Consider the following 57,671-nt stretch of genomic DNA (forward strand, 5'->3'; position numbering starts at 1 on the left):
TCTGAAGGTGATTTTAAAGCAGCGCAAAATTTAGTTGAAACCTACGGTGTAAAAGTCGATCAAGAAGTTCATGCAGAAGTTTTAGAAAGAAACAAGAAATTTAAATCGGCTCCGTATAGCGGATTTATAAATCCGGTACTTGTGACAGAAACAGATGAGAATGGCGAGATCAAAACCATTAAAGTAACTCAGCCTGAAAGTTTCGAAGAGCAAATGATGATGTATTCTAAAGAATACGGCTTCTTACCAGAAGTTAACTAAGACAAATAGTTAAGTGTAATAAAAAAATCCCTTTCTAATTAGAAAGGGATTCTTTTAAAAATCATATTTCTTTTCAAGAGCGTAGCGAAGTAGCTCACCTTTGCCGTGTAAGTCTAATTTACGCATCATGTTTTTTCGGTGAGTTTCTACGGTTGAAACAGAACAAAACCGAATTTCTGCAATCTCATTAGAAGTTTTTCCTTCGCCAATAAGTCGAAGAATTTCTCGTTCTGTTTTAGATAAAATAGATTTTTCTTTAGGAGTAGGTTCAGCATCTAAAAAAGAAATATCGAGGCCGGCGTCAAAATAAGAATCTCCATTAATAACAGTTTCAATTCCTTTTTTAACATCATTAAGACCAGAGTTCTTAAGAATGTAAGCATCTGCGCCTGCATCTAGCATTTGGCTTACTGCTTCTTGTTGATCGAACATCGTAAAGGCAATGACTTTAGTCTTTGGGAATTTCTTTTTGATGATCTTAGTTGCTGTAATGCCATCGATTTTAGGCATACGAATATCGGTAATTACTACGTTTGGTTGCTTTTGCTCTATAAGGTCGATTAGTTTTTCACCATCATTTGCCATTCCGATAATTTCGAAATTAGGATCATATTCAAATAATAGGTTAATACCGTCGATTAAAGATTGATGGTCTTCTGCAATTACAATGGTCGTCATATCGGTAAATTTATGATAATACTACTGCCTCGTTCAGGATGAGAGTCAATTTCTAAACTTCCACCTAAATTTTCAATTCTTTTTTCAATGGTGGTGATACCCACACCTTTTGATTTGGAGAAATTTTGCTTAAAACCTCTACCGTTATCTTCCACAATAATGTTTAAGATTGAATTGTGATTGGTAAGTGAAATGTTAGCTTCTGTAGCATTTGCGTGTTTGATAATATTTGTAATGAGTTCTTGTATGATTCTGAAAATTTTAATTTCTAATGAATTTTCAAGTCTATTTTTTAGACCAAAATGATCAATTTCAATCTTAATTTTTTCAGAAGAAATATTATTAGTGAAATTTTGTATCGCCGGCAATAAACCTTGACTGGCAACAACTCCACTACTTTTTTCGTGCGCCATTGTTCTCACGCTTTGATAAGCGTCATTAATTAGATTTAGACTGTTGTTGATCGATTTATTGACGATGTTGGGGTCAGATTGATGTTGCTCTAGATTTTGAAGGTTTAATTTTAAAGCAGCTAAAGTGCCACCTAAATTATCGTGTAAGTTTTCAGCAAGTCGCTGTCGCTCTTTTTCTTGTCCTTCAATAAGAACATCGATACTTCTTAGTTCTTGTTCTTTTAATTCTTTTTCAATCTTTTGGATTCTAATTTTTTCTTTTTGCTTGGCTAGTAATTGTTTTCTTTTAGCATTTTTAGCGATTAAAATACTAATGCCGGTTCCTAAAATTATAGAGGCAATTACGACGATAATAAGAATGTTTTGCGTTTGTTTTTTTTCTACAATATCATTTTTTAGCAGCGCGTTTTCTTTCTCTTTTTTCTCTGTTTCATATTTGGTTTGTAACTCATTAATAGCAATGCTTTGGTTAACTTGGTTAAGGCTATCTTGCATCGCTGTATATTTGTTTTTATAGGTTAAAGCTTTCTCGAAATTTTGCGTTGCTTTGTAGTAGTTAGATAATTTACCGTAAATTACTTTTTTATAAAATGCAACATTCTCAGTGATTTTAAGGCTGTCTGCTTTTCTTAAAAAAACTAAAGCTTGGCTTATATTACCTTCTTTTTCATAACTATTTCCTAAGTTTATATAAGAGGTAACTAAGCGCTCTTTAGCTGCATTAGAGTTTTGGTAAAAATTTAAAACTTTCTTATAATGGTATCTGGCAGAATCTTGTTTGTTTTCAAAACCAGATAATAATAGCGCTAGGTTATTGGTGGTTTTTGCCCATAATATGCTATCGTTACTTTTAGCAGCAAAATCTATCGCTTTTTGAAAGTGTTTCTTCGAAGTTTTGTAGGTTTTCGGGCTCCAGAAAACGACACCGTAAGCTTTGTGGGCGATGGCAAGTTTTTGGGTGTCTCTAACTTTTTTAGCATATTGAAAATAACGGTCTAAAAACTTTTTAGCAGTCTCATTATTTTTACCAGCTCCATTTTTATGATGTAATTGTAAATTACATTCTGCAACCATTTCTTCATTTCCGATAGTTTCGAAAATTTTAAGCGCCTTAAAAATTTCTTCAGAAGAAGCTTTTATTTTGTCTTGAGCATCTAAATAATTAGAATAGTTATAATAAAGATAGGCTTTTTTTAAAGCATCGGTTTCATTATTAATTCTTTGCTCATAGTAAGCAATAGAGTCATTGGTTTCAGTTTTTTGAGCAAAAAATGAAATTGAATAAAGTAGAAATATAAAAATTATTGCTTTACGATACTTCGAGTACGCCGCCACATCCTTCATCTGGTTGTATGTTGTTTAATATGCTAAAACTTCCGTCACATAGATCTTCCCAAGCTTTTAATCGTTTATCGTTAACTAATCTAATAAATTGTGATAAAACAGTGGAGGGAGAAAAATCTTGTGGTTTTTGGTTATAAATTAATACTTGTAACTTATTGTTAGGGAAATTGTTAATTCCGAAATTAGATAAGATTATATGCAAATTTATACTTGTGGCAGAAGGTTGGCCGCTGTAAGAATTAGAGGTGTTGTCTGAAATAGCAACTAATAAGCTGGTACAAGCTTGAGAATTTATAGCGTTGATAGAATAGCTGTAAAAGTTTGTGTTAGGTACCGGGATAGTTAAATTTAAAATACCATTTTGTACGCTACTCGTATTGCTGTTAATTCTAAAATTTACTACACTCATTTTTGGAAGATTTTGATTAGAAAGTAAAAATGAACATTTGCAAAGATTTAAAGCATACCCGATTGAGGGTATATTTGTTTCGAAAGTAAAAAGATCAGATTATAAAACCTAAAGTTTATTATTTATAACCAATTTTTTTGAATTCTTTTTAATCGCTCATTGCGTTTTAAGGGTAAAGTTGAATATGAGAAAAGCTTCGTTTAAAAAATCACATTCCTGTTCTAATCGCTTCTACAGGATCTAGTTTCGAAGCAGAGATAGCCGGAATAATGCCAGAAATGAGCCCTATTGCTCCCGATACAGAAATACCGATCATAATATTGGTGAAGGATAAGACGAATTGAAAATCACCGGTAAATTGAGAGAGAATAAGAGTGATGATCCAAACTAAAAAAATACCTATAAGCCCACCAAAAATGGAGAGAATTACCGCTTCAAATAAAAATTGAAGTAAAATAAATTTATTCTTCGCTCCCAACGATTTTTGTATCCCGATAAGGTTGGTTCGTTCTTTTACACTTACAAACATAATATTAGCAATTCCAAAACCACCAACAAGTAGGGAGAAACCACTAATTATAAGTCCGAACAAATTCATTTGTCCGGTAATGTTATCGATAAAATCGGTTAAACCTTTGAGCTGATTTACAAAAAAGTTGTTTACTTGATCGGGTTTTAAACCGCGATATAAACGTAAGCTTTGTTCAACTTGGGCGATGTAAGCTGCGTGATCTACATCGTCTTCCGGTTTGAGAATGATCTGCGGAAAAGTTTGCTTGTTATTATCGCCATAAATTCTTCGGGTAACATTCACCGGTAAAAATATAGCGCCGTCTTTCGATTGACTGAACATACTATTTCCTTCTTTTTCAAGAACGCCGATCACCGCAAATTTTCTTCCGTATAAACGAACTTTGTTACCCATCGCGGCTTCAGGATTTCCGAAAAGATTTTCAGCAACTTCATTTCCTAACACCACAACCGGAGCGCCACTATTCGATTCAGCTTCATTAAAAAATCGTCCTTCTTGTAACTGTAAAGCTTCAATAAAATAATATTCACTGGTTACTGCGCCAATCTCTACACCTTGTACTTGTTTGCCGCCATAGGTTACCGGTTCAGATTTTACATTTAGCGTGTAAGTGGCTGCGGCGGTTTGAGGTAAACTTCTTTTTAGATGTTGGTATTCATCATAACTTACATCGGGAAATTGCTCTCTTTTCCACTGCGGAATATCGGTTGGTGAAAACGAAAATCGCATAACGATCATCGTACTGGTATCTAACGAACTTAAACTGCCTTCGATTTCTTTTTTTAGAGAATCTACCGCCGCCAGAATAGCGATAATAGAAAATATACCAATGGTAACTCCTAAGAGCGATAAGAAAGTTCGCAACTTATTGTTCTTTAATGCGTTTATCGCAAAAAACAAACTTTCTTTAAGAATTCTCAAGTAAATTAGCATAGGTGTTTGCTCGTCAATTTATAATGCCGCTTAAAGATAGGACGTTTAGTTGTTTTTTTTGTTACAACTTTTGCTGAAAAATGAGGAATTAGGCTAGCTTTTTTTGGCATAAAAATATTACTTTCGCACTTTTAAACAACACAGCAACATGAGCGATATTAAAACTGCAAAATCAGCATTAATTTCTGTATTCCATAAAGATGGTTTAGAGCCAATTGTAAAGAAATTGGATGAACTTGGAGTAACTATTTATTCTACCGGTGGTACCGAAACTTTTATTAAAGATTTAGGAATAAATGTAGTTCCTGTAGAAGATGTAACTTATTATCCTTCAATTTTAGGCGGAAGAGTAAAAACCCTTCATCCAAAAGTTTTTGGAGGGATCTTAAATCGTCAAGATCACGAAGGTGATGTGGCAGAAATGGAGCAGTATGAAATTCCGCAGTTAGATATCGTGATTGTAGATTTATATCCGTTTGAAAAAACCGTAGCTTCTGGAGCTTCAGAACAAGATATTATCGAGAAAATAGATATTGGAGGTATTTCTTTAATTCGTGCAGCAGCAAAGAATTTTAAAGACGTACTTTGTGTTTCTTCGATGAATGATTATGATGAATTTTTACAAGTAATCACAGAAGGCGAAGGGAAAACCAGCTTAAAAGATAGAAAGCGTTTTGCTGCAAAATCTTTCAATATTTCTTCTCACTACGATACAGCGATCTTCAACTATTTTAATGCAGAAAATGAAGAAGTTGTTTACAAGGCAAGTATCACTGAAGGTAAAAAATTACGTTACGGAGAAAACCCTCACCAAGAAGGGTTTTTCTTTGGAGATTTTGATGCGATGTTCGATAAACTTCACGGTAAAGAGCTTTCGTATAACAACTTATTAGATGTAGATGCTGCTGTAAATTTAATGAATGAGTTTAAAGGTGAAGCACCGACATTTGCTATTTTAAAACATAACAATGCTTGTGGTTTAGCGCAACGTGAAACTTTACACCAAGCTTACGTAGATGCTCTAGCAGGAGATCCTGTTTCTGCTTTCGGCGGAATTTTAATTAGCAATACTACTATCGATGCTTCAACCGCAGAAGAAATTCATAAATTGTTTTGTGAAGTAGTGATCGCTCCGGCTTTCGATGCCGATGCGTTAGAAATCTTAAAAGGAAAGAAAAACAGAATTCTTCTTATTCAGAAAGAAACCGAGCAGCCAAACAAAACCGTAAGAACTTGTTTAAACGGAGTTTTAGTTCAAGATAAAGATGCTAAAACAGATGCTGCAGAAGATTTAAAAGAAGTAACTTCAGAAAAACCTTCAGCATCGCAAATTGAAGATCTATTATTTGCATCAAAAATCTGTAAGCATACCAAATCGAATACGATTGTTCTGGCTAAAGGAAAACAACTTTGCGCTAGCGGAACCGGGCAAACCTCTCGTGTAGATGCGTTGCGTCAAGCGATTGAAAAAGCAAAATCTTTCGATTTCGATCTAGAAGGAGCGGTTATGGCAAGTGATGCTTTTTTCCCTTTTCCAGACTGTGTAGAGATCGCAGACAATGCAGGTATTAAATCGGTGATTCAACCGGGAGGTTCTATAAAAGATGAATTAAGTATAGATTATTGCAATAAAAACAATATTTCTATGGTTATGACAGGAACGCGTCATTTTAAGCATTAATTTTTATACTTTTATATACGCTTATAAGCTTTAAAATATTATATGGGATTTTTTGATTTTTTAACGGAAGAGATTGCGATAGATTTAGGGACGGCCAATACGTTAGTGATTCATAATGATAAGGTGGTTGTCGATAGTCCGTCGATTGTAGCAAGAGACCGAGTATCTGGTAAAATTATTGCCGCTGGTAAAGAGGCTGCCATGATGCAAGGAAAAACCCATGAAAATATAAAAACCATACGCCCGCTTAAAGACGGAGTAATTGCAGATTTTGATGCCAGTGAGCAAATGCTTACACGTTTTATTAAAGACATACCGGCATTAAAAAAGAAAGTGTTTACTCCGGCTTTAAGAATGGTTATTTGTATTCCTTCAGGAATTACAGAAGTAGAAATGCGTGCGGTAAAAGAAAGTGCCGAGCGTGTGAATGGTAAAGAAGTTTATCTTATTCACGAACCGATGGCCGCAGCTATTGGTATTGGCGTAGATATTATGCAGCCAAAAGGGAACATGATCGTCGATATAGGTGGTGGTACGACCGAAATTGCTGTAATTGCTTTAGGCGGTATTGTTTGTGATAAATCAGTAAAGATCGCCGGTGATGTATTTACCAACGATATTGTTTATTACATGCGTACGCAACACAACCTTTATGTAGGTGAACGTACTGCAGAAAAAATTAAAATTCAGATAGGAGCCGCAACAGAAGATCTAGAAGTTCCGCCGGAAGATATGAGCGTTCAAGGGCGAGATTTGTTAACCGGAAAACCAAAACAAGTTGAAATTTCGTATCGAGAAATTGCCAAAGCTTTAGATAAATCGATCTTGCGTATTGAAGATGCGGTGATGGAAACTTTATCGCAGACTCCTCCAGAATTAGCAGCAGATATTTATAACACCGGAGTGTATTTAGCCGGTGGTGGTTCTATGCTTAGAGGTTTAGATAAGCGTTTATCTCAAAAAACAGAATTACCGGTTTATATTGCTGAAGACCCTTTGCGAGCGGTTGTAAGAGGTACAGGGATTACCTTAAAAAATATTGGTAAATTTAAAAGTGTACTTATCAAGTAGAAGAAGCTTAGTTTATGCAGCAAATCATCAATTTTCTTATAAAGTATAAGAATACCTTATTATTTCTGCTATTACTTTTTATCTCGCTTGTATTTACGGTTCAATCTCATTCTTATCACAAAAGCAAATTTATAAATTCTGCAAACTCTTTAACGGGCGGTGTTTATAATTGGGCAAATGATATAGATGAATATTTTAATCTTAAAGAATATAACGATCGTTTAGTTGAAGAAAATAAATACCTGCGTTCTCGGTTAGGAGAATTAAATGCGAAAAATTTAGATACCATTTATCAAGACACTTCAAGTTTCGATAACCCTTATCAATTTACTTCAGCAAAAGTTATTCGAAATCAATTTTCTAATATCGATAACTATATTTTAGTCGATAAAGGTGAAAAAGATAGCATTCATAGTGATTTAGGTGTAATTACCAGTAGAGGTATCGTTGGTATTGTTGAAGAAAGTAGCCGTAATTTTTCACGGGTGATTTCTATTTTAAATACCAATTCTTCTATTTCGGTTCAGCTTAAAAACACTAATCACTTCGGAAGTTTATTGTGGAATGGTAAAAACCCGAATATCGTTCAATTAGAAGAAGTACCACGTTTAGCTCCGGTAAAAAAAGGAGATACCATTACGACCGATGGCCGTTCCTATATTTTTCCAAAAGGTATTCCTGTTGGGGTCGTCGATAATTTTGAACTCGATGTAAATCAAAGTTATTACAAAATAAATGTGCGTTTGTTTAATGATATGACAAATGTGGGTTACGTTTATATTATCGACAATCAAAACTTAGAAGAATTACAATCGTTAGAAACAGAGAATAATGAATAAGCTGGTAACCACAAATATCACTCGGTTTATTCTTTTGGTATTGTTGCAGGTACTCATTTTGAGTAATATCAATTTTTTAGGATTTATCAATCCTTATTTATATGTGTTTTTTATTTTACTCTTACCTCTAAATTTAGACCATTGGAAGGTTTTAATTTATTCTTTTCTTATTGGTATTGTTATTGATGTTTTTCAGGACAGCGGCGGTATAAATGCTGCAGCAAGCTTAGTGGCGGCCTACTTTAGGCCCAATATATTAAAGTTTGCGTTCGGAGTAAGTTACGAGTTTCAGACCATTAAGTTTTACCAAACACCTTTTACACAGCGGTTAACTTATATTTTGTTGATAGTTTTTATTCATCATTTCGTGCTTTTTTCATTCGCATACTTTAACTTTACTTATAGCTTAGAAATTTTGAAGAACACCTTGTTCTCTGGCATTTTTACCGTACTGTTAATAGTAATTTCAATGATTTTATTTAGAAAGAGATATCGATGAGAAGATTACTTCCTTTTATTTTAATTGTACTTACGGGCTTTGTTTTTTTAGGCCGCTTATTCTATATGCAAATTGTAGATGAATCTTCCGCAATTTTATCACAGAACAATGCAATAAAAATTGAGTACGATTATCCGCAACGTGGGTATATTTTTGATAGAAATGGAGAACTTCTCGTTTCTAACCAACCTTCTTACGATGTGATGGCGATCCCGAGAGAAGTAGAACGTTTTGATACGTTAGAGCTTTCAACACTATTAAATATAACTCCCGAGCGATTAGGAAAACGTTTAGATAAAGCGAAAATTTATTCCCCACGATTACCCTCTGTAATTGTGCCGCAGCTTACCAAAGAAGAATACGCTTACTTTCAGGAAAAACTAAGAAAATATAAAGGTTTTTATATTCAAAAAAGATCTTCCAGAGACTATCAAATCGATTACGGCGCTAATTTTTTAGGCTATATTTCTGAAGCTAATACTGCAGAAATTAATAACAATTCTTATTATCAAGCCGGAGATTTAATCGGTCGTCAAGGTGTCGAAAAACAATATGAAGAAATTCTTCGCGGTACCAAAGGTGTAAAATACATTCAAAAAGACCGTTTCAACAGAGAAATTGGTTCTTATAAAGAAGGAGTTTACGATACTTTACCGGTAAAAGGAAAAGACATCACGCTCACTATCGATGCTGAATTACAAGCATACGGAGAAAAACTTATGAAGAATAAGCGTGGTGGTATTGTTGCTATCGAACCTCAAACCGGAGAAATTTTGAGTTTGGTAAGCGCGCCAAGCTACGATCCCGATCTTTTAGTAGGAAGAAAGCGGAGTAAAAACTTTAATAAACTTTGGTACGATACGATTGCTAAACCGCTTTACGACCGTAGTTTGCAAGCTATGTATCCGCCGGGATCACCATTTAAAACAATGACGGCTTTAATTGCATTACAAGAAAATGTAATTGGTACAAAAGAACGTATCGACTGTCATCACGGGTTCTCTTACGGGCGAGCTTCGAGAATGAAATGCCATAGTCATCCTTCACCTTTAAGTATGTCTCCGGCAATTGCGCATTCTTGTAATGCTTACTTCGGAAAAGTTTACCGCAGAATTATAGAAAAATTCGATTCGCCTCAAGCCGGGATGGACGCTTGGCACGATCATTTGGCAAGTTTTGGTTTAGGAGATTTTTTAGGAAACGATTTACCGGTAGGTCAACCCGGAAGAATCCCCGATGCAGAATATTATAATAAATGGTATCCAGATAATCGTTGGCAAGCCACCTATACTTTATCTAACGGAATTGGTCAAGGAGAAGTAGCGACCACGCCAATTCAATTAGCAAATATGACGGCGACGATTGCCAATAGAGGTTGGTATTATACGCCTCATATTTTAAAGAAGATTGATGAAGAGCCAATTCAGAATAAAAAATATACGACTAAAAATATCACCACCATCGATCCTGAAAATTTCGAACCCATAATTGAAGGAATGTTTGGTGTTTACGAATACGGTACGGCGCAATTCGCTCAAATTCCCGGAGTAGAAATCTGCGGAAAAACAGGAACTGCTGAAAATTACACGAAAATCAATGGGGAAAGAACACAACTCACCGATCACTCGATCTTTGTAGCTTTCGCTCCTAAAGATGACCCGAAGATTGCTCTAGCTGTTTTTGTTGAAAATGGTTATTGGGGCGCACGTTACGGCGGAAGAATTGCCAGTTTAATGATTGAAAAATATTTAAAAGATGAAATTACCCGAACAGATTTAGAAAGTTGGGTAATGTCTCATAGCCTAGAAGAAGAATATGAAAAACCCTACAGTGGCGAACCTTTTAAAATCAATCAGTAAATGAATAAAAGCACCGGCTTCGATTGGATTTCTATTATATTGTTTTTACTATTAGTCGCTTTTGGATGGGTAAATATTTATTCTGCATCTCTAAACGATAGTGCGCAAGGCTTTTTTGATTTAAGTCAGACTTATGGTCGTCAAGGCTTGTTTATTGGCTTAAGTATAGTGCTCATTATTTTTATTCTTTCGGTAGAAGCTAAGTTTTACGAACGTTTTTCTAGTGTGATTTATCTGGCTTCTTTGCTTTCCCTTTTAGGCTTATTTGTATTTGGCAAAACCATTTCCGGAGCCACTTCTTGGTATGCATTTGGAGGTTTTAGTATTCAGCCTTCAGAATTTGTAAAAGCTGCAACTGCATTGGCTTTGGCAAAATATTTAAGTGATATTCAAACCAATATCAATTCATTTAAGCATCAACTAGGAGCTTTTTTAATCATCGTTTTACCTGCAATACTTATTGTTTTACAACCTGATGCTGGTAGTGCTTTAGTGCATGCAGCTTTCTTTTTTCCACTATATCGTGAGGGTCTTTCAGGTGGTTATTTGTTGGTAGGGCTTTCAAGTATATCCTTATTTGTGTTTACCTTATTATTCGGGGCAATTTGGGTAAGTGTTGGTGTGGTGCTTTTAGCTTTGGCGATTTTATTTTTGAATAGAAAAAAGAAGAAGAAACACATCGGTCGGTATGTGGCGATCTCTGCTGTATCGATACTCTTTGCGTTTTCGGTTAATTATATTTTTTATAATTTATTTGAACAACATCAACGCGATCGTTTCAATATTGTTTTAGGTAAAGAAGTCGATAGTAAAGGGATTGGTTATAACACCAATCAAAGTGAAATTGCCATTGGTAGCGGTGGCTGGACTGGTAAAGGTTGGACGCAAGGAACACAAACTAAAGGTAATTTTGTGCCCGAGCAGCATACCGATTATATTTTTAGTACTGTTGGCGAAGAATGGGGTTTTGCAGGAACCGCAACGGTAGTTTTGTTATTTATCACCTTACTTATGCGTCTTATTTTCTTGGCAGAACGTCAAAAATCGAAATTTAGTCGGGTGTACGGTTATAGCGTCGTTGGTATTTTGTTTATTCACTTTTTTGTCAATATCGGGATGGTGATCGGTATTTTTCCGACGGTAGGGATTCCGCTTCCTTTCTTTAGTTATGGCGGTTCAGGGCTTTGGGGATTCACTATTTTGCTTTTTATTTTCATAAAATTAGACTCCAATAGAAAAGCGACTTACTATTAAGCGCTTTAACTTTTTTGTTGAATTTTTTCTACAAGAAGTTCTTACCTTTAAAACTTCAGAAAAACTACTATGAGTCACGTTGTCATTATCGGAAACGGAATTGCAGGGATTACTGCTGCACGACATATTCGAAAGTTTTCTGATAAGAAGATCACTGTTATTTCTGCTGAAACAGAATACTTTTTCTCGCGAACAGCCTTGATGTATGTTTTTATGGGACATATGAAGTTGGAACATACACAACCTTATGAAAACTGGTTTTGGGAAAAAAATAGAATTGAGTTAAAGCAAGCTTATATAGATGAGGTTGACTTTAAAAATAAAGCACTTTTTTCTGTGGAAGGAGAAGAAATCACTTACGATCAACTTATTCTAGCAACCGGTTCCGTAACTAATTTTCGTGGTTGGAAAGGGCAAGAGTTGAAAGGAGTTCAGGGATTGGTAAGCAAACAAGATTTAGAGTTGCTCGAAGAAAATTCTGCTAACTTAACACACGCTGTGATCGTTGGCGGAGGTTTAATTGGTGTTGAATTGGCAGAAATGCTTCATACCAGAAATATCGAAGTCACGATGTTGGTACGAGAAAATCATTTCTGGGGAAGTGTGTTGCCTGCGGAAGAAGGAAAACTGATTAGTGATCACATTCAGCAACACGGAATTAATTTGTTGTTTGAAACGGAATTAGATGAAATTATTCCTGATGAAAATAAGCACGTAAAAGCAATAACGACTAAAGATAGAAAGCAAATCGATTGTCAGTTGGTCGGGGTTGCCACCGGTGTAAAACCCAATATCTCTTTTCTGAAAAATACCGAATTAGAAACAGAAATAGGAATTTTAGTAAATCGAAATCTTGAAACCAATATTCCTGATGTTTATGCTATCGGTGATTGCGCGCAACAGCGAGAAGCGATCGGCAATCGAAAATCGGTGGAAGCCGTTTGGTATACCGGAAGAATGATGGGAGAAGCCGTAGCGCAAACGATCTGCGGGAATCCTGCCGCTTACAACCCGGGAAATTGGTTCAATTCGGCGAAATTTTTCGATATCGAATACCAAACTTATGGTTGGGTTTTTCCGAAGAAAAAAGAAGGAGTTACCGATTTTTACTGGGAAGATAAAAAAAATCAACGAGCGCTTCATTTTCAATATAAAACCAATTCAAAAGAATTTTTAGGGATCAACGCTTTTGGGATTCGCTTGCGACACGAAGTGGTTGATACTTGGTTAACAGAAAAGATCTCGATCGAAAATGTGATTCAGCAATTACCAAAAGCTAATTTTGATAAAGAATTTTCTAAGAAATTCTCCAAGCAAGTACAAAAATCTTTTCAGCAATCGCAATTACAAAAGGCTTAGTTTATGAGTAGAGTTCAATATAATATGGCTTTATCGGGGCAACCGCCTCAAGAATTAACTGTTGCGCAAAAAGTCTTCGTGTTTGTAGGAATGTTAGGTCTTTTGGTCTTTTTATTGGCAACCTTTAATTTTCAATTTCCGAATAAAACTTTATGGTTAAGCTTGTCGTTGGGCGCTATTTCTGTCGGGACGATCGGTTTTTCTTGGTCGTTATACGCCAACAAATCAAGCGGAATTAAAAATGATGGTGTCTGGTTTAAATCGTTAACCTCACGCGGACTTTGGGCTTGGGTATTCGGGATTTTAATTACGCTTTTTTACGTCGTTCTTTATTTCTTTCCGCAGTATTTAGGCTTAAATGCAGACGCAGAAAACACCGGTTTGATCGCTTTATTCGATCCGTTAAGTAAAATGTTAAGCGGAAATCCTGCGAGCCAGTGGTTTGTTTACGGGACTTTATATACACTTTCAATTCTACTTTTCGGTATAAAATTCATTTGGAAATATCGTCACAGTCGCTACGAAATTATTCGTACCATTTCTGTAATGTTTTTTCAAACTGCTTTTGCGTTTATCATTCCGGAATTGATGGCACGTTTAAACGGAGAAAGTTTACAACTTCCGTATTACGATCTTAAAAATATCTGGCCGCTTAATTATTATAATTTTGAACAATATCGCATCGACGGTTTTCTCAATTCAGGAACGATCGGTTTAGCTTTACTTATTTTTGGCGTGATCTCTATTTTTGTGATCACGCCCATTTTGACTTATAAATATGGGAAACGTTGGTATTGCTCTTGGGTTTGTGGTTGCGGTGGTTTAGCAGAAACAGCCGGCGATCCTTTTCGACATTTAAGCGATAAACGACAAGTTGCTTGGAAAGTCGAACGTTGGATTGTGCATAGTGTGGTGGTTTTCGTAACCTTGATGACGACTGCCGTGATCTATTCTTACCTCGATTACGATGCTGCTAAATACTGGTTGAATAAAGACGTGTTTTTAGGTTTCGTGGCTTTATTGCTCACCTTGGTTTTTGGCTGGGCAATGTTATTTAGACGAGAAGAATTGCAAAAAGATGCGCAATACGGAGCGATCGGTTATTTTGTAATCATACTCGGACTTATCGGAATTCATTTTTTCTTCGGAAATCAATTATTTCTTTTTCAGGCAGAAACTTTACGTAAAACCTATGCATTTTTAATTGGTTCTGTTTTTAGCGGAGTAATCGGTGTTGGTTTTTACCCCATTTTTGGGAGTCGCGTTTGGTGTCGTTTCGGTTGTCCGATGGCGGCAATTTTAGGTTTTCAGCAGCGTTTATTTTCAAAATTTAGAATCTCTACCAATGGCGGACAATGTATTTCTTGCGGAAATTGTTCTATTTATTGTGAAATGGGAATTGATGTTCGCTCGTATGCGCAAAAAGGCCAGAATATTGTACGTTCGTCTTGTGTAGGTTGTGGTATTTGTGCAGAAGTTTGTCCGCGTGGCGTTTTAAAACTTGAAAACGATTCACCTAACGGAAGAATTAATCCGAAAGATGTACTTTTGGGCAACGATGTAGATTTGATGAACTACGTCAACCAAAAGTAGCCCATGAAAAACCCCCGCATAAAAGTCATCATTCCTGCTTTTAACGAAGCAGATTCTATTGGTTTAGTCATTCAAGATATTCCTGATTTAGTTGAAGAAGTGATCGTGGTGAGTAACAATTCAACCGATCAAACTGAAGAAAATGCCCGAAAAGCTGGAGCAAGCGTTTTAACCGAAACCCGAAAAGGTTATGGTTATGCTTGTTTAAAAGGAATGGATTATGTTGCTGAACAAGCAGAAAAGCCTGATGTTATTGTGTTTTTAGATGGTGATTACAGCGATTATCCGGAGCAACTTTCAGCAATTATTCAACCCATACTTCAAGAAAATATAGATTTTGTAATTGGCGCAAGAGTAGACCGACTTAGGGAAGAAGGTTCAATGACGTTTCCACAAATTTTCGGTAATTGGTTAGCTACGCGATTAATGCGTTTGTTTTTTGGAGCAAGATTTACCGATCTAGGTCCGTTTCGAGCCATTAAATATGAAAAGTTATTGGCCTTAAAAATGGAAGACAAAACCTATGGTTGGACGGTTGAAATGCAGTTGAAAGCCATCAAACAAAAACTTTCGTATGTAGAAGTGCCAGTAAATTATAGAAATCGAATAGGTGTTTCTAAAGTTTCAGGAACGTTAAAAGGAGCCGTAATGGCCGGGGTTAAAATTTTAGGTTGGATTTTTAAATATAGTTTGAAGTAATAATTGTCGTCATTCCGCGCTTGTTGCGGAATCTCATCTAGTTTTTCTGTTATTCAGTTTTGCTAATTGAGATGCTGAGTTTGAATATAGAACGAAGTTAATCAAGTCCGGAATGACGAAAATAAAATATTAGATTAAAAAGTTTCTCCTCTTCATAAAGGGGAGATGCCGAAGGCAGAGGGGTTTTTATGATTACAATAATTCTTACACTTTATACACTTGCTTTACTCATTGTATTTTTCTATGCGTTAGCGCAATTGCAGTTAGTCTTCAATTATTTTAAAGCGCAAAAAGTAAAAGACACTTCAGAAAAATTTAATTTTCAGCTAGAAGAAGAAATTCCGTTTGTGACGGTTCAACTTCCTTTATACAATGAAAAATATGTTGTTGAGCGATTGCTGAAAAATATCGTTCAGCTTGATTATCCTCGAGAGAAATTAGAAATTCAAGTGTTAGACGATTCTACCGACGATTCGGTTTTACAAACTCATCAATTGGCTGAAAGATTTAAAGCTGAAGGAATCGATATTCAGCATATCATTAGAACGCATCGCAAAGGCTTTAAAGCCGGAGCCTTAAAAGAAGGTTTGAAGATCGCAAAAGGAGAATTCATTGCTATTTTTGATGCGGATTTTATGCCGAAAAAAGACTGGTTGCAGCAAACCATTCCTTATTTTAAAGATGAAAAAATAGGAGTAGTGCAAACCCGTTGGGCGCATTTAAATCGTGATTATTCCTTGATCACCAAAGTGCAAGCCTTTGCGTTAGACTTTCATTTTATTTTAGAGCAAGTCGGCAGAAGTTTTGGCAAGCATTTTATCAATTTTAACGGAACGGCCGGTGTTTGGCGAAAGTCGTGTATTCTTGATGCCGGGAACTGGCAAGGTGATACTCTAACCGAAGATTTAGATTTAAGTTATCGAGCCCAATTAAAAGGCTGGCAATTTAAATATTTACAAGAGGTTGAAACTCCGGCAGAATTACCGATGGTGATGAGTGCAGCGCGTTCACAGCAATTTCGATGGAATAAGGGTGCGGCAGAGAATTTTCAGAAAAATTATAGTCAATTATTTAAAAGCAAACAACTTTCTTGGGCAACTAAATTTCACGGCTTTTTTCATTTACTCAATAGTTCGATGTTTTTGTTAGTCTTGGTAATTGCGGTGTTGAGCGTTCCCGTGTTGTACATTAAAAATCAGTTTCCGGATTATCACTTTTATTTTTATGTAATGGCGTTTTTAGGTGTGAGTACTTTAATTTTCTTTATCGCTTATTTAATCACGTTCACTAAAATTCACGGAAAAGAAAAGAAAAGCTTGTTGAAATTTATCGGGATGTTTTTTGCATTTTTTTCGGTTGCGATGGGCTTGTCAGTGCATAATACTTGGGCAATTTTAGAAGGCCATTTAGGTAAAAAATCTTCTTTCATTCGAACGCCAAAATTTAACATTACGAGTTTAAATGATTCTTGGAAAGAGAATCAATACCTACAACATTCCTTTAGCGTTACGCAACTGCTAGAGTTGGGCTTGTTTTTTTATTTCGCATTCGCTATTTATAGTGCTTTTAAGGTAAACGATTTTGGTTTACTTATTTTTCATTTGATGCTTTTCTTTGGGTTTGGCTTTGTGGTTTGGAAATCATTTTTCCCTAACTTTCGGTTGAAAAATCGAAAATAGATTGCTGAAGAATTTCTTGAAATATCATAAAATTTCATTGATCATGATGCTTAGCGTCGTGATCATGTATGCTGCTTTTGCTTACGATTTGGTGCGAAGTGATTTTGTGAAGTTACTCAGTTTATACGCTGCTTTATTTTTTCTAAGTTTTAAAGTGATTCAGCTACAAAAGCTTGATTGGAAGTTATTATTAGGCTTCGGAATTGTTTGTCGGTTAGTTTTTCTTTTTGCGATCCCTAATTTATCACAAGACTTTTACCGTTTTATCTGGGATGGTAGAATGATTGCAGAAGGCATTAATCCTTATCTTTCAACACCACAAGAATGGATGCAGTCCGGCAATTTTGAAGTAGTTGCACAATCAAGACAATTAGTGGAAGGCATGCAAAGTCTAAATGCAAGTCATTACACCAATTATCCGCCGGTTTCTCAATGGGTTTATGCCTTGGCCGGAGTTTTGTATCCGAAGAGCATTTTAGGAAGTGTTATCGTGATGCGCATTATTTTAATTTTCGCAGATGTCGTGACCTTTTTATTTCTTCGGAAATTACTTCAGCAACTAAAATTACCACAGCATCGAGCCTTTTGGTATTTTTTAAATCCGTTAGTAATTATTGAACTTACCGGTAATTTACATTTTGAAGGCTTGATGGTAATGTGTTTATTAATCTCTATTTATTTATTGCTGAAAAAGAAATGGATTTGGGCAGCTGTGCTGTTTGGTCTTTCGGTTTCTGTAAAGCTTCTTCCTTTGGTGTTGTTACCGTTATTTTTTCATTATTTCAGAAAACAAGAAAGGCTCAATATTTATAAGTTGATCGCTTTCTACGGAATTATTTTTTTAACCATACTCATCACTTTTCTGCCTTTTCTTTCAGTAGAATTAATTCAGAATTTTGGAGATTCGGTAGCGCTATGGTTTAATAAATTTGAGTTTAATGCCAGTATTTATTATGTAATTCGGTGGATCGGTTTTCAGACCGTCGGCTGGAATATTATTGGGATTGCAGGTAAAATACTGCCGATAATAGTTTTATTTGCGGTTTTAGCCCTGAGCTTATTTGAAAAAAATAATTCTGAAAAGACGCTGTTTGTAAATATGCTTTTTGCGCTCAGTATTTATTTTTTGTTGTCGACTACCGTTCATCCTTGGTACGTGATCACACCTTTAGCGATTTCGATTTTCACGAACTATAAATATTTATTGGTTTGGTCGTTTACGGTGATTTTTAGTTATAGTGCCTACTGCATAAATGGTTTTAATGAACAACTGTGGTTGGTGGGGTTGGAGTATGTGTTGGTAATTGGCTTTTTGATTTATGAATTTAATTCTTCTGAAAAAATTAAGTTGTTTTAGTTTCTGCAAGGGATAGTAGTGGCATCCTTTTTTGTTGTGCTTCGACAAGCTCAGCATGACAACAAAAAAGATATAGCGAATAGCCCGACCCGATAGGGATGCAGCCTAACTATTTTTCGCTTTCAATCCAATATAAATATTTCTAATATAGATGATTGAACCACCGGCGTGAGCTGCAAATAAAACCGGGTCTTCTCGCATCACCGCGTAATAAATTAGAATTGCAGATCCCACAATGCTCAGGATCCAGAAGTTGGTGGGTAAACCCGATTCTTTTTCTTGTTCAGAATAATACCATTGGTATAGAAATCTACCGGTATAAATAATCTGGCCAATCACTCCAATAGCCATTAACCAAGTTGCAATACCATTTTCTTCTTGTTGTGAAAATAGTAAGCTGAAATTGATATTCGCCCAAAATATTCCGTAGAAAATCGCGAAAAGAGGAAAGCCAATCACTACAATTTTGAACAATATATTCGTGGGTTTCCATTCATTTTGAAGTTGAAGATTTCTGATGAAAACATAGTAAATAATTACTTGCCCAAGCATAATTGAGAAATCTTTTCGCAAGTAACCATAGATAAAAAAAATAATGGCAGCGATAAGGCTGAGTTTCCAAAAAGCTGAAGGTGTTTCTAATTGCTTAGCTTTTTCAGATTTTAACCACTGAAGAATAATTCGCGATGCAAATATAAACTGCGCGACAAAACCAACCGCATAAATCATCCAATCATTCATAGTCGAAATTTTTTGCAATAACGGTATTTTAGGACCAACTATTTAGTTTTTGGCAAAAGCTTATTTCTTGTTTAACGCTACTCGTTTTACCTCATACACGTCTTTTCTTCTATCTTTTAAGTTATGAACGCTTCCAAAAGTGTGTAACTCTCTTAGTAAATCGATATCTACATCGGCCACTAAGATCATCTCTGCATTTGGGGTCGCTTCGGCTTTAATTCCGTTACTCGGGAACGCAAAATCACAAGGTGTAAAAACGGCCGATTGTGCATATTGAATATCCATATTGTGCACGTTTGGTAAATTACCAACGCTACCGGCAATGGCAACATAACATTCGTTTTCAACCGCTCGAGCCTGTGCGCAAAGTTTTATACGCGAATAGCCGTTTTGTGTGTCGGTTAAAAACGGAACAAACAAAATATCCATTCCTTCTTCAGCTAATAGTCGAGAAAGCTCTGGGAATTCAACATCATAACAAATTAGAATTCCAATTTTACCGCAATCGGTATCAAAAGTTTTGACGATATTTCCTGTTTGCATTCCCCAAACTCTAGCTTCATCTGGAGTAACGTGTATTTTTTCAAAACGTTCTATGCTTCCGTCACGTTTGCACAAATAACCAACATTGTAAAGTTTACCATCGATCATTTCAGGCATACTTCCGGAAATAATATTGATATTATAAGAAACGGAAAGTTCTGAAAAAAGCTCAATAATTGTTTCTGTAAAACCTGCCAATTCTCGAATAGCTTCCGGTTCACTCATATGGTTGTAAGCCGCCATTAACGGAGCGTTAAAAAACTCAGGAAACAAAGCAAAATCTGAACGATAACCGGCAACGGTATCGATAAAATATTCGGCTTGATGCATTAAATCTTCTAAACCTTCGTAGGTACGCATTTGCCATTGAATGAGCCCTAAACGCACGACACTTTTATTCGCAGAAGGCTTTTTACTGGGTTTGGTGTAATACACATTATCCCATTCCATCAACACCGCATATTCGCCAGAATCATCATCGCCTTCTAAATAACCTTTTAAAATTCGAACCGGATGAAAATCGTTAGACAGCTGAAAGTTTAATACCGGATCGTGAATTTCTTTTGAACGTACTTTTTCAATGTATTGAAGCGGACTAATATCTTTTGAAAACTTATGGTAGTTGGGGATTCGTCCTCCAAAAACGATCCCTTTTAAGTTGAGGTTCTCGCAAAGTTCTTTTCGGTAATCGTAAAGACGGCGACCTAATCGTAAGCCGCGATAATCGGGTTTAATAAAGACATCAATCCCGTAGAGCGTATCCCCCTCTTCATCGTGAATTTTAAATGAAGTATCTCCGGCAATATCGTCGTAGGTGTGATTATCATCAATTTCATCAAAATCGACAATAACTGAAAGCGCGCATCCGGCAATATCACCATTCACTTTGATCACGATTTGCCCTTCCGGAAATAGCGAAATCAATTTTCCTATTTCATCTAATTTCCAATACGAATTGGGCATCGAGTGGTAAGCTGCTTCTGTGGCTTCTTTCAACTCTTCAAAATCCTCTAAGGTGAGGTATTTTAACTCTACATTTTCAATTTTATCCATCTTCAATTGTTTAACCACCCCTAACCCCTCCTTTAACAGGAGGGGATTTTTTAATTAGTTTGCGAAATCTCACAGATTTTTTAAAATTAAGGAGGTTTATTTATACTTCAAGAATCTTTTAATAGTAATGGAAATTTCTTACATATCTAATAAATACGCAAAAATTAGTGGAGCAACGATAGTCGCGTCACTTTCTATAATGAATTTTGGTGTATCGATATCGAGTTTTCCCCAAGTAATTTTTTCATTAGGAACTGCTCCGGAATACGAGCCATAACTGGTGGTTGAATCTGAAATCTGACAGAAATAACTCCAAAATGGCGTATCGGTACGTTCCATATCTTGATATAACATAGGCACTACACAAATAGGGAAATCGCCGGCAATACCACCACCGATCTGGAAGAAACCGATTCCGTTTTTAGAATTATCGGTGTACCAATCTGCTAAGAACGTCATGTATTCAATACCAGATTTCATGGTGCTGGCTTTCAATTCACCTTTTAATACATAGCTGGCAAAAATATTTCCCATTGTACTATCTTCCCAACCTGGAACAACAATTGGTAAGTTTTTTTCAGCAGCAGCATACATCCAAGAGTCTTTTAAGTCGATCTCGTAGTATTCTTCTAGAACTCCACTTAATAACATTTTGTACATAAATTCATGCGGAAAGTAACGTTCGCCGGCCTCTTCGGCATCTTTCCAGATTTTGTAAATATGTTGTTGTAAACGTCTAAAAGCTTCTTCTTCAGGAATGCAAGTATCGGTTACTCGGTTTAAACCATTTTCTAATAAATCCCATTCTTCCTTAGGCGTAAGGTCACGATAATTAGGAACGCGTTTGTAGTGTGAGTGCGCTACTAAATTCATGATATCTTCTTCTAAATTGGCTCCCGTACAAGAAATGATTTGCACTTTATCTTGGCGAATCATTTCTGCAAAAATTTTACCAAGTTCTGCGGTACTCATCGCTCCGGCAAGTGAAACTAACATTTTAGCTCCGCCATTAAGTTGCTCTTCGTAAGCTTTAGCCGCATCGACAACCGATGCTGCGTTAAAGTGTAAATAGTATTTTTGTATAAATTCTGAAATTGCTCCTTTACTCATTTTATTATTTTTTGTCTCCTTGAGTAATATCGAGAAGTCTATGACGATTCTTTTCAAAATGACTCAAGAGATAATTTTTTTTGTTAACTCAATTTTTTAATTCGAAGCTGTCATGCTAAACTTGATTTAGCATCTCACTCTGCTTAGGATGAGACCCTGAATCAAGTTCAGGGTGACGATATTTGGTTATCCTTTTTTACGAAAATTTAAAACTTATTCGTCTTCATCTTCACCGTCGTAATCTTCATATTTAAACTTATAGCTAAGCATTTTATAGTAAAGCTTTGCGGCTAAAAAGTCTGAAGATTTTTCGGCTGGGTTCGGGCATAATTCAACAATATCGAAACCAACCACATTTTTTTTCTTGAAGATGGTTCTAATAAAATCTAAGGTTTCATACCAAAACAATCCGCCCGGTTCCGGAGTTCCTGTCGAAGGAAGAATTGAAGGATCAAACGCATCTAGATCGATGGTTAGAAAAACATTTGGCGTCATTTGCCCAATTGCATCATCCATCCAATCTTCATAAAGATCGTGAGCAAAATAGACTTGGTTTTCATCCATATATTCTAATTCTTCCGCATCCATCGAGCGAATACCAACCTGAATTAAATTGGTAGTTTTACTCGCCTCGTGAACGGCACAAGCGTGATTGCATTTAGAACCTTCGTATTCTTTACGTAAATCGGCATGCGCATCGATTTGTACTACGGTTAGATCTTCAAAAGATTCATTAAACGCACGAATTGTACCTATAGAAATTGAATGTTCACCTCCAAAAAGTGTGACAAACTTCTCCTGCTGAATGTAATTTTTAGTGGTTTTATAAACCGCTTCTACCATTTTTTCAGGCGAAGAATTTTCGGTTACGGGTGGCGTTAAATAAACACCTTTTTTATACACCTCAGAACGGGTTTCAATATCGAAAAGCTCCATATTTTCTGAAGCTTCTAAAAATGCCTGCGGACCTTTATCTGCACCTTTTTGCCAAGTGCTGGTGCCATCGTAAGGAATAGGAATTAATACTACTTTTGCCTCGTCTAAACGAGCGTATTTGTCGGGAATACCCGCGTAGTTTTTCTTAGTTGTCATCGTAACCTAAAATTTTAAGTAAGTCTTCACTTTTTTGTTGTTCTTTAAATAGTTTGGTACTCAAGTTTCCTTCTTCATCTTTATTAATCAAGATATGTTTTGGAGTTGGGATCAAACAGTGTTGTAAACCGCCAAAACCACCAATCGTTTCTTGGTAAGCTCCCGTGTTAAAGAAGCCGATGTATAAAGGTTTTTCTTTTTTGAATTTTGGTAAATAAATAGCGTTCATATTTTGTTCGCTATTGTAATAGTCGTCACTATCGCAAGTGAGTCCGCCTAATAAAACTCTTTCATATTCATCATTCCAACGGTTAACGGCTAGCATAATAAAACGCTTGTTAATGGCCCAAGTATCTGGTAAAGTAGTGATGAATGAGGAGTTGATCATATTCCATTTTTCACGATCGTTTTGTTGTTTTTGGTATAACACTTCATAGATCGCTCCGCCACTTTCGCCAACGGTAAAACTTCCGAATTCAGTAAAAATATGCGGTACAGGAACTTCAGCCTCTTGACACGCAATATTGATCTGGTTAATAATCTCATCGATCATATATTGATAATCGTAATCAAACTGAAGCGAGTTTTTAATCGGGAAACCACCGCCAATATTTAAACTATCCAAAGTTGGGCAAATACGTTTTAACCGAATATAAACTTTAAGACACTTCAGTAATTCGTTCCAGTAATACGCTGTATCGCGAATACCGGTGTTAATGAAAAAGTGAAGCATTTTAAGTTCAACCTTATCGTTGTTTTTGATTTGCTCTTCGTAAAAGGGAACGATGTTTTTATAACCAATCCCTAAACGAGAAGTATAAAACTCAAATTTAGGTTCTTCTTCAGAAGCAATACGAATACCAATTTTAAAGTCGTCTTTAATTTCATCTGAAAGAAGATCGATCTCTTCATAGTTATCAATAATCGGAATACAGTTTTGATGCCCATTATTAATTAATCGACCAATATTAGTAATGTATTGTTCGCGTTTAAAACCGTTACAGATCACGTACGTATCTTTGGTGATCTTTCCTTTTTTCTGAAGTTTTTCAACAATATTAATATCGAATGCCGATGAGGTTTCAATATGAATATCATTTTTTAAGGCTTCATCTAAAACGTGCTGAAAATGCGAACTTTTAGTACAATAGCAATAATTATAATTGCCTTTGTAGTTATGCTTTTCAATCGCATATGTAAACCATTTTTTGGCTTTCTGAATGTTCTCTGAAATTTTCGGTAAATAGGTGAATTTTAAAGGCGCACCATATTCTTCGATTAATTTCATAAGGTCAATCCCATGAAATTGTAATGTGTCTTCCTTTAAATCAAACTCTTCCTGCGGAAAATAATAAGTTTGATCTATAAGATCGATGTATTTAGTATTCATTAATTTTTATTGAAATAAATTGAGGTTTTGCTAAAATCTATAGAAAGTTATAAAAAGTTGAAATAACTAATCTTAAATTAAAGCAAAATTTGATTTGAAGTAACCGGAATAAATGCCAGTTCTTGATAAAAAGAAGGTCTTAAGGCGGAAGCTAGCTTTAAAATTCGGTGGTTTACCTGGTAACCTATTTTTGAAATTGACTTCCTCACGTTCAAAAACCCGAAACTATAAACAGTATTCAATATGTTCAGCTAAATGCGCAGCAAATAAAATCTATTTTTTATTCTTGTGGAATAGTCGAAATGTTAAAATTTAAAATAAAAAAAGCCTTTTGAATAATTAATCAAAAGGCTTTCGAATTTCTTTAAAAACTTAGTTCTATAACATTCCTAAGTTAATTACTTCTTGCTTAGTAAGGTGTCTGTAGCGACCTCTTGGTAAATCTTTTTTAGTTAATCCGCCAAAAACCACACGGTCTAATTTTTCAATTTCGTAGCCTAATTTTTTGAAAGTACGTTGTACAATGTGTGGCTTCGTGCTTTGTAGTTCTATACCAACTTCACGTTTTGGTTTATTGTCTACATAACTAATCTCGTCGACAATTACTTTACCATCTTCTAAAATTACTTTACCATCTTGAATACGGTCTAAGTCTTCTTGATCTAAGTTTTTATTGAGCGTTACGTGATAAATTTGTCTTACTCTGGTTTTGGTGCTTCCTAAGCTTTTTGCCATCGTACCATCGTTGGTAAATAATAGCAATCCGGTAGTGCTGGTTTCTAATTTACCAACAGGATCTAATTTAGAATTAGAAGCATTGGCAATTAAATCCATCACCGTACGATTATTACGCTCTAAACTTCCAGTTACGTAAAAGCCAGAAGGTTTGTTCAATAAAACGTATTCTTTTCTTTCAGGACTAATTCTGCGGCCGTCAAACTTCACCTCGTCGGTGAGTTTTACTTTATGACCCATTTCTGTAACTACTTCACCATTTACACGAACGCTTCCCGCTGCAATATAAATATCGGCATCGCGACGGCTACAAATTCCTGCATTGGCAATGTATTTATTAAGACGCATTCCCGCTTCCGGGTCTTTTACTTGTTTATCGACCGCAATTTTTTGCGTCGGCTTTTTCTTTTGATTAAAAGGCTTGTTCTTCTTCATATTTCCTTTTCCTTGATTTCTTGAATTGCCCATAGTTGAAATTTTTTGCAAAGGTACATTTAATAAATGATTTCTAAGGGCTGAAGAATTATTAATTAAGTATTGATTTACAGTGAATTAATTTCTTCGGAATAAAATTTTATTCAGCAATAATTATAGAACACGATTTAACACGACGTCGATATCGATTAATAAAATACTGAAAACACCAATCACGATAATGAGCTTTAATAAATTATGAAGTAAGGTATATTGAAGTTTTGAAGAAGATTTCCAAAGGAAGAACAGAAAAATGATCATTAAAATAAAGCTCAGCAAAAAGTAATAATGCATATAACCAATCTCAAATTTATTGGAAATTAAGATCAGCGTCGGTATCAAGGTTAACGCTACTAAAAGGCTTAAAATAACTTTTGAAACCTTTACCCCGTAAACCACAGGAATGGTGTGATAATCTTGTGTTAGATCACCTTTTAAATTTTCGAGATCTTTGGTGAGCTCTCGAATCGAGATGATTAAAAATAGAAAAGTGGCGTGCACAAAAATCACCATATCGAAATTGTGGTAATACACAAATACCGCAAAAAATGGCGTAATCGCTAAAATTGAAGCGACTAACGTACCAATAAATGGGTATTTCTTAAGTTTGTGAGAATATAACCAAAGAAAAAAGATAAAGAGCGAAAAGAAAATTACGGCTTTAAACGACACGTAACTCGCTAAAATCACTGAGAGGAAATTCAGAATAAAATAAATTGCCAATTTCGTTTTCTGGCTAATGTAATTGTCGAGCAAAGTTTTATGCGGCCGATTGATAAGGTCTTTTTCAGCATCATAAAAATTATTGATTAAATAACCAGAGGCAATGGCAAAAGTACAAGCGATCACCAGTACAAAAAGATTCACGTCAAAAAGTACTTCTCGTAAAGGTTTTTCTGGTGCGAGAATATAAATCGATGCTAAATATTGCGCAATAAATAGAATTAAAATATTGTAACCGCGCACAACTGAAAACAAACTTGCCAGTTTTAGTAATACCAGTTTGTTTTTACGTGAAAGCATCCCCATAAGAATAGAGAAGGGGTTTTAGAAAGTGTAAACGACTTCTAGGTTATGGTTTTTTAGCGCTGTTCTGGCTTTATCAATATCTTCAGTAAAACCTAAAATATAACCGCCGCCACCTGAGCCACAAAGCTTTAAATAATAAGCTCCGGTATCGATACCTTCTTTCCAAAGATTGTGAAATTGCTTCGGGATCATTGGTTTAAAGTTATCTAACACTACGTGAGAAAGTTGCTTGATGTTTGAGAATAAAGACTTCACATCACCTTTCATAAAATCTTCTACACAAGCATCGGTGTGTTTTACAAATTTATCTTTTAGCATTTTACGAAAACCTTCTTGTTTCAGGTTTTCCATAAAAAGGTTGACTAACGGAGCGGTTTCACCAACCATCCCGCTGTCTAATAAAAATACAGCGCCTTTACCTTCTTTTGACTGTGAAGGAATTCCTGCTGCTTCAATATTATCTTTAGAATTGATAAGAATAGGTAAGCTTAAATAACTGTTTAATGGATCGAGTCCTGAAGATTTTCCGTGGAAAAATGATTCCATTTGCCCAAAGATCTTTTTCAGTTTCAACAGTTTTTCTCGGCTTAAGTTTTCTAGAACGGTAATTTTATTCTTGGCATATTTATCGTAGATCGCTGCAACTAAAGCACCGCTACTTCCTACACCGTAACCTTGCGGAATGCTACTGTCAAAGTACATTCCTGCTTCAATATCTTTTGTTAATTCTTCTAAGTTGAATTGAACCAAATTAGGATTTGAAGTTTGTAGTTCTGCTAAATAATTGGCAAAACGCTTCAGGTTATTGTTTGATTTTTGTTGCACTTCAGAAAGATCACTATCAATTTTTAAAGCGCCGTTGTAAAAGTTATAAGGTATCGATAAACCCTTAGAATCTTTGATGATTCCGTACTCTCCAAACAATAAAATCTTAGAATAAAATAAAGGTCCTTTCATAATCAAGTATTCCGTTAAAAGCTTAAGCTAATTGTTTTGCTCCTGTTCCAACATTATCACAAATATACTGAGCATTTTGACAATGTGCAACTAACTGGTTCTTAATGAAATCTAAAACTTTAATTTTTTCATTTTCAGGATATAACAAATGCACATTCGCGCCGGCATCTAAGGTAAAGCATAATTTAGAACCGGTTTCGTTTCGATACTTCCAGATTTTATGAATAATTTCTAAAGTGTTGGGTTTCATTAAAATAAAATACGGATTGCTACTCATCATCATCGCGTGCAACGTTAATGCTTCGCTTTCAACAAGATTAATAAACGTATCTAAATCTCCAGATTTAAAAATAGGCTGAAGTTTTTCTAAATTATCAAAAGCTTGCTGAAATCTAGCTTCCGCATAAGGATGATCGTGCATTAATCCGTGGCCAACGGTGCTACTCACCGTTTTTTCGCCTTTATCGACTAATAAAATGGTGTCTTGATAGGTTTTAAAAACCGGATGAATCTCGTAAGGATACGGAGTGCCGTATAAATTACTGCTGTTTTCAACTTTTGGATGTTCTCCCCAAACCACTAAATTTTCTTCGATACTTCTGGCAGCACTACCTGAACCTAATCGAGCTAAAAACGATGCTTTTTTATCGAAGTAAGCTGAAGTAATTTCAGGATTTAGTTCTTTTTCTAAGCTCATTAAACAACAAGCTAAAGCGCTCATTCCGCTGGCAGAAGAGGCGATACCGCTACTATGCGGAAAAGAATTGGAGGTTTTTATCGTAAAATGATATTGCTTTAAAAAAGGTAAATAAGCTTCAATTCTTTCTAAAAACGTTTTGATCTTTGGTTCAAACGAAGGTGCTTTTTCTTCCTCTAAAAAAACTTCAAAAGAAAAATTTTCAGTAGCACTTATAGGTCGATATTCAAGTGTTGTGGTGGTTTTACAATTGTTAAGCGTAAAACTAACCGATGGGTTTTTTGGTAATTGTTCGCCATACTTTCCCCAATATTTAACCAAAGCAATATTGCTGGGAGACTCCCAGGTTACTTTACCTGCCGGTAATTGCTTTTCAGGTTTTGTTAGAACAAACTCAGCTATCGTCATTACTTTAAAGATTTGTACAAATATAAACGAATACGTATGGCTTGTGGTTGTAGAAATTCAAAAATAATTCTAAATTAGAACTCGACTAAGCCAATAACTCATGAATAGAAAACCTAACTACCTTAAAATCTTAGCCAGTACGTTTGCTTGCGTATTAATAGGTTTTTTAAGCACACTTGCTATACAAAGTGTGTTGCACGATTGGTTGGCAGTGATCAATAAGCCATCTTTTACCGTACCCGATTGGTTGTATACTTCACTTTGGTTAATCAATTTTGCGTTGATGGGCATCGCAGCAGGAATTGTGTGGAGTAGAGGTTTGCATCATATTTGGGTAAAGACAGCCTTGTATCATTTTGGTTTTCAGATTTTATTGACTGCCGCTTGGTTTCTTACTTTTTTTGAAATGAAAATGTTGATGCTAAGTTTCTTACTCACTTTAGCATTGTTTGTATTGCTACTTTTTACAGTAAAATGGTTTAAAGTCGTAAAACCTTCTGCAGCCTATTTATTAATACCTTATACGTTATGGATTGCTTATACAGCGATCGTAAATTTTGAAATCTGGCGTTTAAACTGATAAAGTTTTACTAAAGCAAACTCAATTGGTAGTGAACTAAATTATCTTCAATTTTCAAATAAAAGAGATAATTATGGAAAAGTGGTTTGAAGCTTCTACAACCTCAATTTTTGCAATCGCCATTACGTGTTTTGTGATCTATTTTTTAGTGTTTTTATTTACACGAATTGTAGGAAAACGAAGCTTTGCTAAAATGTCGAGTTTAGATTTTGCGGTTACTATTGCGATAGGTTCGGTGATTGCTTCAACAATCATTTTAAAAAATGTAAGTTTAGTACAAGGTGGCTTTGCTTTATTATTACTATACGTTATACAGTGGATAGCTTCAAAATTAAGAAGGGTAGAAGCTTTAAAAAAAATGCTCGATAATACTTCTTTGCTTTTAATGGATAAAACTGAAATTTTACACCATAATCTTAAAAAAGCTAACGTAACTGAAGACGATCTAAAAGCAAAGCTTAGAGAAGCCAACGTACTCAATTTAGCTGAAGTTAGAGCGGTAGTTTTTGAAAGTACCGGCGATATTTCTGTGTTACATACCAATGATGCCAACAAAGAATTAGAAGATTGGCTGTTAACCGATGTGACGCGCTAATGTACCAACCTAAGAAATATAAAAAGCAAGATCCGTATATATTCAAATTCATTCAGCAGCATCCGTTTGCTACGTTTGTGATCCAACAAGAAGAATTGCAAGCCACGCATATTCCTGTTTTGGTAGATGGCAATGCTGAAAATTTTAGATTATTTAGCCATATCGCCAACCATAACGAGCTATTTACAGCCTTAAAAAACGGTGCAAAAGCTTTGTTTATTTTTCAAGGGAATCACGCTTACGTTTCCTCTTCTTGGTACGAGCAAAAAGACATTAGCACTTGGGATTATTCTGCAGTTCACGTTTCGGTCGAAATCGAGTTGCAAACCACTGCAGAGTTAGAAAATTCATTAGATAAATTGGTGAATCATTTCGAAAAAGATCAAGAGCAACCTTTATTTTACAAAAACCTGCCTAAGCCTTTAGTGAATGATCATTTACCGTTAATTACCGGTTTTTGGGCTAAGCCACTTCAGGTTAAAGCCATTGCCAAGCATCATCAAGGTTCATCGACGAAAAATGTAAAAAATGTAATTCAGCATTTATCTAAAAACGGAAATACTTTACTTGCCCAAGAAATTAAAAAAGAAAACCTGAATAATGATTAGGGCGTTACCCGTTGGGTCGGGCTATCTGCTTAATCTTTTTTAATCACTGCTTGGGCAGAAATTAAAAAAGGATATCGCGTCTATCCCTAACGCAATAATTTTTTATCGTAAAGCTTATACATTAACGGTAGCTTAACAAAATCTTTGTCGATTTAAGAATATTTTTGTATTTTAACCTAAAATCAATGAGATATGTCGAATTCAGAACTACAAGTTAGTAAAAAATTAGTGGGCGGTATGGTGATCGCAGGAATCTTATTTATTCTATTAGGAGCTTTCTCTAAAATTATGCATTTTAATTTTGGCGGAGAGTTATTAACCTTTGGTTTATTTGTTTCTGGGGTTTCTTGGGTAATTATTATGGCCGATATTCTTCAGCAAGAATTAATCAACAAAGGTTTTTGGATCTTAAGTATGTTTATTCTTCCTTGGTTAACACCGTTATTATATTTATTTAGAAGAAATCATTTAATTCAATTTGATGCTTCTGCCTTTTTCAATAAAGATCATCAGGCTTAAGTTTTAATTTTTTTAAATTTGAGAAAACTGGATTTATTCTAGAAAATTAAAAATTTTAAAACTAATAAATAATGAATTATATCTTACCAATTGCCGTTTTACTGAGTATCGTTTTATGGTTGTGGGCGATGATTGACCTAGCGACTTCACGTCGAACATTTAAAGATCCTGCAAAGTCAACCTTAGCTTTGCTAATGATTTTGTTTTTTCCGGTAGTGGGTTCACTGTTTTATTTTCAGCTAAAAAGAAAATTAGTCAATCGCAGAAAGCGAAAATTTAATCCGGAATTTAATCCGCATTAATATTCAACCTCTTTCGCATAACGTTCAGCAAAAATAGAGATCAGAATTAGCTGACTTATATGAAAAAGCATAATCGGTAATAAAAACAAACCTGCACCGGCAGAATTCCCAAAAATGATCTTTGCCATCACCGAACCGTGAACCAAAGATTTTTTTGTACCGCAAAATCGAGCGGTAATTTTATCTTCTCTATTAAAACCAAATAGTTGCGAAATCCAACCTGAGAGTCCGAAAACGGCAAAGAAAATCGCTAAAATTCCTAGTAAGATCAACCCGAGATCAAGAATACTTAAATCGTTAAAAATTTTAGCCGCGAAAGATTTGCTAAAACTATCGTAAACAATTAAAACGATAATCGATTTATCGAATAAACTGAGTTTGCTTTTGTAGCGATTTACAAAACTTTCTAAGATTCGATGTAGCGCAAAACCTAAGATAAGCGGAATAATAATTTGGTAAAGTAGTTTTAAAAATACGTCGGCAAAGCTAAAACCTTCAGAAGCGTCTAAGAAAAAACCTAACCAAAACGGAGTGATAATCACGCCGATAATTCCCGATAAACTTGCATTAAAAATTGCTGCCGGTATATTTCCTTTTGCTAACGAAACCATCACCACCGAAGATGAAACGGTCGAGGGTAATGCTGCTAAAAAGAAAAAAGCCAGCCAATATTCTTCTGCTGCCGTATCTTTTAGAAATGGATAGGCAATAAAAACCAAGGCTGGAAATACTAAAAAAGTGGTGAGTTGTATGAGCACGTGCAATTTGTAATTGCTCATCCCAAGTTTTAATTCAGAAACCGAAAGTTTTAATCCGTAGAAAAAGAAAATAAGTCCGATGCCTATATCGGTTAATAACTTCAAAGGCAAAACATCTCCTAGTTGCGGAAAAAGATAAGCCACAAAAATGGCAGCGATCAACGAAAGAACAAAAGGGTTAATTTTCATTTACTACAGATTTTGCAATGGCTTGTGCAGCTAAAAAACCGCCCGTCCAAGCATTTTGAAAATTAAAACCACCGGTAATCGCATCAATATTCAAAATTTCTCCGGCTAAGTAAAGTTTAGGGTAAAGTTTACTTTCAAAAGTTTTAAAATTAATTTCTTTTAGATCTACTCCGCCGGCTGTCACAAACTCTTCTTTAAAAGTGCTTTTTCCGTTCACGGTGAGTTGGCATTGCGTTAATTCTTGCGCTAATTTGTGTATTTGTTTATTGCTCAATTCTGCCCATTTTTGGTCTTCAGGAAATCTAGCGGCTTTCAATAAACTCAACCATAAACGCTTAGGTAAATTAAATTGTGCGTGTGTGGTGAGTTGTTGCTTTGCAAATTTATGCTTGAGCCTTTTTATTTTTTCTAAAATTTCTTCAGCAGTAGTATAGCCTAACCAATTCACCTGAATTTTAAAATGATAATTACGCGCTTCTAAAATACGAGCACCCCAAGCAGAAAGCTTTAAAATTCCGGGTCCGCTTAAACCCCAATGTGTGATTAATAATGGGCCGTCGCTCTCTAATTTTTCATCTAAGATTTTAAGATGTGCAAAAGTTGAAATACCAGCCAGATCTTTAATGCGATGATCTTGAATGTTGAAGGTAAATAGCGAAGGAACCGGTTGTACAATTTGATGACCAAGTTTTTCTAGAAGCTTCCAGATTTTTGGATTGCTACCCGTTGCCATAACAAGTTGATCTGCCGTAAAATCTCCTTTTAAAGTTTTTACCAACCAGCGATCATTATTTTGCTGAATATCTTGAACCGAATGTCCTGTTTTTATTTCAATATTTAAACGTTCGGTTTCGGCAAGAAAACAATCGATAATCGTTTCTGAAGAATCGGTTATTGGGAACATTCTTCCGTCTTCTTCCGTTTTCAATTCAATACCGCGTTCGTCAAACCAAGCAATTGTATCGCCGGTCATAAATTGATGAAAAGGTCCTAATAATTCTTTTTCACCACGCGGATAATTTTTGCTAAGTTCTTTCGGAATAAATTCTGCGTGTGTTACATTGCAACGACCACCACCAGAAATTCTAACCTTGGTTAACACTTCTTTACCACGTTCTAGAATAGTGATTTTTAGATCGGGATTGGCTTCAGCTAAATTAATGGCTGTAAAAAATCCCGCTGCACCGCCGCCAATAATGAGTACTTCTTGCTCTTGCATCATACTGCAAAAGTAAGGATTTGATTGTTCTCAAGTTGAATTTGCTTCATTTTATATTTTAATGAAAGTAAGGCTTCAACTATTTTATTTCTTAAATTTGAAGAGAGCTTTAGGTTAAATTGATTTCAGCCTATCAACTAACAGATTTTTATTTATTCAACACATGAAAAAAACATTTTTACTTATTTTTTCCGGAATGTTATTAGCAAGCTGTGGAGAAACGCCAAAACCCTCTAAAGAAAAAATACATTACGATGAAAGTATAGATGAAATTTTAGCAGTACACGATGAAGTGATGCCAAAAATGGGAGAGCTTTCCAGCTTAATTGAAAAAACAGAAGCAAAGATCGATACCACCGATGCGGGTAAAAAATTTAAAGTGGTGAACGAAGAATTAAAAGGAGCTCACGATTTTATGATGACCTGGATGAGAGATTTTGGAGAGAAATTTCCGAATGCTTTAAAAGATACTACTTATACTTCTGAAGAATATGAAAAGCGCGAACCTCTGTTGGAAGAAGAAAAAGAAGAAGTAAGAGAAATGAAAGATCGCGTAACTGAAAGTATGAAAAACGCAAAAGACTTATTAAAATAATTAATTATGGGATATAGAACAAACTTAAGCTTACCGGCAACAGATTTAGCGGTTTTACTTTTTAGAATTGGGGTTTCTGCTTTAATGTTACCCCACGGCTATAGTAAGTTAATGCAGTTTTTTAGCGGAGATGAAATACAATTTGCAGACCCGATCGGGATTGGAGCAACAGGAAGTTTAGCGCTAGCCGTATTTTCAGAATTTATCTGTTCTGTGCTTATTATTTTAGGTTTAGGTACTCGTTTAGCGGCTATACCTTTAGTAATTACAATGCTTGTGGCAGTTTTTATAGTGCACGCCGCATACGGAATGTCTCACCAAGAATTACCACTTTTATACCTATTTAGCTATGTGTTATTAATGCTAACCGGTTCGGGTAAATATTCGTTAGATCATTACTTTTTAAAGAAGTAAATTAAAAAAAAGCGGTTTTTAAACCGCTTTTTTTATTTATAAAAGTATTAAGATTCACTTTGAAGCGATTGACTTATTTTTAGTTGAAATAAATCTTTCTTATGAAATCTCGTCGCAACTTTCTTAAAAATGCCGGTTTGTTAACAGCCGGATCTGTTATAGCTCCTCAACTTTCATTTTCAAATTCTTCCGAAAAAAAATTGATAATACTTCTTCCGCGTTTTTAATTCAGAATTCAAGTATTATTACGATGGATGATGATCTGGGAGAATTAATACAAACCGATATCTTAGTTGAAAATGGAAAGATCAAGAAAATCGGAGAGCATATTTCAGCATCTTCAGGTATTCAAAAAATTGATGGGAGTAATCACATTGTGATGCCGGGACTTATGGATAATCACTGGCATACTTGGACGTCTTTACTTAAAAGTATGTCTGGTAATTCTAAAAAAGAAGCCTATTTTAAAGTTACAGAAGAATACGGAAAGCTTTACCAACCCGAAACGATGTATTTAGCAACTAAATTTGCATTGGCAGAAGCTATACATTCCGGGATTACCACCATAAACGACTTTAACCATAATGCTAGAAATGCTGAGTTTGTTTGGGCAAGTTTTGAAGCGATAAAAGAAATGGGACTTAAGGGTCGTGTGAGTTATGGCTATTATCGTGATCTTAAAAGTGAAGAACCTACACCATTCTCAGAAATCGAAAATGTATTGCAACAAAAGAAATCTCAAGAAGGTTATGAAGATATAAAACTTGGTTTTGGTTCTCGAGCGGTTGGTTATCCTTATTTGAAGAAAGATTGGGAACAAGCCCGAGCATTAAATATGCCCATTGCTATACACGCGAGTTCTACACCAAAAGATAAGAATCAAATCCAGCAATTATCGAAATGGCAACTGTTAGGTAATGATGTAAATATCATTCATGCAAATGCTATTACCGATGAAGAAATTACAGCAGTAAAAAATAGCGGAGCTTCAATAACAATGACACCTTATTCTGAAATGCGTATCGGCTTTGGCTTTCCGCAGGTAAATAGATTAGTCAACCAAGATATTAGGCTTGGGGTAGGAGTAGATTCTACTGCACTTAGCGGCAGCTCTAATTTGCTAAACACACTAAAGCTTTTAGAAAATGTTGCCAATGCACAGGCAATGAGTGAGTTTGGTGTTGCCTCTCATCGTTTATTAAAAATGGCAACTATCGATGCTGCTAAAATTTTAGGAATTAGTGATCAAACCGGTTCTATTACTGAAGGAAAACAAGCAGATCTAATTATGATCAATAGAGATCATATTAATCTAAGCTCGGGTAATAAACTTGAAAAATTAGTGATTGAAGCAGCTCAAAATTTTAATATCGATTTTGTAGCTTCTAAAGGAAAAATTTTAAAACAAAATGGAGAACTTACTCAAATTGATGAAGGAGAATTAAAAAATGAAGTTAATAACACCTTTGGTAAAATGACCAAGCGATTAAACTGAAACCGGTTCTAATTCGTGCTTTTTTATTTGCGTTGCCAAATATTCAGCATCTTTTTGTATTCCTCCAAGTGTTGCAGAACCTCTTGTATGTAACCAAGGTAAACCAATAAAATAAAGTCCTTTAATACTACTTACTCCTCGATTGTTTTTTGGGTAACCTTCGTGATCAAGCTCCAAACCTTTGATCCAAGAGAAATTAGGGCGGTAACCGGTAGCCCAAACAATATTTTTTACATCGGTAAGGGTTTGTTTTTCGGTTTCGATCTTGTCTTCGTGTGCATCGTTGGTTCTGCCGACGGCAATTACATTTTTTCGGCTTAAAATTTCTTTTACATCGGTACCAATCACCGGTTGTTTAGAATGACTAATGCGCTTGCCTATAAACGATTTTTTACTGAAGCTTAAAAAACCGGTTTTGGTGAACCACCACCAAAGCGTTTTGCCTAAAATTTCCTGCGGAAGTGTCTTTACGTCGGTATCGCCAGAAAAATAAGTGGTTCTCCCGTCTTTAGAAATTTCATCTAAAATTTGAAAACCGCTATCGCCGGCACCAACAACCATTGCTGCACCTTCTTGCAACTGACTCGGATTTTTATAATAATTACTATGTATTTGAAAAACACATTGATCGATCTGTTTAGAACAAGGCGGCGTGTACGGTATATGAAACGGTCCTGTAGCCACGATAACTTGTTTGGTTTCAAAAGTTTCATTATCGGTAAAAACCAAAAACTTTTCCTCTATCTTTTCAATTTTTCGAACCAAGGTTTTTAGTTGAACCGGAAAATCGAATTTCTTCACATAGCTTTTAAAATAATCGGCAACTTCATATTTATTAGGATAGTGACCCTTACGAGCCGGAAAATCCATCCCGGCAAGATGGTTAAATTCTGTTGGGGTAAAAAGTTTTAAAGAATCCCAACGATTAAGCCAACTGGCACCAATTTCTTCTTCTTTATCTAGTATTAAAAATTTTTTATTTAATTGCTTTAAATAATAAGCCATCGATAAACCGGCTTGAGCAGCTCCAATAATTATAAAATCCCGCATGTTGTGTTTGTTCTGGGAATATTATAACCTTTTTTCTGCTGAAACGCAAGTTTTTAGAAAATAACTCTAAATATTATTAAATAGGCAACTTGACTTTAATTTTAAAATCAATAGGTCTTAAGCTCGTTTATTTATTTTTCTGTTATCTTCGAAATCTAGCTATGGAAGATCTTATTATTGCACTTATTGGCATTCTTTTTTTTCTTGGGATGTTTGCGATTATCATTGTAAAATCAATCTCTCTATTCGATGTGCTTTATTTGCATTTCTTTAAAAAGCCCATTTATATTCATTTTTATTTTAAGCTGAAAAAGCTAAACTATCAAGACGAGCGATTTATTAAAGACCGTTTCCCTTTTTACAATCGTTTAAAACCGAAACAACAAAAGTTTTTTCAGCATCGGGTTATCATTTTTATGAACGATAAGTCTTTTGAAGCACGTGAAGGTTTTCATATGAATAATGAAGTAAAGCTTTATATTTCTGCCACGGCGGTAATGCTAACCTTCGGGATGCGCGATTTTCTATTACCGGCGGTTCATAAAATTTTGGTTTACCCAGATGTTTATCATTCTACTATCAATGATGCCTACCATAAAGGAGAATTTAATCCTAGAATGAGGGCTTTAGTTTTCTCTTGGAAACATTTTTTAGAGGGTTTTGCCAGCGACCGCGATAATATCAATTTAGCTGTTCATGAGTGGGTACACGTGATTCAATTCAACAGTAAAAAAGAACACGATATTAGCGCCAGTATTTTTGATGATACTTCTAAAGAACTGGTAAAGCTTTTACTTTACGATAATATTAGGCAGCGCTTAGAAGATACAAAGTATTTTCGAGAATATGCGTTTACAAATGAGTTTGAATTTGTAGCGGTTCTTGTAGAATATTTTATTGAAAGCCCGATCGAGTTCAGGCAGAAATTTCCTGAGTTTTATGCGAAAGTGAAAAAAATGCTGAATTATAATTTTGCCGGATACAAAAAAAGCAGTATGAAAATATACTGCTTTAATTTTATTTGAGAAGTTTTAACAACTAGCTTATTGCTTTCTTAGCTGCGCTTGCTACTTGGTGATCGTTCTCTACAGAACTACCAGATACTCCTATCGCTCCAATCACTTCCCCATCATGTTCAATAGTTACTCCACCGGGGAAAGTTATAAGACCGTTGTTTGAATGCTCTATACTAAAAAAAGATTTTCCTGGCTGAGAAAGTTTTCCTATTTCTCCAGTATCCATATCGAAATAACGAGAAGTTTTAGCTTTTTTAATTGCAATATCTATAGACCCTAACCAAGCGCCTTCCATTCTATTAAATGCCATTAGGTTTGCACCTGCATCAACTACGGCAATGTTCATTTTTAAATTAAGTTCTTTAGATTTTTTAATCCCAGCTTCTACAGCTTTTTGTGCTTGTTCTAAGGTAAGTTTCATATCTATTTTTTTATTTTTCTGAATATAATAAATATTTAACTTGATAAAGAACTTATTAATAAGCATTTAACGTTTTTGCGCTAGGGATAGTAGCGGCATCCTTTTTATGCTTTTTAAAAGCATAAAAAGATATAGCGAATAGCCCGACCCAAATTTATTTGGGTAGCGTCCTAAATCTTATTCTTTATTTTTTACGTAAATAAGCTTATGTCTACCTTTTTGGTTATCTCTAGATTCAATCTCAAATTGGTTGATGGAGTTAATCATAGGGGTAAGCTTTTGAAACCCGTAATTACGACTATCAAAATTAGGTTGCTTTTTTTGAAGTAAACTTCCTACATCGCCTAAAAATGCCCAGCCATCTTCATCGGCCACATCAGAAATTGTAGAGGCAATAAGTTTTATAACTTTTGGAGTGATCTTATCGACATCGTCTTTCTTTTCATCTTTTGTTTTAGAAGAGCTTTTGCTTTCAACTTCTTTGTCTTGGTTCTTTAAAATTTCAAGATAGATGAATTTATCACAAGCAACGATAAAAGGTTCTGGGGTTTTCTTTTCACCAATACCAATTACATTTTTACCGGCTTCTCGAAGTCTTGTTGCAAGTTTAGTAAAATCACTATCGCTAGAAACCAAGCAAAAACCATCTACTTTATTAGAATATAAAATATCCATGGCGTCGATGATCATGGCAGAGTCGGTGGCGTTTTTACCTTGCGTATAAGCGTATTGCTGAATAGGATTTACCGCATTTTCAAGCAAAACGTTTTTCCATTTATTAAGATGAGGTTTGGTCCAATCTCCGTAAATACGTTTAATAGTAGGGTTACCATACTTGGCAATTTCCTGTAACATTTCGGTAATGTAAGCCGATGGAATGTTGTCGCCATCAATTAAAACTGCCAATTTATTTTCCATAGTTTTTATTAATTACAAGAGATGTTTTCCATAATCATCTTGGCGTGAATACGAGAGTTTTCAATAAACCACTTATGGGTTTCTAAGCCACCGCAAATTACTCCGGCTAGGTAAACTCCTTTTAAATTTGTTTCCATCGTTTGTGAATCGTATTGCGGTATTTTTTTCTCTTTATCTTGAAGCTGAATGCCTACTTCTTCTAAGAATTTAAAATTAGGGCGATAGCCGGTTAAAGCTAATACAAAGTCGTTTTTTAAAGTTTTTTTGAGTCCGTTTTCATCTTCAATATCAACTTCATGTTCACGAATTTCTTTTATTGTTGAATTAAAATAGGCCTTTATGCTACCTTCTTCAATACGATTTACAATATCGGGTCTAACCCAATATTTAACTCGCTCACCAATACCTTCACCACGAACAACCATGGTAACTCGGCCGCCTTTACGATAAACTTCTAAAGCCGCATCGACAGAAGAATTACTGGCGCCAACCACAATCACATCTTGATTAGAATAATAATGCGGGTCGTTGTAATAATGATTAACTTTAGGTAAATCTTCTCCCTTCACATTCATATGATTCGGGATGTCGTAAAAACCGGTGGCGATTACCACATTTTTAGCTGTGTAATCACTTTTACTCGTATGTATATGATAGCTGTTCTCTTCTTTTTTAACTGAATTTACTTTTTCAAATAAATGAATATCAAGCTTCTTAGAGGTTGCAATTCTTCTATAGTATTCTAGAGCTTCAGCCTTGCTTGGCTTTGCGTTTTTACTAATAAAAGGAATTTGATCGATCTCTAATTTTTCTGAAGAAGAGAAAAAAGTCATATTCGTTGGGTAATGGTATAAAGAGTTTACCAACGGACCTTTTTCTATAACTACATAAGAAAGATTTCTTTTTTGCGCTTCAATAGCACAGGCAATACCAATTGGGCCACCACCAATTATAATAACATCTAACAAATCTTCTTGTTGATTATGAGTTAGCAATTTCTTTTAATTTTTTGACAATTTCTTTAGGGTCTTTAGATTTAAAAACAAAGCTACCTGCAACCAATACATCTGCACCAGCATCTATTAACTTTTTAGCATTGTCACTATTTACACCGCCGTCAATTTCGATTTGTGTTTTAGCTTGATTGTCTACAATAATCTCTTTTAATTGTTGAGTTTTCTTGTAGGTGTTCTCGATAAAACTTTGTCCGCCAAAACCAGGATTCACGCTCATGATACATACCAAATCGATATCGTTAATTACATCTTCTAATAAACTTACATTGGTATGAGGGTTAATAGCTACTCCGGCTCTCATTCCTTCAGCTTTAATAGCTTGTAACGTACGGTGTAAGTGTGTGCAAGCTTCAAAATGAACGGTTAGAATATCGGCACCTAAATCTGAAAAGGTTTTAATATAACGATCTGGGTCTACAATCATTAAATGTACATCGATCACTTTGCCGGCGTGACGGTTAATGGCTTCGAGTACCGGCATCCCGAAAGAAATGTTAGGTACAAAAACACCATCCATAATATCGATATGAAACCAGTCTGCATCGCTTTCGTTTATCATCTCGATATCACGTTGAAGGTTTGCAAAATCTGCAGCTAAGATAGAAGGGGCAATTAATTTTTCCATTTTTCTTTTTAGTTGAATTACAAAAATACTAAGAAATAATGGATTATGGTCTTATTGACATTTTAGAAAAAGTTTTAATACTTCTTGGGCGGTATCTCGAGGTTTATCGTCTAGAGATTTGAGTTGATCGAACATTCTTTTCAAATTATCGAATTGGTATTTTTCTTCTTCAGAGATATAATCACAAAGAAATCCATCAAATGAGGGAGTTGTTATTTTTTTTCTTCAAAGATCTTGATGATGCTTTTATGACGATCGTCTTTTTTTATTTTTTGCCATAGGTTATTCACTTTTGCAGTTTCACCTTCAATTACCTGAAAAAAATTTCCGTATGAAAATAAAAGTAAGCCTTTTATGTTTAGGAGTTAGTACTCTTCTTCAAGGGCCATTAGTAACTCTTTAATTTCTTTTTCTGTAAAGTATAAGTTAGAGTTACTAACATAACATATGGCTAATCTCATAAATAAATACTGTTAACTTCGTTACGTAAGATATATATAAATAATTGCATAGGTGTTATTAGAAGTTGTGAAAATAAAAAAACCCCGGTAATCAGCCGGGGTTTCATTCATCAATCAAAAAACGAACAGTTATGAAATTACTGTTTGTTATGGTAAAGTTACGAATTTTTAACCTAAATAGGTTTTTAAAATCTTACTTCTAGAAGTATGTTTTAATCTTCGTATAGCTTTTTCTTTAATTTGTCTAACTCTTTCACGTGTTAAATCGAAAGTTTCACCAATTTCTTCTAAGGTCATTGGGTGTTGATTACCTAGACCAAAATATAAGCGAATTACATCTGCCTCTCTTGGAGTTAGCGTTTCTAAAGAACGTTCAATCTCTGTTTTTAAAGAATCGTGTAATAGTTCTTTATCTGGGTTTGGAGATTCTCCTGAACGTAATACGTCATATAAATTAGAATCTTCACCTTCAATTAAAGGAGCATCCATCGATACGTGGCGACCAGAGTTTTTCATAGACTCTTTCACGTCGTTAATGGTCATGTCTAACTCTTTGGCAATCTCTTCTGCACTAGGAGGTCTTTCGTTAGATTGCTCTAAAAATGCATAGGTTTTATTAATTTTATTAATAGAACCAATTTTGTTAAGCGGTAAACGTACAATTCTAGATTGTTCTGCTAATGCCTGAAGAATAGATTGTCTAATCCACCAAACGGCATAAGAGATAAATTTGAAACCCCTAGTTTCATCAAAACGTTTTGCTGCTTTAATAAGCCCTAAGTTACCTTCGTTAATAAGATCTGGTAATGTTAAGCCTTGGTTTTGGTATTGTTTTGCAACCGATACTACGAAACGTAAGTTAGCTTGAGTTAATTTTTCTAAAGCTCTGTTATCACCGGCTTTAATACGTTGTGCTAATTCTACTTCTTCGTCTGCAGTAATTAAATCTACCTTACCAATTTCTTGTAAATACTTGTCTAGCGAAGCGGTTTCTCTGTTAGTTACCTGCTTCGTAATTTTAAGTTGTCTCATTTACGATCTCTAGATTATGTTTAAGAGTGTTATATTTAGTTATACGTAAGTTCTTCAAAAAAGGTTACAAAAACTTTAAAAAAACTTGCGTTTAATTTTAACTCCCAACTTGTCGCAAAAAATTGACGAGGTTTACAATTTGGTTTATTTCTTTTATGAATATCAATAAAAAAAAGCCTGCTTTTAAAAAAAGCAGGCTTTTTGAAAACTTATTATAGTTTTATTTTTTACACTCTTACGTGACCGTCACCGTAAACATAGTATTTATTAGTTACTAACTGTTTAAGACCTAACGGACCTCTGTGATGTAACTTATCGGTACTTATGGCTAACTCTGCGCCAACTCCCATTTGACCACCATCGGTAAATCGGGTAGAAGCGTTATGGTAAACCGCTGCACTATCGATTTGCTCCATAAATTTAGCGGCTTTGTCTTTATCTTCTGTAATAATACAAGCAGAGTGACCACCAGAATACTGATTAATTTTTTCGATAACACCGTCAATACCATCAGCTTCGGCAAGTACAATTTTTAATGCTAAAAATTCTTCGTACCATGTATCTTCACTTGGTATTTTTTCTTCATTAGAAAGTGTAGCGCTAACTTTTTCATCTACAAGAATCTTTACATTTGCTTCTTTTAAAACAGTCTGAAGCTCTTTAAGTTTAGATTCGTATGCTGGGATATTCTTATCGATAAATACTTTATCTAATGCATTACATCCTGAAATTTTATCTGTTTTCGCATTAAAAATAACTTTTACTGCTTTTTCCCAATCGGCATCTTCTGCTACATATAAAAAGTTATTCCCACGACCACTTACCAATACGGCACATTTAGCGTGATCTTTTACAAACTGAATTAAACGCTCACCACCTCTTGGTACGATCAAGTCTAATTGTACCGGTGGATTTTGTAAAAACTCCTGTGTTTCTGTTCTGTTGGTGTGCATTAGCTCGATCCAGTCTTTAGCTAGACCGTTTTCTTCTAAAGCTTCGTGCCAACATTTTTCAAGAATGATATTACTGTTTTTTGCTTCTTTACCGCCTTTTAAAAAGATTTTATTATTGGCTTTAAAAGCTAATACAGCAGCTTCAATGGTTACATCTGGTCGAGATTCATAAATAATCATGATCGTACCAAACGGTGCGGTTTTATTGATAATTTTTAAACCGCTATCTAAAGTTCTGTCAGAAATTTCTTTACCGACAGGATCGTCTTGTTCTTTTACTTCTTTAATCGCCTGTATCATTCCATCAACCTTAGCTTCATTTACCACTAATCGGTCGTAAAGTGCTTGGTCGTCTTTGTTAAAAGCGTCAAGATCTTTTTTGTTTTCAGCGATAATGTTAGAACGTTCTCGATCGATAATTTTCATCATCGAGTCTAAAACTTTATCTTTTATTGTTGAATCTAATAATTGCATGTTTCGTTTTTTAGTTGTTAAAATTTACTTAGTTGGTAAACTTTGTTCCTACATTTTTTCCGTCAATAATATCTAAAATCACATTGTGTCGTTTACCATTTGCGATGTAGGTAGGTATATCTTTATTTGCGGTTCCTTTGGCAATTTTTAATTTAGAACCCATTCCGCCACGGCCTTCGCCTTCACCTTTGTCTGAAGTTTGAACGTATTTTTCAACATTCTCATCTACTTTTACTTCATTCAGTTTTTCTGAATTTTCATCTTCCGGGTGACCGGTGTAAAATCCTTCGATATCGGTAAGAATAATTAGCTTATCGGCATTAATCAATTCGGCTACTAAACTTGCTAATTCATCATTATCAGAAAACATAGACATGGTTAATGATACGGCATCATCTTCATTAGCGATCGGGATAATCCCTTCGGCTAATAAACCTTCGTAACAGTTAATCATGTTTTCTCTGTGCTTACCAGGATCGAAGTCTCTTTTGGTGGCTAGAACTTGAGCGCAACGCATACCGTAATCGTGAAAAATGCTGTAATAGTGTCGCATCATTCTTGGTTGTCCTACGGCAGAAAAGACTTGTCTTCTAATCGATTTGTCTTGTATTTTACATTCGCCAAGTATTTCTTGTCCTGCTATAGAAGAACCAGAAGAAACTAGAACGGTCATAATATCACGTTCGTATAATTCTGCAATTTGTCTTACTAGCTCTTTTAATACAGGGCCTAAAATTCGGTTGTCTTTGTTGGTCATTACATTGGTTCCAACTTTAATTACAACTCTTTTTGTATCCTCGTCCATAATTGGTTTATAATGAATAAAATTATTTTTCTCCTAATTCGATTGCTCTATTAAAAGCTGCATAGGCTGCCTCTTTTATAAGGTCTTTCACGTTATTATCGTCCATAGAGTCTAACGCAGCTCTTGTGGTACCTCCTTTAGATGCAACTCTGTTCATCCAAGTTTGTGGCGATAAATCATTTTTGTTGAAAAGCTCTACGGCTCCTTCAAAAGTATTGCTTACTAAAACTTTAGAATCGTGTTCAGAGAATCCCATTTTTTTAGCAGCTTCGAGCATAGAATTCATAAAGTAGAAAACATATGCAGGTCCGCTACCTGAGATTCCTGTTGAAGCATCAATAAATTTTTGGGTATCTACGTGTATCGATTCTCCTGTGGTATCTAATAAATTTCTAATGGCTAATAATTCTACTCTAGAAACTTTATCAGACTCGGTATAAGAAGTAACTCCTTTACCAACTTGTGCCGGTAAGTTAGGCATTGTTCTCACTACTTTTTCTGCGCCTAAACGCTCTTGGATTGATTCGATAGTCACACCAGCCATTAATGAGATGAAGATTTGATTTTGATTAATCATTGGCTTCATCTTTTCGAATAAATCATCACTGTGATAAGGTTTCACAGCAATAAAAACTAAGTCTGCTTTAGGAAGGCAGTCTTCTAATTTATCGTAAACATCGAAATGCGAAACTTCTTTTAAAGCAATTATTTTTTCTGGATCAGTATCGAATATCTGAAGGTTTTTTTCTCCCAGAAGTGATGATTTCACCATTCCTTCTGCGTAAGTTAACCCCATATTTCCTGCTCCAATTACTAATACTTTCATTTTTATTTATTTCTTGGTTTAGTATTTATTTGCTTTATAATGTGCAAGGATTATGCAGAGATGCTTAAAAATCTACTAAATTCACAGCCCTCCGCAAATTAGTAATTAACTAGTGTATTAGTTAATACTTTGACATTATTTTAATAAAATTGTGTAGATAATCTAATTTGGTAATGAAAATTTAAAATTTTAATAACTGCCAATACGTCGAAAAGTGTAAGTATGTCAGTTAAAAAAATCTTAAAATAAAAAAAGCTCCGAAGTTATTCGGAGCTTTTTATGCACTTGAAAGAGATTAATTACTTCTCGTTATTGTTCTCTCTTTTTTTATCTTCTCTTGGTGGTCTTGGTAAAAGCGCCTTTCTAGAAACTTTTTCTTTTCTAGTTTTAGGATCTACACCAAAATATTTCACATCAATAACATCACCCATATTTACAACATCGGTAACGTTGTTGGTGCGTTCCCAAGCAAGTTCAGAAATGTGTAATAAAACTTCGTTTCCTGGAGCATCTACATATTCTACAACTGCACCAAAATCTAAAATCTTGATTACTTTTACTTCGTAAACACTACCTTTTTCAGGCTTAAAAGTAATCGAATCGATCTTCGCCATTACTTTATCGATACCTTCTTGATCGGTTCCTAAGATCTCCACAATTCCTTCTTCAGTTACAGGATCTTCGTTAATAACGATTTCTGTTCCTGTTTCTTTCTGAAGTTCCTGAATTACTTTTCCGCCAGGACCAATTAAAGCACCTATAAATTCGTTAGCAATTCTGCGAGTGATCATTTTTGGAGCATGACCTTTCACTTCTTCACGAGGAGCTTCGATCGTTTCGGTAAGTTTACCTAAGATATGAAGCCTTCCTTCTCTTGCTTGTTTTAAAGCTTTAATTAAGATCTCGTAGCTTAATCCTTTCACTTTAATATCCATTTGGCAAGCCGTGATCCCGTCTTCTGTTCCGGTTACTTTAAAATCCATATCACCTAAGTGATCTTCATCTCCTAAAATATCTGAAAGAACAGCATATTTTCCAGAATCTGCATCAGAGATCAATCCCATGGCGATACCAGAAACCGGTTTTTTAATTTTTACACCTGCATCCATTAATGCCATTGTACCGGCACAAACCGTTGCCATAGAAGAAGAACCGTTAGATTCTAAAATTTCTGAAACTACACGAACTGTATATGGGCAATCTTCAGGAATCATTCCTTTTAAAGCTCTTTGTGCTAAGTTACCGTGACCAACCTCTCTACGTGAAGTACCACGAATTGGGCGTGCTTCTCCTGTTGAGAAAGGAGGGAAGTTATAATGAAGGTAAAAAGTTTCTTCACCTTCGAAACTTGGCATATCAATTTGGTTAGCTTCTCTAGAAGTACCTAATGTTGCGGTTGCTAAAGCCTGAGTTTCTCCTCTAGTGAAAATAGAAGAACCGTGTGTAGACGGTAAATAATCTACTTCACACCAGATTGGTCTAATCTCATCAGTTTTTCTACCATCTAAACGTAAACCTTCATTTAAGGTTAAATCGCGAACGGCAGCTTTTTCTGCTTTAGAGTAATATTTTGAAATTAAATCTCCGAAATCTTCTCTTTCTTCTTCAGAAAAGCTATTTGCAATTTCTTCTTTAATTTCACCAAAAGCGGTAGAACGTTCTTTTTTAGAAGATCCTGCTTTTGCTACGGCATAAACTTTATCGTATGCCATTTCGTGGATTTTCTGCTGAAGTGCTTCATCTTCTCTTTCACCATCATATTCACGAGTTTCTTTTTTACCAAATGCTTCTGCTAATTTTACTTGAGCTTCACATTGTTTTTTTATGTGTTCGTGTGCAAATTTGATGGCTTCTGTCATTTCTTCTTCAGAAATTTCATTCATTTCGCCTTCAACCATCATCACAGAATCTGCAGAAGCTCCGATCATCATATCGATGTCTGAATTTTCTAACTGTGCGCGTGTTGGGTTAATGATTAATTCGCCATTTACACGACCTACTCTTGCTTCAGAAATTGGGCACTCGAAAGGAGCGTCTGAAAGTTGAATAGCTGCTGAAGCTGCTAAACCAGCCATTGCGTCTGGCATTACATCTTCGTCATGAGACATTAACTGAATCATGATCTGTGTTTCTGCGTGATAATCTTTTGGGAAAAGTGGTCGAAGTACACGATCTACTAAACGCATCGTTAATACTTCACCATCACTTGGTCTAGCTTCTCTTTTGAAGAAACCACCCGGGTAACGTCCTGCAGCCGCAAATTTTTCACGGTAATCTACAGTTAATGGTAAGAAGTCAACATCGCTTTGTTTGTAGTTAGATACTAACGTACAAAGCAACATACACTTACCCGATTGTACAACCACAGAACCATGTGCTTGTTTTGCTAATTTTCCGGTTTCGATAGAGATTTTTCTTCCATCTCCTAAATCGATAACCTCTTTAAATGTTTTTGGAATCATAAAATTTGTGTTATTAAACAATGGTCTTCCGTCTTACCGGACGGTCTGGGTTGTGTTGTTGTGTGTTTAATAGACCAATGAAAAACTACCCAATTATTGTTTGGGTGACAATTTATCTTATAAAAAAAAGGGGCGTAAAGCCCCTTTTAATATTATTTTCTTAATCCTAATTCCTTAACGATAGCACGATATCTTAAAATATCTTTTTTCATTAAGTAATCAAGTAAGCTTCTTCTTTTACCTACTAGCGCTACAAGTGAACGCTCAGAGTTGTAATCTTTTCTGTTTGTTTTCAAGTGATCAGAAATATACGCAATTCTTTTTGTGAATAATGCGATTTGACCTTCTGCTGAACCGGTATCGTTTTTACCTTTACCGTGTTTTTCGAACAATTGTTCTTTTTCTTCTTTTGTTAAATACATTCCAATATTATTTCAATGATTATTATGTACCGATAGTTTTTCTATCGAAGCGGCAAAGATACATTTATTATTTAATAAACAATTTCTTTACTCGAATTATTTTTATTACGCTCTAATAGGCTGATTTAAAATTAAATCTATATAAAGATTGATCTTATTTTTTAGCTCTTTTCGTTGCGTGATAAAGTCTAAGAAACCGTGCTCTAATAAAAACTCAGAACGTTGGAAACCTTCCGGTAAATCTTTACCAGTCGTATCTTTTACGACACGTGGTCCTGCAAAACCAATTAAAGCTCCCGGTTCAGAAATATTTATATCTCCTAACATCGCAAAAGATGCCGTTGTCCCACCGGTTGTAGGATCTGTACATAATGAGATGTAAGGTAACTTAGCTTCTGCTAATTGCGCTAACTTCACTGAAGTTTTTGCCATTTGCATTAACGAGTAAACTGCTTCTTGCATTCTTGCGCCACCAGATTTTGAAATAATCATCAATGGTAGCTTATGCTCGATACAATAATCTGCTGCTCTTGCTATTTTTTCACCTACTACAGAACCCATAGAACCACCTACAAATCTAAAATCCATACAAACGACAACGAGGTCTTTTCCTTTAGATTTTCCTACGCCGGTTCTAATGGCGTCTTTTAAACCTGTTTTTTCTTGCGCATCTTTTAAACGATCGGGATACTTCTTGGTATCTTCAAACTTTAAAGGATCTTTAGCAGTTAGGTTTTTATCTAGTTCTTTATATTTTGCATCGTCAAAAAGTATTTCGAAATACTCTTTACTACCAATTCTAACGTGGTAACCATCTTCCGGACTTACATAAAAGTTTTTTTCTAGTTGCTCTGCGTCAACTATTTTTCCGGTAGGAGATTTGTACCAAAGACCTTTAGGGACGTCTTTTTTATCTTCGGTAGCGGTCTGAATTCCTTTTTTTGTTCTTTTAAACCAAGCCATAAATAGTTATTTGGGTTGTATGAGGTTTTATAGAATTTGATTAAAGACTGTTAACGTTGTTTAAGTCTTCGAAGGCTTTTTTAAGTCTGTTCTTAAAAGTAATTTCTCCTTCTCTTAACCATTTTCTTGGGTCGTAGTATTTTTTGTTAGGCACATCTTCACCATCTGGGTTACCAATTTGTGTCGCTAAATAATCTTTATGCTCTTGGATGTAATCACGTACACCTTCTGCAAAAGCATATTGTAAATCGGTATCGATGTTCATTTTAATTACTCCGTAACCAATTGCTTCTCTAATTTCTTCAACAGTAGAACCACTTCCGCCGTGAAAAACAAAATCGATATGATTTTCTTCTACATCATATTTTTCTGTGATGTACTCTTGAGAATTTTTAAGAATTTTTGGAGTTAATTTTACGTTTCCTGGTTTGTAAACCCCGTGAACGTTACCAAAAGCAGCTGCAATTGTAAATTGATCACTTACTTTGCTTAACTCTTCATAAGCGTAAGCTACTTCTTCTGGTTGAGTGTATAATTTAGATGAATCTACATCGGTATTGTCTACACCATCTTCTTCACCACCGGTAATCCCTAATTCAATTTCTAAAGTCATACCCATTTTGCTCATGCGAGCTAAGTATTCTTTACAGATTTCAATGTTTTCTTCAAGTGATTCTTCACTTAAATCAATCATATGAGAGCTGTATAATGGTTTACCGTGCTCTTTGTAAAATTTTTCACCGGCATCTAATAAACCGTCAATCCAAGGTAATAATTTTTTTGCACAGTGGTCGGTATGTAAAATTACTGTTGCACCGTAAGCCTTTGCTAAATCGTGTACGTGTTTTGCACCGGCAACACCACCTAAAATTGCTGCTTGTTGGTTTTCGTTAGAAAGGCCTTTACCAGCGTTAAAAACAGATCCTCCGTTAGAAAACTGAAGAATTACAGGTGAATTTAGCTCTGCCGCAGTTTCTAAAACTGCATTAATAGTGTTAGAACCTACTACGTTTACTGCCGGAAGGGCATAACCATTCTCTTTTGCGTGGTTAAAGATTTCTTGTACTTCTTTTCCGGTAGCAACACCAGGCTTAATATTATGACTCATGAATTAGTTTTTTAATTAAACGATTTACAAAATTAATAAAATAAAATGGGTTAGAAAGGATAATTAATTCCAACATTATAAACTGCGTGTGCAAAATTGTAATGCTGAAACCATTCTTGTCGATTATAAGCGGGGTTGTAAGTTTTAAACCCAACATCGAAACGAATTACAAAAAAGCTAAGGTCGTAGCGTAAACCTAAACCAGAGCTTACTGCAATTTCTCTAAAATCTTTAATAGAGGTAAATCTAGAGCGCTCGTCTTCAACATTGTCTAAAACATTCCAAATGTTACCGGCATCTACAAAAACAGCACTGTTTAATTGCCCGAATAGGTTGAAGCGATACTCGGCATTGAGTGTGATTTTCATATTCGCTTCGTTAAACTCGTTAATTCCGCCAGAGCTTCCGGGACCTAGGTCGTAAGCTTGCCAACCTCTGTTATCGTTTGCGCCACCGGCAAAAAAGCTACGCGCAAAAGGAATGCTGTTAGAGTTTCCGTACGGAACGGCAATACCACCTAAGGCTCGAATGGCGAATATGTTTTGTTGACCTAAATCCCAATGTTTGATAAAATCGGTTTCAAATTTTCCGTATTGAGAGAATTCAACCCCAAAAAGATTATAGTTGTCATTATCATTTTTATCAAGATTTAAAAGAGGAGCTACAAGTGAAAGGGTGCTTCCGGCAGCTTCAACTTTAAATCTAAACTGCGTAAAATCTTGATCGTAAATATTTTCTTTGGTGTTTTTAATATAGCTGAAGTTAGAGGCTAGTATTAAATTGTCTTGCGTTAGTCTATTTCTTCGCTCAATAATATTTCTGGTGATCTGATTTTCTTCCGAAGAAAAATTATAAGTGTTATTATTAAAGTCTCTAATAAAAGACTGTGCACCATCGGGAATACTTAAATTAGGAAGATTGTCGTCGTTAGGATTACTGTCTTCGTTAAAATATGAATTTTCTACTTGGTCAAAATTATTTTGCGCAATGTTATTGAGCCTGCTGAAAGAATTTCGGTAAACATTAAAATAGTTACTGGAGTTTAGGTTTCTTACATATTGTAAATCGATTAAATCTAAACGATGGGTAAGCTCATCGTTAGGATACCAGCGGTAATTAAATTTCCCGGTAACATTATGTTTATCTAAACCAATATTTTGCTGTGTACTTACACCGGCACTTACTGTTGTGAATGGAAACATCGATTTTGGGATGATTCCATCAGTATTAATAGGGAATGCGATTTTTGGAAATGATAAATTTACATCGGCTCCAATTTCTGAAATATTAAAAAAGCGGTCTTCACTATCGGCCGCATCGTTTGAAGAACCAATACTACCTCGACCTCCAATTTCTAAAGTTTCGGCGCCGCCAAAAACATTTCGTATTAAAAGTGAACCTCCAAAACCGATCCCGAAATCTTGTATGTTACTACGAGAAACATCAAAATTAAAATCGACTCCAAATTTTTCTTTTGGGGTAAGGAAAATATTCGTGATTAATTGAGTACCTGTTGAATCCCGAGGATCGGACATATATTGAATATCGGGATATTTAAAAATCCCTAATTGATTCATTCTTCTATAAGTAAGTGATCGATCTAGATCTCGATAAACCTCACCTTTTTTAATAAAAACCGCATCGGCTATTGCTTCGGGTTTATACTTTAATTTGTCGAAACTATAAAGTGTATATCCTTTAAAGCTTGCAGAATCTGTGATCGATCGTTCTTTATTAGAATATGTATAATCTGTAAAAATGTTTACATCGCTAATGTAATGCGCTCGGTAAGGAACGGTGTAAGCAGTATCTTCTTTTTGAATATTTCTATCGGCAATCACTAAGTCGATATTAACTTTATGATTGGTGTCGATAGTATCGGCATCAAAACTAATGTATTCTTGCTCGAAGTGATAAAAACCATTGTTTCTAAATAAACTTACAATGCGATCACGTTCGGCGTTAAATTTATCGGTTTCAAACTGCTCGCCGCTAACAACGAGACTTTCTTCTTTATGTTGTTGATAAACAGAGTCTGTTTGTGGCGAAGCAATACGTTCAGATATTGAATCTAAAATGTACGCTTGGTGCGGCTTTATGCGATATTCAACTTTTGCTCTTTTATTTTCTAGTTTTTCAATATTATAATCGGTTTCTACATTAAACCAACCGTGGTTCCAGTACCAAGCTTTTAGTCGGCTGGCAGAACGCTCGGTCTTTTCTTTATTTAAGATTACCGGAGCTTCACCGGCATCTTCTAAAAATTCGTGAAAACCAACATACGATTGACCTATTTTTTCAACTTGCTTTTTAGAGAGCCAATTAATAAGTCGCTTTTCTCGTTTTGGTTTTTTATGCAGCCATTTATAAAAAGTAGTGTCGGGATTTGGATTGGCAGCGTTGTAAATATGTAATTTTAAAGGAATACCAAGTAACGGAAGTTTCGCATTTGGTTCTTGGTATAATTGATCGAAAATTTGTCTTTTGCTAATTTCTTCATCATTTACAAAAATCTTATTCTCGGTAAGTAAATGTTGATCTTCTTGAACCTTTTTTACCGCATTACAAGAAATTATAAGCAGCACCAACAGAATAAATGATATTTTTGTCGTTACAGATTTCAAATAAAAAAAATTAAATTTCAAAAATACATCATTTTATGCTTAGCAAAGGCCAAATAAAGTTAATAAACAGCCTATCTCAAAAAAAATACAGACAAAAAAATGCATTGTTTGTGGCAGAAGGTATAAAAGTGATCAAAGAGCTGCTAAATTCTAACTTTGAATTGGAGCGTTTATTTTCTGAAGCTGATCTTTTTTTTACTGAAAATAATAAAATGCAACTTCTGGAAGCCAACGAGCTAAAGAAAATTACTAAACTTGCTACAGCTCAAACAGCCTTGGCTTTGTTTAAAATTCCTCAGAAAAAGCAAACGATAACCGAAGATTTTATCGTGGCTTTAGATGGAGTTCGAGATCCCGGAAATTTAGGAACGCTCATTCGGCTTTGTGACTGGTTTGGCGTAAAGCAATTGTTATGCTCTAAAGATACGGTCGATTGTTATAACGAAAAAGTAGTGCAAGCCACAATGGGTTCTATTGCTAGGGTTGAAGTGATTTATGGCGATTTAGCTGAAGAAATTTCGAAGCTCGATCTTCCTGTTTTCGGCACGTTTATGAATGGTGAAAATATTTATGAATCTTCACTTTCTTCCAAAGGAATTTTAGTATTGGGAAATGAAGCTAACGGAATTTCAGATGAAATTAAGCAATTGAGCAAACATCAAATTTCGATTCCGCAGTTTGGTGAAACTAAAAACACCGAAAGTCTAAACGTCGCTACCGCTACCGCGATTTTATTAAGCGAATTTAAACGTCGCTAATCTTACTGAAAAGTAAAGTTTATAAAAATCCCGCGGGTAGACATTTGATCGATATTACCCGTGTAAGGACTGTTGGGATCTACGTCACGTTTTAATTCATCATTAATCGCAAAAACACCACGTATCGAAGGACTAAATTTAAAGAAGAAAAGGTATAAGTCTATCCCGAAACCTACTTCATAATAGTAGGTGCTTTGCATCATTCTAAACTCACCGGCGCTATTATCGTCTGGGTTTTTCTCGTTACTCGATAAGTTGATAGAAGTTGAAACACCGCCAACAATAAAGGGTTTAAAGTTATTGATTCTTTTTGTTGAAAATTTTACAAGAAACGGAATATGAACATAAGTAGATTTTACTTCTCTAAAATTATCATCTTCCGGAATATCGGGATAGGTTAAATTTCTATTAGAAAAAACCACGCCCGGTTCTAATCGTAAGTCAAAATAATCGTTCAGCCGTAAATTACCAATTAATCCCACGTTAAACCCTAGGCTTTTTTCAACAAGAATATCGTTAGTCGGATGTTCTTTGTAGTCGAATTTAAAATCGTAAGAATTAAAACCCAAAAAGTAACCCCAAGACCATCTTTTCTTATCGAAATTCTCAAGGTTTTTTATTTTTTCTTTCGTAAAAAGTTGCGCGTTAGTGTATTGAAAACCTAGTAAGAAGGTTAAAACTAAAATTACTTTCTTCATACAATTATTTTGAAGCCGTGTAAATGGTAGCGACACCAAAAGTTTGAGGCTTATCTTGTGTATTTATAAACCCAATTTTCTTTAAAATATTGTTGAATTTTTCTCCGTAAGGAAAAACAGCCGCACTATCACTTAAATATTTGTAAGCAACTTTATCTTTAGAGAATACTTTACCAATGGTTGGTAAGATGTATTTACAATGAATATGATAACCTTGTTTAAATGGAAATTTAGTAGGAACAGAAGTTTCTAGAACTACAAAAATACCTCCCGGTTTTAATACGCGGTAAATTTCTTGAAGTCCGTTTTCTAAAGTTTCAAAATTTCTTACTCCAAAGGCTACGGTAATCGCGTCGAAGCTATTATCTTCAAAAGGTAAATTTTCAGAATCACCTTGTATCATTTCAATTTTATCAGAAAGCGAAGAACCTTCAATTTTCTTTCTTCCTACGCTTAACATTCCTTCAGAAAGGTCTAAACCAACCACTTTCGGAATGCCATTTTGCGCCATGCTAATCGCTAGATCTCCGGTTCCTGTCGCAATATCTAAAGCATTTTTAGGATGGGTGTCGGTAACTAATTTAATTACTTTTTTTCTCCAAGAAGTATCGATCCCAAAAGAAATTACACGATTTAAACCATCGTAATTTTCAGAAATTGTGTCGAACATTTGCTCAACCTGCTTTTTCTTTGTGAGTTTAGAATCTTTATATGGAGTTACGTTTTTAGACATAGCAAAAATTTTTGCAAAGATAAGGTTTATGTAATAGATATAACTTTTACGATTAAAAAATTGCACCCTAAGCTTTTACTTCATATTTATAATTTAACCTATCTTTGTTACTTTCTGAAAAATTTCATGTTTATATGAAGATTATTATTGCGGGAGCGGGAGAAGTAGGATTTCATTTAGCTAAACTATTATCTTTTGAATCTCAAGATATTACCTTAATCGATACCGATAAATATAATTTAGAATACGCCGATACGCATTTAGATATTAGAACCATTAAAGGAGACGCTACTTCGATAAAGGTTTTAAACGATGCGCAAATTAATGGGGTAGATCTTGTTATAAGTGTAACTTCTAGTGAAACTACTAATATTACGGTTTGTGTGCTAGCCAAGCAATTAGGTGCTAAAAGAACCGTTGCCAGAATATCGAATACAGAATTTTTAGAAAATAAAGATGAAATTGGCTTTAAGCGATTTGGGATAGATGAATTAATTTCTCCTGAAGCTTTAGCCGCAAAAGAAATAAAATTACTCTTAGATCAATCTGCGTTTAATGATACCTTTCAGTTTGAAGATGGTGCGTTAACGATGGTTGGTTTTAAACTTTCAAGAAATGCTTCATTTGTTCGTAAAAGTGTAAAAGAAGCTGCAGAAATTTTTCCGGAAGTTCATTTTGTGCCGATCGCTATTCAACGATTTAGTACACAATATACGTTAATTCCACGAGGCGATACGCAGTTTAGAGAAGGCGATCAAGTTTACTTTATCACTACACAAGACGGTGTTGAAGAACTGTTTAAACTCACCGGAAAAGTAAAGCAAGACATTAAAAATATAATGATTCTCGGCGGAAGTAAAATAGGAAGAAGAACCGCTAAAGATCTAAGTGAATCAAAATTCAACGTAAAGCTTATTGAGCACGATAAAGAAAAAGCCTTCGATCTTGCCGATGAATTACCCAAAGTATTAGTGATTAATGGTGATGGTCGCAATGTTGAATTGTTAGAAGAAGAGAATATTCACGATATGGATGCGTTTATCGCATTAACCGGTAATTCTGAAACCAATATCATGTCTTCGTTGGTTGCTAAATCGAAAACGGTAAGAAAAACCATCGCTCTAGTAGAAAATATGGATTATTTTCAGCTGAGTCATTCGATCGGGATCAATACCCTTATCAATAAAAAGCTGTTAGCCGCTAACAATATTTTTAGGTATGTAAGAAAAGGTGAAGTAGTAGCGATGACCAAGCTTAACAATATGAATGCAGAATTGTTAGAGTTTATCGTTAATCCATCTTCTAAAGTTTGTAACAAGAAAATAAAAAATATCGATTTTCCGAGATCGTCAATTATTGGCGGAGTAATAAGAAACGGAAAAGGATTAATTACTCTTGGCGATTTTAGAATTCAGGAGGGCGATCGAGTAGTGGTTTGTTGCTTGCCAAGATCGATTAAAAAAGTAGAAAAACTCTTCTTGTAATGCCAAAACTCAACTATAAAATTATTCTGCATATTATGGGTTTGCTGTTAGTTTGTAACGGCGGCTTTATGATTTTTGCTTGTTTAGTAAGTTGGTATTATGCAGATGGAGTAACCGTTCAGATTTTAGGAGCAGCCATCACGACGATGCTTTTAGGGATGGCACTTATGTTTTTTACCCGAAATCACCGTAAAGAAATGAAAAAGCGTGAAGGTTACATTATTGTGACTTTTGGGTGGATTTTTATGGCGCTCAGCGGAATGTTACCGTATCTTTTTTCTGAAGCCATTCCAACCGTAACCAATGCTTTTTTCGAAACCATGTCGGGTTACACCACAACCGGAGCCACGATTTTAAATGATATTGAAGTAATTCCTGAAGGGATTCTCTTTTGGCGAAGCCTTACCCATTGGATTGGCGGAATGGGAATTATCGTACTTGCCGTTGCAATTTTACCGCTTTTAGGAATCGGCGGGATGCAGTTATTCGCTGCTGAAGCTCCAGGCCCAAGTGCCGATAAACTAAAACCTAGAATTACCGATACCGCAAAACGTTTATGGTTTATCTACGTAGGTTATACTTTTGCAGAAACCATTTTGCTAAAGGTTGCCGGGATGAGCTTTTTCGATGCAATTAATCACGCGTTAAGTACACTTTCTACCGGAGGTTTTTCAACCAAAAATGCCAGTGCTGCTTATTGGAACGATCAACCCATCATTCAATACATTCTAATCGTTTTTATGTTTTTGGCAGGTACTAACTTTGTCTTGAGTTACTTTAGTTTTAAAGGAAGAGTGCAAAAGGTTTTACGAGATGAAGAGTTTAAATGGTATTGCATATTTGTATTTGGTTTTACGGC

At 35.1% G+C, this 57,671-nt stretch carries 56 protein-coding genes (2 of these 56 running past the window's edge); 24 read left to right on the forward strand and 32 right to left on the reverse strand.

Going from position 1 to position 57,671, the window contains the following annotated elements; translation table 11 throughout:
• On the forward strand, positions 1-261 hold the 3' portion of the coding sequence (locus G551_RS0113785) for a dipeptidyl-peptidase 3 family protein (protein WP_027886104.1). 1,791 nt of this gene lie to the left of the window's left edge; only the last 261 of its 2,052 coding nucleotides appear in the window; the start codon falls outside the window, past its left edge; the stop codon is at positions 259-261.
• Positions 262-315: 54 nt separating this feature from the next.
• Here G551_RS0113785 and G551_RS0113790 read toward each other — a convergent pair whose 3' ends face one another.
• From G551_RS0113790 to G551_RS0113805, 4 genes are all read right to left on the reverse strand, one after another.
• Positions 316-939, reverse strand: a complete 624-nt coding sequence (locus tag G551_RS0113790; RefSeq protein ID WP_027886105.1) for a response regulator — start codon at positions 937-939, stop codon at positions 316-318.
• Entirely contained in the window at positions 936-2,696 is a 1,761-nt protein-coding gene (locus G551_RS0113795) for a tetratricopeptide repeat-containing sensor histidine kinase (protein WP_027886106.1), read from the reverse strand. Before G551_RS0113795 ends, G551_RS0113790 begins: the two co-directional genes overlap by 4 nt.
• Positions 2,662-3,105, reverse strand: coding sequence for a hypothetical protein (locus G551_RS0113800; protein WP_027886107.1), 444 nt, complete (start codon positions 3,103-3,105; stop codon positions 2,662-2,664). Before G551_RS0113800 ends, G551_RS0113795 begins: the two co-directional genes overlap by 35 nt.
• Positions 3,106-3,313: 208 nt before the next feature.
• Positions 3,314-4,570 (reverse strand): ABC transporter permease, encoded by a 1,257-nt coding sequence (locus G551_RS0113805; RefSeq protein WP_027886108.1) that lies wholly within the window; start codon positions 4,568-4,570, stop codon positions 3,314-3,316.
• Positions 4,571-4,718: 148 nt separating this feature from the next.
• Here G551_RS0113805 and purH point away from each other — a divergent pair, with 148 nt between their 5' ends.
• From purH to mptB, 10 genes are all read left to right on the forward strand, one after another.
• Positions 4,719-6,251, forward strand: a complete 1,533-nt coding sequence (purH, locus tag G551_RS0113810; protein ID WP_027886109.1) for a bifunctional phosphoribosylaminoimidazolecarboxamide formyltransferase/IMP cyclohydrolase — start codon at positions 4,719-4,721, stop codon at positions 6,249-6,251.
• A gap of 42 nt (positions 6,252-6,293) precedes the next feature.
• On the forward strand, positions 6,294-7,322 hold the full coding sequence (locus G551_RS0113815) for a rod shape-determining protein (protein ID WP_027886110.1): 1,029 nt from the start codon (positions 6,294-6,296) through the stop codon (positions 7,320-7,322).
• Positions 7,323-7,336: 14 nt separating this feature from the next.
• Positions 7,337-8,161: a rod shape-determining protein MreC gene (mreC, locus tag G551_RS0113820; protein ID WP_027886111.1), complete on the forward strand. Its 825-nt coding sequence runs from the start codon at positions 7,337-7,339 to the stop codon at positions 8,159-8,161.
• 495 nt (positions 8,162-8,656) lie between these two features.
• Positions 8,657-10,519, forward strand: coding sequence for a penicillin-binding protein 2 (gene mrdA, locus G551_RS0113830; protein WP_027886113.1), 1,863 nt, complete (start codon positions 8,657-8,659; stop codon positions 10,517-10,519).
• Positions 10,520-11,773 carry a rod shape-determining protein RodA gene (gene rodA / locus G551_RS0113835; RefSeq protein ID WP_027886114.1) on the forward strand — a complete coding sequence of 418 codons (1,254 nt, stop codon included), beginning with the start codon at positions 10,520-10,522 and terminating at the stop codon, positions 11,771-11,773. It begins immediately after the preceding gene.
• A 69-nt stretch (positions 11,774-11,842) separates the two neighbouring features.
• Positions 11,843-13,132, forward strand: a complete 1,290-nt coding sequence (locus G551_RS0113840) for an NAD(P)/FAD-dependent oxidoreductase (protein WP_027886115.1) — start codon at positions 11,843-11,845, stop codon at positions 13,130-13,132.
• A gap of 3 nt (positions 13,133-13,135) precedes the next feature.
• Positions 13,136-14,725, forward strand: a complete 1,590-nt coding sequence (locus tag G551_RS0113845; RefSeq protein ID WP_027886116.1) for a 4Fe-4S binding protein — start codon at positions 13,136-13,138, stop codon at positions 14,723-14,725.
• 3 nt (positions 14,726-14,728) lie between these two features.
• Positions 14,729-15,424, forward strand: coding sequence for a glycosyltransferase family 2 protein (locus G551_RS0113850; protein ID WP_027886117.1), 696 nt, complete (start codon positions 14,729-14,731; stop codon positions 15,422-15,424).
• A gap of 188 nt (positions 15,425-15,612) precedes the next feature.
• Positions 15,613-17,103: a cellulose synthase family protein gene (locus G551_RS15980; protein WP_036243963.1), complete on the forward strand. Its 1,491-nt coding sequence runs from the start codon at positions 15,613-15,615 to the stop codon at positions 17,101-17,103.
• Positions 17,104-17,146: 43 nt separating this feature from the next.
• Positions 17,147-18,460: a polyprenol phosphomannose-dependent alpha 1,6 mannosyltransferase MptB gene (mptB, locus tag G551_RS0113860; protein ID WP_051191414.1), complete on the forward strand. Its 1,314-nt coding sequence runs from the start codon at positions 17,147-17,149 to the stop codon at positions 18,458-18,460.
• A gap of 105 nt (positions 18,461-18,565) precedes the next feature.
• Here the strand turns inward: mptB and G551_RS0113865 are convergent, their stop codons facing one another.
• The 9 genes from G551_RS0113865 to G551_RS0113910 form a co-directional block, all read right to left on the reverse strand.
• A complete protein-coding gene (locus G551_RS0113865; RefSeq protein ID WP_027886119.1) occupies positions 18,566-19,201 on the reverse strand; it encodes a lipid-A-disaccharide synthase N-terminal domain-containing protein in 636 nt (211 codons plus the stop codon).
• A 60-nt stretch (positions 19,202-19,261) separates the two neighbouring features.
• Positions 19,262-20,797, reverse strand: a complete 1,536-nt coding sequence (locus G551_RS0113870; RefSeq protein ID WP_036243966.1) for a carbon-nitrogen hydrolase family protein — start codon at positions 20,795-20,797, stop codon at positions 19,262-19,264.
• A 138-nt stretch (positions 20,798-20,935) separates the two neighbouring features.
• Complete coding sequence (locus G551_RS0113875; RefSeq protein WP_027886121.1) at positions 20,936-21,907, reverse strand: deoxyhypusine synthase family protein; 972 nt, start codon at positions 21,905-21,907, stop codon at positions 20,936-20,938.
• Positions 21,908-22,120: 213 nt separating this feature from the next.
• The gene (gene speB, locus G551_RS0113880) at positions 22,121-22,999 is read right to left on the reverse strand and encodes an agmatinase (protein WP_027886122.1); all 879 of its coding nucleotides are present in this window, start codon (positions 22,997-22,999) and stop codon (positions 22,121-22,123) included.
• Positions 22,989-24,389 (reverse strand): arginine decarboxylase, encoded by a 1,401-nt coding sequence (locus G551_RS0113885; protein WP_027886123.1) that lies wholly within the window; start codon positions 24,387-24,389, stop codon positions 22,989-22,991. The genes speB and G551_RS0113885 overlap by 11 nt, the downstream gene beginning before the upstream one ends.
• 378 nt (positions 24,390-24,767) lie before the next feature.
• Entirely contained in the window at positions 24,768-25,592 is an 825-nt protein-coding gene (locus G551_RS0113895; RefSeq protein ID WP_373294421.1) for a pseudouridine synthase, read from the reverse strand.
• A gap of 120 nt (positions 25,593-25,712) precedes the next feature.
• Positions 25,713-26,621: a geranylgeranylglycerol-phosphate geranylgeranyltransferase gene (locus G551_RS0113900; RefSeq protein WP_027886125.1), complete on the reverse strand. Its 909-nt coding sequence runs from the start codon at positions 26,619-26,621 to the stop codon at positions 25,713-25,715.
• 24 nt (positions 26,622-26,645) lie between these two features.
• Complete coding sequence (locus G551_RS0113905) at positions 26,646-27,584, reverse strand: mevalonate kinase family protein (RefSeq protein ID WP_027886126.1); 939 nt, start codon at positions 27,582-27,584, stop codon at positions 26,646-26,648.
• Between the two features lie 22 nt (positions 27,585-27,606).
• Complete coding sequence (locus G551_RS0113910; RefSeq protein ID WP_027886127.1) at positions 27,607-28,689, reverse strand: diphosphomevalonate/mevalonate 3,5-bisphosphate decarboxylase family protein; 1,083 nt, start codon at positions 28,687-28,689, stop codon at positions 27,607-27,609.
• 100 nt (positions 28,690-28,789) lie between these two features.
• Between G551_RS0113910 and G551_RS0113915 the strand changes: the two genes are divergently transcribed.
• The 5 genes from G551_RS0113915 to G551_RS0113935 all read left to right on the forward strand — a co-directional run bounded on the left by G551_RS0113915 (position 28,790) and on the right by G551_RS0113935 (position 31,293).
• On the forward strand, positions 28,790-29,269 hold the full coding sequence (locus G551_RS0113915; RefSeq protein ID WP_036243969.1) for a TspO/MBR family protein: 480 nt from the start codon (positions 28,790-28,792) through the stop codon (positions 29,267-29,269).
• Positions 29,270-29,342: 73 nt separating this feature from the next.
• A complete protein-coding gene (locus G551_RS0113920; protein ID WP_027886129.1) occupies positions 29,343-29,864 on the forward strand; it encodes a DUF421 domain-containing protein in 522 nt (173 codons plus the stop codon).
• Positions 29,837-30,472: an FMN-binding negative transcriptional regulator gene (locus tag G551_RS0113925; RefSeq protein ID WP_229797278.1), complete on the forward strand. Its 636-nt coding sequence runs from the start codon at positions 29,837-29,839 to the stop codon at positions 30,470-30,472. The genes G551_RS0113920 and G551_RS0113925 overlap by 28 nt, the downstream gene beginning before the upstream one ends.
• 192 nt (positions 30,473-30,664) lie before the next feature.
• Positions 30,665-30,991, forward strand: a complete 327-nt coding sequence (locus G551_RS0113930) for a PLDc N-terminal domain-containing protein (protein WP_027886131.1) — start codon at positions 30,665-30,667, stop codon at positions 30,989-30,991.
• Positions 30,992-31,062: 71 nt separating this feature from the next.
• Positions 31,063-31,293, forward strand: a complete 231-nt coding sequence (locus tag G551_RS0113935; RefSeq protein WP_027886132.1) for a PLD nuclease N-terminal domain-containing protein — start codon at positions 31,063-31,065, stop codon at positions 31,291-31,293.
• On the opposite strand, the gene G551_RS0113940 is transcribed toward G551_RS0113935, so the two are convergent.
• Both G551_RS0113940 and G551_RS0113945 read right to left on the reverse strand, forming a co-directional pair.
• Positions 31,290-32,240 carry a bile acid:sodium symporter family protein gene (locus tag G551_RS0113940; RefSeq protein WP_027886133.1) on the reverse strand — a complete coding sequence of 317 codons (951 nt, stop codon included), beginning with the start codon at positions 32,238-32,240 and terminating at the stop codon, positions 31,290-31,292. The two genes, G551_RS0113935 and G551_RS0113940, sit on opposite strands and share 4 nt — an antisense overlap.
• The gene (locus G551_RS0113945) at positions 32,230-33,459 is read right to left on the reverse strand and encodes a BaiN/RdsA family NAD(P)/FAD-dependent oxidoreductase (protein ID WP_027886134.1); all 1,230 of its coding nucleotides are present in this window, start codon (positions 33,457-33,459) and stop codon (positions 32,230-32,232) included. Before G551_RS0113945 ends, G551_RS0113940 begins: the two co-directional genes overlap by 11 nt.
• A 163-nt stretch (positions 33,460-33,622) precedes the next feature.
• On the opposite strand from G551_RS0113945, the gene G551_RS0113950 reads away from it, so the two are divergent.
• From G551_RS0113950 to G551_RS0113960, 4 genes are all read left to right on the forward strand, one after another.
• The gene (locus G551_RS0113950; protein ID WP_027886135.1) at positions 33,623-34,054 is read left to right on the forward strand and encodes a hypothetical protein; all 432 of its coding nucleotides are present in this window, start codon (positions 33,623-33,625) and stop codon (positions 34,052-34,054) included.
• 6 nt (positions 34,055-34,060) lie between these two features.
• The gene (locus tag G551_RS0113955) at positions 34,061-34,468 is read left to right on the forward strand and encodes a DoxX family protein (RefSeq protein ID WP_027886136.1); all 408 of its coding nucleotides are present in this window, start codon (positions 34,061-34,063) and stop codon (positions 34,466-34,468) included.
• A 101-nt stretch (positions 34,469-34,569) separates the two neighbouring features.
• Entirely contained in the window at positions 34,570-34,695 is a 126-nt protein-coding gene (locus G551_RS16990; protein WP_084626419.1) for a twin-arginine translocation signal domain-containing protein, read from the forward strand.
• Between the two features lie 23 nt (positions 34,696-34,718).
• Positions 34,719-35,963, forward strand: coding sequence for an amidohydrolase family protein (locus tag G551_RS0113960; protein WP_027886137.1), 1,245 nt, complete (start codon positions 34,719-34,721; stop codon positions 35,961-35,963).
• Here the strand turns inward: G551_RS0113960 and G551_RS0113965 are convergent.
• Complete coding sequence (locus tag G551_RS0113965; RefSeq protein WP_027886138.1) at positions 35,955-37,013, reverse strand: flavin-containing monooxygenase; 1,059 nt, start codon at positions 37,011-37,013, stop codon at positions 35,955-35,957. The two genes, G551_RS0113960 and G551_RS0113965, sit on opposite strands and share 9 nt — an antisense overlap.
• A gap of 161 nt (positions 37,014-37,174) precedes the next feature.
• On the opposite strand from G551_RS0113965, the gene G551_RS15985 reads away from it, so the two are divergent.
• Positions 37,175-38,038: a zinc-dependent peptidase gene (locus tag G551_RS15985; protein WP_051191415.1), complete on the forward strand. Its 864-nt coding sequence runs from the start codon at positions 37,175-37,177 to the stop codon at positions 38,036-38,038.
• A gap of 13 nt (positions 38,039-38,051) precedes the next feature.
• Here the strand turns inward: G551_RS15985 and G551_RS0113975 are convergent, their stop codons facing one another.
• The 14 genes from G551_RS0113975 to tamL form a co-directional block, all read right to left on the reverse strand.
• On the reverse strand, positions 38,052-38,450 hold the full coding sequence (locus G551_RS0113975) for a GlcG/HbpS family heme-binding protein (protein WP_027886139.1): 399 nt from the start codon (positions 38,448-38,450) through the stop codon (positions 38,052-38,054).
• Between the two features lie 177 nt (positions 38,451-38,627).
• Positions 38,628-39,368 (reverse strand): NYN domain-containing protein, encoded by a 741-nt coding sequence (locus G551_RS0113980; RefSeq protein WP_027886140.1) that lies wholly within the window; start codon positions 39,366-39,368, stop codon positions 38,628-38,630.
• Positions 39,369-39,376: 8 nt separating this feature from the next.
• Complete coding sequence (locus G551_RS0113985) at positions 39,377-40,363, reverse strand: YpdA family putative bacillithiol disulfide reductase (RefSeq protein WP_027886141.1); 987 nt, start codon at positions 40,361-40,363, stop codon at positions 39,377-39,379.
• On the reverse strand, positions 40,350-41,009 hold the full coding sequence (gene rpe / locus G551_RS0113990; protein ID WP_036243971.1) for a ribulose-phosphate 3-epimerase: 660 nt from the start codon (positions 41,007-41,009) through the stop codon (positions 40,350-40,352). The genes G551_RS0113985 and rpe overlap by 14 nt, the downstream gene beginning before the upstream one ends.
• Before the next feature lie 212 nt (positions 41,010-41,221).
• Positions 41,222-41,365, reverse strand: a complete 144-nt coding sequence (locus G551_RS16995) for a BLUF domain-containing protein (RefSeq protein ID WP_084626428.1) — start codon at positions 41,363-41,365, stop codon at positions 41,222-41,224.
• A 273-nt stretch (positions 41,366-41,638) separates the two neighbouring features.
• Complete coding sequence (locus G551_RS0113995) at positions 41,639-42,502, reverse strand: sigma-70 family RNA polymerase sigma factor (protein WP_027886143.1); 864 nt, start codon at positions 42,500-42,502, stop codon at positions 41,639-41,641.
• A gap of 227 nt (positions 42,503-42,729) precedes the next feature.
• Positions 42,730-43,929, reverse strand: coding sequence for a glutamate-5-semialdehyde dehydrogenase (locus G551_RS0114000; protein WP_027886144.1), 1,200 nt, complete (start codon positions 43,927-43,929; stop codon positions 42,730-42,732).
• A 28-nt stretch (positions 43,930-43,957) separates the two neighbouring features.
• Entirely contained in the window at positions 43,958-44,734 is a 777-nt protein-coding gene (gene proB / locus G551_RS0114005) for a glutamate 5-kinase (protein ID WP_027886145.1), read from the reverse strand.
• 22 nt (positions 44,735-44,756) lie between these two features.
• Positions 44,757-45,560: a pyrroline-5-carboxylate reductase gene (gene proC, locus G551_RS0114010; RefSeq protein ID WP_027886146.1), complete on the reverse strand. Its 804-nt coding sequence runs from the start codon at positions 45,558-45,560 to the stop codon at positions 44,757-44,759.
• 299 nt (positions 45,561-45,859) lie between these two features.
• The gene (locus tag G551_RS15990; RefSeq protein ID WP_036243972.1) at positions 45,860-48,022 is read right to left on the reverse strand and encodes a polyribonucleotide nucleotidyltransferase; all 2,163 of its coding nucleotides are present in this window, start codon (positions 48,020-48,022) and stop codon (positions 45,860-45,862) included.
• A 152-nt stretch (positions 48,023-48,174) separates the two neighbouring features.
• Positions 48,175-48,444: a 30S ribosomal protein S15 gene (gene rpsO, locus G551_RS0114020; RefSeq protein WP_027886147.1), complete on the reverse strand. Its 270-nt coding sequence runs from the start codon at positions 48,442-48,444 to the stop codon at positions 48,175-48,177.
• Positions 48,445-48,549: 105 nt separating this feature from the next.
• Positions 48,550-49,407 (reverse strand): acetyl-CoA carboxylase, carboxyltransferase subunit beta, encoded by an 858-nt coding sequence (gene accD / locus G551_RS0114025; protein WP_027886148.1) that lies wholly within the window; start codon positions 49,405-49,407, stop codon positions 48,550-48,552.
• 40 nt (positions 49,408-49,447) lie between these two features.
• Positions 49,448-50,515, reverse strand: coding sequence for a class II fructose-bisphosphate aldolase (gene fbaA, locus G551_RS0114030; protein ID WP_027886149.1), 1,068 nt, complete (start codon positions 50,513-50,515; stop codon positions 49,448-49,450).
• A gap of 50 nt (positions 50,516-50,565) precedes the next feature.
• The gene (tamL, locus tag G551_RS0114035) at positions 50,566-53,139 is read right to left on the reverse strand and encodes a translocation and assembly module lipoprotein TamL (protein WP_027886150.1); all 2,574 of its coding nucleotides are present in this window, start codon (positions 53,137-53,139) and stop codon (positions 50,566-50,568) included.
• A gap of 35 nt (positions 53,140-53,174) precedes the next feature.
• Here tamL and G551_RS0114040 point away from each other — a divergent pair, with 35 nt between their 5' ends.
• Complete coding sequence (locus G551_RS0114040) at positions 53,175-53,897, forward strand: TrmH family RNA methyltransferase (RefSeq protein WP_027886151.1); 723 nt, start codon at positions 53,175-53,177, stop codon at positions 53,895-53,897.
• A 2-nt stretch (positions 53,898-53,899) separates the two neighbouring features.
• Here G551_RS0114040 and porT read toward each other — a convergent pair whose 3' ends face one another.
• Both porT and ubiE read right to left on the reverse strand, forming a co-directional pair.
• Positions 53,900-54,595 (reverse strand): type IX secretion/gliding motility protein PorT/SprT, encoded by a 696-nt coding sequence (gene porT, locus G551_RS0114045; protein WP_027886152.1) that lies wholly within the window; start codon positions 54,593-54,595, stop codon positions 53,900-53,902.
• 4 nt (positions 54,596-54,599) lie between these two features.
• On the reverse strand, positions 54,600-55,328 hold the full coding sequence (gene ubiE / locus G551_RS0114050) for a bifunctional demethylmenaquinone methyltransferase/2-methoxy-6-polyprenyl-1,4-benzoquinol methylase UbiE (RefSeq protein ID WP_027886153.1): 729 nt from the start codon (positions 55,326-55,328) through the stop codon (positions 54,600-54,602).
• Between the two features lie 134 nt (positions 55,329-55,462).
• Between ubiE and trkA the strand changes: the two genes are divergently transcribed.
• Positions 55,463-56,812, forward strand: coding sequence for a Trk system potassium transporter TrkA (gene trkA, locus G551_RS0114055; RefSeq protein WP_027886154.1), 1,350 nt, complete (start codon positions 55,463-55,465; stop codon positions 56,810-56,812).
• Positions 56,812-57,671 carry the 5' portion of a TrkH family potassium uptake protein gene (locus G551_RS0114060; protein WP_027886155.1) on the forward strand. It continues 637 nt past the right edge of the window, so only the first 860 of its 1,497 coding nucleotides appear in the window; its start codon is at positions 56,812-56,814; its stop codon lies beyond the right edge, outside the window. Before trkA ends, G551_RS0114060 begins: the two co-directional genes overlap by 1 nt.

Source organism: Mesonia mobilis DSM 19841, from assembly GCF_000423405.1.
In the GTDB taxonomy this organism is placed as follows: Bacteria; Bacteroidota; Bacteroidia; order Flavobacteriales; family Flavobacteriaceae; genus Mesonia; species Mesonia mobilis.

Coding starts and splice junctions, on each gene's coding strand:
- G551_RS0113900 (WP_027886125.1), bottom strand. CDS start 26,621: ATGCTTTCACGTAAAAACAAACTGGTATTACTAAAACTGGCAAGTTTG.
- G551_RS0113980 (WP_027886140.1), bottom strand. CDS start 39,368: ATGGAAAATAAATTGGCAGTTTTAATTGATGGCGACAACATTCCATCG.
- G551_RS15985 (WP_051191415.1), top strand. CDS start 37,175: ATGGAAGATCTTATTATTGCACTTATTGGCATTCTTTTTTTTCTTGGG.
- G551_RS0113865 (WP_027886119.1), bottom strand. CDS start 19,201: ATGAATGATTGGATGATTTATGCGGTTGGTTTTGTCGCGCAGTTTATA.
- G551_RS0113905 (WP_027886126.1), bottom strand. CDS start 27,584: ATGAAAGGACCTTTATTTTATTCTAAGATTTTATTGTTTGGAGAGTAC.
- G551_RS0113870 (WP_036243966.1), bottom strand. CDS start 20,797: ATGGATAAAATTGAAAATGTAGAGTTAAAATACCTCACCTTAGAGGAT.
- porT (WP_027886152.1), bottom strand. CDS start 54,595: ATGAAGAAAGTAATTTTAGTTTTAACCTTCTTACTAGGTTTTCAATAC.
- G551_RS0114040 (WP_027886151.1), top strand. CDS start 53,175: ATGCTTAGCAAAGGCCAAATAAAGTTAATAAACAGCCTATCTCAAAAA.
- rpsO (WP_027886147.1), bottom strand. CDS start 48,444: ATGTATTTAACAAAAGAAGAAAAAGAACAATTGTTCGAAAAACACGGT.
- purH (WP_027886109.1), top strand. CDS start 4,719: ATGAGCGATATTAAAACTGCAAAATCAGCATTAATTTCTGTATTCCAT.
- G551_RS0113850 (WP_027886117.1), top strand. CDS start 14,729: ATGAAAAACCCCCGCATAAAAGTCATCATTCCTGCTTTTAACGAAGCA.
- G551_RS0113955 (WP_027886136.1), top strand. CDS start 34,061: ATGGGATATAGAACAAACTTAAGCTTACCGGCAACAGATTTAGCGGTT.
- G551_RS0113840 (WP_027886115.1), top strand. CDS start 11,843: ATGAGTCACGTTGTCATTATCGGAAACGGAATTGCAGGGATTACTGCT.
- proB (WP_027886145.1), bottom strand. CDS start 44,734: ATGGACGAGGATACAAAAAGAGTTGTAATTAAAGTTGGAACCAATGTA.
- rodA (WP_027886114.1), top strand. CDS start 10,520: ATGAATAAAAGCACCGGCTTCGATTGGATTTCTATTATATTGTTTTTA.
- G551_RS0113845 (WP_027886116.1), top strand. CDS start 13,136: ATGAGTAGAGTTCAATATAATATGGCTTTATCGGGGCAACCGCCTCAA.
- G551_RS0113975 (WP_027886139.1), bottom strand. CDS start 38,450: ATGAAACTTACCTTAGAACAAGCACAAAAAGCTGTAGAAGCTGGGATT.
- fbaA (WP_027886149.1), bottom strand. CDS start 50,515: ATGAGTCATAATATTAAGCCTGGTGTTGCTACCGGAAAAGAAGTACAA.
- G551_RS15980 (WP_036243963.1), top strand. CDS start 15,613: ATGATTACAATAATTCTTACACTTTATACACTTGCTTTACTCATTGTA.
- speB (WP_027886122.1), bottom strand. CDS start 22,999: ATGACAACTAAGAAAAACTACGCGGGTATTCCCGACAAATACGCTCGT.
- proC (WP_027886146.1), bottom strand. CDS start 45,560: ATGAAAGTATTAGTAATTGGAGCAGGAAATATGGGGTTAACTTACGCA.
- G551_RS0113895 (WP_373294421.1), bottom strand. CDS start 25,592: ATGGGCAATTCAAGAAATCAAGGAAAAGGAAATATGAAGAAGAACAAG.
- rpe (WP_036243971.1), bottom strand. CDS start 41,009: ATGGAAAAATTAATTGCCCCTTCTATCTTAGCTGCAGATTTTGCAAAC.
- G551_RS15990 (WP_036243972.1), bottom strand. CDS start 48,022: ATGATTCCAAAAACATTTAAAGAGGTTATCGATTTAGGAGATGGAAGA.
- G551_RS0113965 (WP_027886138.1), bottom strand. CDS start 37,013: ATGCGGGATTTTATAATTATTGGAGCTGCTCAAGCCGGTTTATCGATG.
- G551_RS16990 (WP_084626419.1), top strand. CDS start 34,570: ATGAAATCTCGTCGCAACTTTCTTAAAAATGCCGGTTTGTTAACAGCC.
- G551_RS0113910 (WP_027886127.1), bottom strand. CDS start 28,689: ATGACGATAGCTGAGTTTGTTCTAACAAAACCTGAAAAGCAATTACCG.
- mptB (WP_051191414.1), top strand. CDS start 17,147: ATGATGCTTAGCGTCGTGATCATGTATGCTGCTTTTGCTTACGATTTG.
- G551_RS0113915 (WP_036243969.1), top strand. CDS start 28,790: ATGAATAGAAAACCTAACTACCTTAAAATCTTAGCCAGTACGTTTGCT.
- G551_RS0113815 (WP_027886110.1), top strand. CDS start 6,294: ATGGGATTTTTTGATTTTTTAACGGAAGAGATTGCGATAGATTTAGGG.
- G551_RS0113995 (WP_027886143.1), bottom strand. CDS start 42,502: ATGAGACAACTTAAAATTACGAAGCAGGTAACTAACAGAGAAACCGCT.
- G551_RS0114000 (WP_027886144.1), bottom strand. CDS start 43,929: ATGCAATTATTAGATTCAACAATAAAAGATAAAGTTTTAGACTCGATG.
- accD (WP_027886148.1), bottom strand. CDS start 49,407: ATGGCTTGGTTTAAAAGAACAAAAAAAGGAATTCAGACCGCTACCGAA.
- G551_RS0113805 (WP_027886108.1), bottom strand. CDS start 4,570: ATGCTAATTTACTTGAGAATTCTTAAAGAAAGTTTGTTTTTTGCGATA.
- ubiE (WP_027886153.1), bottom strand. CDS start 55,328: ATGTCTAAAAACGTAACTCCATATAAAGATTCTAAACTCACAAAGAAA.
- G551_RS0113930 (WP_027886131.1), top strand. CDS start 30,665: ATGTCGAATTCAGAACTACAAGTTAGTAAAAAATTAGTGGGCGGTATG.
- G551_RS0113960 (WP_027886137.1), top strand. CDS start 34,719: ATGGATGATGATCTGGGAGAATTAATACAAACCGATATCTTAGTTGAA.
- G551_RS0113800 (WP_027886107.1), bottom strand. CDS start 3,105: ATGAGTGTAGTAAATTTTAGAATTAACAGCAATACGAGTAGCGTACAA.
- G551_RS0113795 (WP_027886106.1), bottom strand. CDS start 2,696: ATGAAGGATGTGGCGGCGTACTCGAAGTATCGTAAAGCAATAATTTTT.
- G551_RS0113875 (WP_027886121.1), bottom strand. CDS start 21,907: ATGAGTAAAGGAGCAATTTCAGAATTTATACAAAAATACTATTTACAC.
- G551_RS0113920 (WP_027886129.1), top strand. CDS start 29,343: ATGGAAAAGTGGTTTGAAGCTTCTACAACCTCAATTTTTGCAATCGCC.
- G551_RS0113935 (WP_027886132.1), top strand. CDS start 31,063: ATGAATTATATCTTACCAATTGCCGTTTTACTGAGTATCGTTTTATGG.
- G551_RS0113940 (WP_027886133.1), bottom strand. CDS start 32,240: ATGAAAATTAACCCTTTTGTTCTTTCGTTGATCGCTGCCATTTTTGTG.
- mrdA (WP_027886113.1), top strand. CDS start 8,657: ATGAGAAGATTACTTCCTTTTATTTTAATTGTACTTACGGGCTTTGTT.
- mreC (WP_027886111.1), top strand. CDS start 7,337: ATGCAGCAAATCATCAATTTTCTTATAAAGTATAAGAATACCTTATTA.
- trkA (WP_027886154.1), top strand. CDS start 55,463: ATGAAGATTATTATTGCGGGAGCGGGAGAAGTAGGATTTCATTTAGCT.
- G551_RS0113945 (WP_027886134.1), bottom strand. CDS start 33,459: ATGCAAGAGCAAGAAGTACTCATTATTGGCGGCGGTGCAGCGGGATTT.
- G551_RS0113790 (WP_027886105.1), bottom strand. CDS start 939: ATGACGACCATTGTAATTGCAGAAGACCATCAATCTTTAATCGACGGT.
- G551_RS0113885 (WP_027886123.1), bottom strand. CDS start 24,389: ATGAATACTAAATACATCGATCTTATAGATCAAACTTATTATTTTCCG.
- G551_RS0113950 (WP_027886135.1), top strand. CDS start 33,623: ATGAAAAAAACATTTTTACTTATTTTTTCCGGAATGTTATTAGCAAGC.